The 42,046-nt window shown below is 67.0% G+C and carries 31 protein-coding genes and 8 tRNA genes; 14 read left to right on the forward strand and 25 right to left on the reverse strand.

Annotated features, from left to right (window positions below; all coding sequences use genetic code 11):
* The 13 genes from IC535_RS17260 to IC535_RS17320 form a co-directional block, all read right to left on the reverse strand.
* Positions 1–77: transfer RNA gene (locus tag IC535_RS17260), tRNA-Asp, on the reverse strand.
* Positions 78–105: 28 nt separating this feature from the next.
* Positions 106–180, reverse strand: a tRNA-Val gene (locus tag IC535_RS17265).
* 11 nt (positions 181–191) lie between these two features.
* Positions 192–464 (reverse strand): HU family DNA-binding protein, encoded by a 273-nt coding sequence (locus IC535_RS17270; protein WP_228887584.1) that lies wholly within the window; start codon positions 462–464, stop codon positions 192–194.
* Positions 465–670: 206 nt separating this feature from the next.
* Positions 671–3,136, reverse strand: a complete 2,466-nt coding sequence (lon, locus tag IC535_RS17275; RefSeq protein WP_228887583.1) for an endopeptidase La — start codon at positions 3,134–3,136, stop codon at positions 671–673.
* 144 nt (positions 3,137–3,280) lie between these two features.
* Positions 3,281–4,570 (reverse strand): ATP-dependent Clp protease ATP-binding subunit ClpX, encoded by a 1,290-nt coding sequence (clpX, locus tag IC535_RS17280; RefSeq protein ID WP_228887582.1) that lies wholly within the window; start codon positions 4,568–4,570, stop codon positions 3,281–3,283.
* A 126-nt stretch (positions 4,571–4,696) separates the two neighbouring features.
* Positions 4,697–5,323: an ATP-dependent Clp endopeptidase proteolytic subunit ClpP gene (gene clpP, locus IC535_RS17285; RefSeq protein WP_228887581.1), complete on the reverse strand. Its 627-nt coding sequence runs from the start codon at positions 5,321–5,323 to the stop codon at positions 4,697–4,699.
* Positions 5,324–5,389: 66 nt separating this feature from the next.
* A complete protein-coding gene (tig, locus tag IC535_RS17290) occupies positions 5,390–6,685 on the reverse strand; it encodes a trigger factor (RefSeq protein WP_228887580.1) in 1,296 nt (431 codons plus the stop codon).
* 233 nt (positions 6,686–6,918) lie between these two features.
* A tRNA-Leu gene (locus IC535_RS17295) sits at positions 6,919–7,003 on the reverse strand.
* A 143-nt stretch (positions 7,004–7,146) separates the two neighbouring features.
* A tRNA-Lys gene (locus IC535_RS17300) sits at positions 7,147–7,222 on the reverse strand.
* Positions 7,223–7,504: 282 nt separating this feature from the next.
* Positions 7,505–7,580: transfer RNA gene (locus IC535_RS17305), tRNA-Lys, on the reverse strand.
* Positions 7,581–7,660: 80 nt separating this feature from the next.
* A tRNA-His gene (locus IC535_RS17310) sits at positions 7,661–7,737 on the reverse strand.
* 35 nt (positions 7,738–7,772) lie between these two features.
* Positions 7,773–7,849 (reverse strand) — tRNA-Arg (locus IC535_RS17315).
* 42 nt (positions 7,850–7,891) lie between these two features.
* Positions 7,892–7,968, reverse strand: a tRNA-Pro gene (locus IC535_RS17320).
* Positions 7,969–8,143: 175 nt separating this feature from the next.
* Here IC535_RS17320 and IC535_RS17325 point away from each other — a divergent pair.
* On the forward strand, positions 8,144–8,902 hold the full coding sequence (locus IC535_RS17325; RefSeq protein ID WP_228887579.1) for a Bax inhibitor-1/YccA family protein: 759 nt from the start codon (positions 8,144–8,146) through the stop codon (positions 8,900–8,902).
* 223 nt (positions 8,903–9,125) lie between these two features.
* Here IC535_RS17325 and IC535_RS17330 read toward each other — a convergent pair whose 3' ends face one another.
* From IC535_RS17330 to grxC, 3 genes are all read right to left on the reverse strand, one after another.
* Complete coding sequence (locus IC535_RS17330; protein ID WP_228887578.1) at positions 9,126–10,133, reverse strand: isocitrate dehydrogenase; 1,008 nt, start codon at positions 10,131–10,133, stop codon at positions 9,126–9,128.
* Positions 10,134–10,368: 235 nt separating this feature from the next.
* A complete protein-coding gene (locus IC535_RS17335; RefSeq protein ID WP_228887577.1) occupies positions 10,369–10,761 on the reverse strand; it encodes a carboxymuconolactone decarboxylase family protein in 393 nt (130 codons plus the stop codon).
* Positions 10,758–11,057 carry a glutaredoxin 3 gene (grxC, locus tag IC535_RS17340; RefSeq protein WP_228887576.1) on the reverse strand — a complete coding sequence of 100 codons (300 nt, stop codon included), beginning with the start codon at positions 11,055–11,057 and terminating at the stop codon, positions 10,758–10,760. Before grxC ends, IC535_RS17335 begins: the two co-directional genes overlap by 4 nt.
* A 155-nt stretch (positions 11,058–11,212) precedes the next feature.
* Here grxC and IC535_RS17345 point away from each other — a divergent pair, with 155 nt between their 5' ends.
* The 10 genes from IC535_RS17345 (at position 11,213) to IC535_RS17390 (ending at position 25,822) form a co-directional block, all read left to right on the forward strand.
* A complete protein-coding gene (locus IC535_RS17345) occupies positions 11,213–12,853 on the forward strand; it encodes a M48 family metalloprotease (RefSeq protein ID WP_228887575.1) in 1,641 nt (546 codons plus the stop codon).
* Between the two features lie 135 nt (positions 12,854–12,988).
* Positions 12,989–13,678 carry a phosphate regulon transcriptional regulator PhoB gene (gene phoB / locus IC535_RS17350; RefSeq protein ID WP_123728486.1) on the forward strand — a complete coding sequence of 230 codons (690 nt, stop codon included), beginning with the start codon at positions 12,989–12,991 and terminating at the stop codon, positions 13,676–13,678.
* A 90-nt stretch (positions 13,679–13,768) separates the two neighbouring features.
* Entirely contained in the window at positions 13,769–15,109 is a 1,341-nt protein-coding gene (phoR, locus tag IC535_RS17355) for a phosphate regulon sensor histidine kinase PhoR (protein ID WP_228887574.1), read from the forward strand.
* Entirely contained in the window at positions 15,106–17,193 is a 2,088-nt protein-coding gene (gene ppk1 / locus IC535_RS17360) for a polyphosphate kinase 1 (protein ID WP_228887573.1), read from the forward strand. The genes phoR and ppk1 overlap by 4 nt, the downstream gene beginning before the upstream one ends.
* A 219-nt stretch (positions 17,194–17,412) precedes the next feature.
* A complete protein-coding gene (gene ppx / locus IC535_RS17365) occupies positions 17,413–18,939 on the forward strand; it encodes an exopolyphosphatase (protein WP_228887572.1) in 1,527 nt (508 codons plus the stop codon).
* Positions 18,940–19,386: 447 nt separating this feature from the next.
* Complete coding sequence (locus IC535_RS17370; RefSeq protein WP_228887571.1) at positions 19,387–22,320, forward strand: TonB-dependent receptor domain-containing protein; 2,934 nt, start codon at positions 19,387–19,389, stop codon at positions 22,318–22,320.
* Between the two features lie 221 nt (positions 22,321–22,541).
* Positions 22,542–23,681, forward strand: coding sequence for a glycosyltransferase family 4 protein (locus IC535_RS17375; protein WP_228887570.1), 1,140 nt, complete (start codon positions 22,542–22,544; stop codon positions 23,679–23,681).
* Positions 23,662–24,201 (forward strand): phosphatase PAP2 family protein, encoded by a 540-nt coding sequence (locus IC535_RS17380; RefSeq protein WP_228887569.1) that lies wholly within the window; start codon positions 23,662–23,664, stop codon positions 24,199–24,201. Before IC535_RS17375 ends, IC535_RS17380 begins: the two co-directional genes overlap by 20 nt.
* A 208-nt stretch (positions 24,202–24,409) precedes the next feature.
* Entirely contained in the window at positions 24,410–25,153 is a 744-nt protein-coding gene (gene lpxH / locus IC535_RS17385) for a UDP-2,3-diacylglucosamine diphosphatase (RefSeq protein ID WP_228887568.1), read from the forward strand.
* Positions 25,154–25,171: 18 nt separating this feature from the next.
* Complete coding sequence (locus IC535_RS17390) at positions 25,172–25,822, forward strand: hypothetical protein (protein WP_228887567.1); 651 nt, start codon at positions 25,172–25,174, stop codon at positions 25,820–25,822.
* Between the two features lie 58 nt (positions 25,823–25,880).
* Here IC535_RS17390 and IC535_RS17395 read toward each other — a convergent pair whose 3' ends face one another.
* Positions 25,881–27,134 (reverse strand): zinc-dependent metalloprotease, encoded by a 1,254-nt coding sequence (locus tag IC535_RS17395; protein WP_228887566.1) that lies wholly within the window; start codon positions 27,132–27,134, stop codon positions 25,881–25,883.
* Between the two features lie 217 nt (positions 27,135–27,351).
* Here IC535_RS17395 and IC535_RS17400 point away from each other — a divergent pair, with 217 nt between their 5' ends.
* The gene (locus tag IC535_RS17400) at positions 27,352–28,839 is read left to right on the forward strand and encodes a phospholipase effector Tle1 domain-containing protein (RefSeq protein WP_228887565.1); all 1,488 of its coding nucleotides are present in this window, start codon (positions 27,352–27,354) and stop codon (positions 28,837–28,839) included.
* Positions 28,840–29,773: 934 nt separating this feature from the next.
* Here the strand turns inward: IC535_RS17400 and IC535_RS17405 are convergent.
* The 7 genes from IC535_RS17405 to IC535_RS17435 form a co-directional block, all read right to left on the reverse strand.
* Complete coding sequence (locus tag IC535_RS17405) at positions 29,774–30,625, reverse strand: ferritin-like domain-containing protein (RefSeq protein ID WP_228887564.1); 852 nt, start codon at positions 30,623–30,625, stop codon at positions 29,774–29,776.
* 10 nt (positions 30,626–30,635) lie between these two features.
* Entirely contained in the window at positions 30,636–32,102 is a 1,467-nt protein-coding gene (purF, locus tag IC535_RS17410; RefSeq protein WP_228887563.1) for an amidophosphoribosyltransferase, read from the reverse strand.
* A 30-nt stretch (positions 32,103–32,132) separates the two neighbouring features.
* Positions 32,133–32,912: a CvpA family protein gene (locus IC535_RS17415; RefSeq protein ID WP_228887562.1), complete on the reverse strand. Its 780-nt coding sequence runs from the start codon at positions 32,910–32,912 to the stop codon at positions 32,133–32,135.
* Positions 32,913–32,967: 55 nt separating this feature from the next.
* Positions 32,968–33,960 carry an SPOR domain-containing protein gene (locus IC535_RS17420; protein WP_228887561.1) on the reverse strand — a complete coding sequence of 331 codons (993 nt, stop codon included), beginning with the start codon at positions 33,958–33,960 and terminating at the stop codon, positions 32,968–32,970.
* A 110-nt stretch (positions 33,961–34,070) separates the two neighbouring features.
* Positions 34,071–35,345 carry a bifunctional tetrahydrofolate synthase/dihydrofolate synthase gene (gene folC, locus IC535_RS17425; protein WP_228887560.1) on the reverse strand — a complete coding sequence of 425 codons (1,275 nt, stop codon included), beginning with the start codon at positions 35,343–35,345 and terminating at the stop codon, positions 34,071–34,073.
* Between the two features lie 46 nt (positions 35,346–35,391).
* On the reverse strand, positions 35,392–36,036 hold the full coding sequence (locus tag IC535_RS17430; protein WP_228887559.1) for a histidine phosphatase family protein: 645 nt from the start codon (positions 36,034–36,036) through the stop codon (positions 35,392–35,394).
* Between the two features lie 199 nt (positions 36,037–36,235).
* Complete coding sequence (locus IC535_RS17435; RefSeq protein ID WP_228887558.1) at positions 36,236–38,401, reverse strand: S46 family peptidase; 2,166 nt, start codon at positions 38,399–38,401, stop codon at positions 36,236–36,238.
* A 247-nt stretch (positions 38,402–38,648) separates the two neighbouring features.
* On the opposite strand from IC535_RS17435, the gene tdh reads away from it, so the two are divergent.
* Entirely contained in the window at positions 38,649–39,671 is a 1,023-nt protein-coding gene (tdh, locus tag IC535_RS17440) for an L-threonine 3-dehydrogenase (RefSeq protein WP_228887585.1), read from the forward strand.
* Positions 39,672–39,869: 198 nt separating this feature from the next.
* On the opposite strand, the gene IC535_RS17445 is transcribed toward tdh, so the two are convergent.
* The gene (locus IC535_RS17445; protein ID WP_228887557.1) at positions 39,870–40,571 is read right to left on the reverse strand and encodes a TorF family putative porin; all 702 of its coding nucleotides are present in this window, start codon (positions 40,569–40,571) and stop codon (positions 39,870–39,872) included.
* Between the two features lie 191 nt (positions 40,572–40,762).
* Between IC535_RS17445 and kbl the strand changes: the two genes are divergently transcribed.
* Positions 40,763–41,974 (forward strand): glycine C-acetyltransferase, encoded by a 1,212-nt coding sequence (gene kbl, locus IC535_RS17450; protein WP_228887556.1) that lies wholly within the window; start codon positions 40,763–40,765, stop codon positions 41,972–41,974.
* The last annotated feature ends 72 nt before the right edge of the window (positions 41,975–42,046 follow it).

Here is a 42,046-nt window from a genome sequence, read left to right on the forward strand (position 1 = left end):
TGGCGGAGCGGACGGGACTTGAACCCGCGACCTCCGGCGTGACAGGCCAGCATTCTAACCAGCTGAACTACCGCTCCACATTTCAAACGTCTACTGGCGGTGCTGTGGTGGGTGCTGAGGGTTTCGAACCCCCGACCCTCTCCGTGTAAAGGAGACGCTCTACCGCTGAGCTAAGCACCCCAGCAAGCCGCTTAGTTTACGGCATCCTTCAGGGCTTTGCCAGCCTTGAACGACGGATTGTTCGATGCAGCGATCTTGATGGTGTCGCCGGTCTTCGGGTTGCGGCCGGTGCGGGCAGCGCGCGCGCGGACCTGGAACGTACCGAAGCCAACCAGCGTCACCGCGTCACCGCCCTTGAGGGCCTTGGTGACGGAAGCGATGACAGCATCGACGGCGCGGCTGGATTCGGCCTTGGTCAGGTCGGCAGCCTCGGCAACGGCGTCGATCAATTCGGTCTTGTTCATTCTCTACAGCTCCTTTGGCGGGGATTCCGCATGTTCGACAGTGAAGCATCCGACCCAGACGGCGACCGGATGCCAGTGAAGTTCTCGATTCGCCGAATTCAGCGAAATGCTGATGTGCGAGTGGTGCTTTTATACCAGTGCACCCCTACCCGCGCAAGCTGAAAAGTCAATAACGACGCGGGTTTCGGCGATTTCAACATAGCGCGTCAGTGCTTGACGCGCGTGGTGGAAGCTGTCTTGCCCTTGCCGCGCACTGTGACGCGCGCGCCATCCTTCCTGGCCTTCTTCGGTGTCAGCGGGGTCTCCAGGGCCAGGTCCAGCACCTCGTCGATCCACTTCACCGGGATGATCTTCAGGTCGCGGGTGACGTTGGCCGGAATATCGGCCAGGTCCTTGCGGTTCTCCTCCGGGATGATCACCGTGGTGATACCGCCACGCAGCGCGGCCAGCAGCTTCTCCTTGAGCCCGCCAATGGCGGTGACGCGGCCACGCAGGGTGATCTCGCCGGTCATGGCCACTTCGGCGCGGATCGGCACCTTGGTCAGCGTGGACACCAGCGAGGTCACCATGGCGGCGCCGGCACTGGGGCCATCCTTGGGGGTGGCGCCGTCGGGCACGTGCACGTGCACGTCGTGCTTCTGCAGGAACTCGTTGTCGATGCCCAGCCGCTCGGCGCGCGAACGCACCACCGACAGGGCGGCCGAGGCCGACTCCTTCATCACGTTGCCCAGCTGCCCGGTCAGGATCAGCTGGCCCTTGCCCGGCACCAGGGTCGATTCGATCTGCAGCAGGTCGCCGCCGACCTCGGTCCAGGCCAGGCCGGTGACCAGGCCGATCTCGTTCTGTTCCTCGGCGCGGCCGAAGTCGACCCGGCGCACGCCCAGGTACTTGTCCAGGTTCTTGCCGTTGACCACCACCAGCGCCTTCTTCTTCGCGCTGGCCTTCTTGCCGGCCTTGGCCGGCTTGGCCGCCGCGACCGGGCCGGCCAGGGCGATCTCCTTGACCACCTTGCGGCAGATCTTGGCCACTTCGCGTTCCAGGTTGCGCACGCCCGATTCGCGGGTGTAGTAGCGCACGATGTCCTGGATGGCGTCGGCCTCGATCTCCAGCTCTTCCGGCTTCAGGCCATTGGCCTTGATCTGCTTGGGCACCAGGTAGCGCATGGCGATGTTGAGCTTCTCATCCTCGGTATAGCCGGGGATGCGGATCACTTCCATGCGGTCCAGCAGCGGGCCAGGGATGTTGAGCGAGTTGGAGGTGGCAACGAACATCACTTCGGACAGGTCCAGGTCCACTTCCAGGTAGTGGTCGTTGAAGGCGTTGTTCTGCTCGGGGTCGAGCACTTCCAGCAGCGCCGAGGACGGATCGCCACGGAAGTCCATCGACATCTTGTCGATCTCATCGAGCACGAACAGCGCGTTCTTGCTGCCCACCTTGTTGAGGTTCTGCACGATCCGGCCCGGCATCGAACCGACGTAGGTACGCCGATGCCCGCGGATCTCGGCCTCGTCGCGCACGCCGCCCAGGCTCATCCGCACGAACTTGCGGTTGGTGGCCTTGGCGATCGACTGGCCCAGCGAGGTCTTGCCCACGCCGGGCGGGCCGACCAGGCACAGGATCGGGCCCTTCATCTGCTTGACCCGGGTCTGCACCGCCAGGTACTCCAGGATGCGGTCCTTGACCTTGTCCAGGCCGAAGTGGTCGGCGTCCAGGGTGTCCTGCGCGGCCTTGAGGTCCTTGCGCACCTTGGTGCGCTTCTTCCACGGCACGCCCAGCAGCCAGTCCAGGTAGTTGCGCACCACCGCCGCCTCGGCGGACATCGGCGACATCTGCTTGAGCTTGTTCAGTTCGGACTTGGCCTTGGTCTCCACCGGCTTGGGCATGCCCGCCTCGGCGATCTTGCGGGCCAGCTCGTCCAGCTCGCCCGGCGCATCGTCCAGGTCGCCCAGCTCCTTCTGGATCGCCTTCATCTGCTCGTTGAGGTAGTACTCGCGCTGGCTCTTTTCCATCTGCGACTTGACCCGGCCGCGGATGCGCTTTTCCATCTGCTGCACGTCGATCTCGCCGTCGACCAGGCCGACCAGCATTTCCAGCCGGTCGCCGATCTGCAGGGTTTCCAGCAGGCGCTGCTTGTCGGCCAGGCGCACGCTGATGTGCGCGGCGATGGTGTCGGCCAGGCGCGCCGGCTCGTCGATGCCGGCCAGGGTCTGCAGCAGCTCCGGCGGCAGCTTGCGGTTGGTCTTGACGTACTGCTCGAACAGCGACATCAGCGAACGGGCGATCGCCTCGATCTCGCGCGGCTCGCGCGATTCGTCCGATTCGATTTCATTGGCCAGGCCATGCAGCGCGCCCTCGCGCTCGGTGACCTGGGTGACGTTGACCCGCGACAGGCCTTCGACCAGCACCTTGATGGTGCCGTCGGGCAGCTTGAGCAGCTGCAGCACCTGGGCCAGCGTGCCGACCTGGTACAGGTCGGCAGCGGTGGGGTCGTCGGTCTCGGCCGACTTCTGCGCCAGCAACAGGATGCGCTTGTCCGCCGCCATCGCCTGTTCCAGCGCGTGCATGGACTTGTCGCGGCCGACGAACAGCGGAATGACCATGTGCGGAAACACCACCACGTCACGCAGCGGCAGGACCGGCAGGTCGAGAGTCTCAGTTGGGGAACGGGCCATGTGGGCTCCAGTTGGAACAGTGGGGATGGCCTCCGGGCGGCCTCGCCCGGATACAAAAAAAGCCGATGGCCTCGTTATGGGGCCATCGGCTTCTAGATGCAAGCTGTTCTGAAAAACTTCTTTCAATTCAATTGCTTGAACTGATTATTCAGCACCCGCCGCCTTCTGTTCAGGCGCCGGTGGCGTCTGGTAGATCAGGTACGGCTCGGACTTGTGTTCGATCACCGATTCGTCCACCACCACCTTGCTGACGTTCTCTGCCGAGGGCAGGTCGTACATGGTGTCCAGCAGGACCGATTCGACGATGGTACGCAGGCCACGGGCACCGGTCTTGCGCTTGAGCGCCTTGCGGGCAATGGCGGCCAGCGCGTCCGGGCGGAATTCCAGTTCCACGTGCTCCATCTCGAACAGCTTCTTGAACTGCTTGGTGATGGCGTTCTTGGGCTCGGTCAGGATCCGCACCAGGGCCGCCTCGTCCAGCTCTTCCAGGGTTGCCACCACCGGCAGGCGGCCGACGAACTCGGGAATCAGGCCGAACTTGATCAGGTCTTCGGGCTCCACTTCGGCCAGGATCTTGCCCACTTCCTGCTTGCGCTCGGAACTCTTGACCTTGGCGCCGAAGCCGATGCCGCCCGAATCGTTGGAACGCGCCTGGATCACCTTGTCCAGCCCGGCAAACGCGCCGCCGCAGATGAACAGGATGTTCTTGGTGTCCACCTGCAGGAATTCCTGCTGCGGGTGCTTGCGGCCGCCCTGCGGCGGGACGCTGGCCACGGTGCCTTCGATCAGCTTCAGCAGGGCCTGCTGGACGCCTTCGCCGGACACATCGCGGGTGATCGACGGGTTCTCGCTCTTGCGCGAGATCTTGTCGATTTCATCGATGTAGACGATGCCCTGCTGTGCCTTCTCGACGTCGTAATCGCACTTCTGCAGCAGCTTCTGGATGATGTTCTCCACGTCCTCGCCCACGTAACCGGCTTCGGTCAGCGTGGTGGCGTCGGCCATGGTGAACGGCACGTTGAGCAGGCGGGCCAGGGTTTCGGCCAGCAGCGTCTTGCCTGAACCGGTCGGGCCGACCAGCAGGATGTTGGACTTGGCCAGTTCGACCTCGTCGTTCTTCTGCCGGCTCTCGATGCGCTTGTAGTGGTTGTACACGGCCACGGCCAGGGTGCGCTTGGCCCGGTTCTGGCCAATCACGTACTGGTCAAGGACCTCGAGGATCTCGCGCGGCTTGGGCAGCGAGCTGCGCGCCGACTGCGCCTTTTCCTCGAGTTCTTCACGGATGATGTCGTTGCACAGCTCCACGCACTCATCGCAGATGAACACGCTCGGGCCCGCAATCAGCTTGCGCACCTCATGCTGGCTCTTTCCGCAGAAGGAGCAGTAGAGGATCTTGCCGGTGTCCGTGGAACGACCTTGGCGGTCTTCGCTCATGCTTCGCTTACCCAGTTACCCCACCCGCTGAACGGGGGTTCGATTCGAGAATAACACAGGGTCGAAAGGACGCCAGTCCGGCCCGACCCTGCGGAAACAAGCCGGTTTGCCGGCCTGGCTGCATCATCACGCCGGGGTGATCGACTCTTCCGGACGGCGTTCCAGCACCTGGTCGACCAGGCCGTAGGCCACCGCATCGACCGCGCTCTTGAAGTTGTCGCGCTCGGTATCCCGGGCGATGGTCTCCAGCGACTGGCCGGTGTGCTTGGCCAGCACTTCGTTCAGGCGCGAACGCAGGGTGAGGATTTCACGGGCGTGGATGTCGATATCCGAGGCCTGGCCCTGGAAGCCACCCAGCGGCTGGTGGATCATCACCCGCGAGTTCGGCAGCGCATAGCGCTTGCCGGCCGCGCCCGACGCCAGCAGCAGCGCGCCCATCGAGGCGGCCTGGCCGACGCAGATGGTGCTCACGTCCGGCTTGATGTACTGCATGGTGTCGTAGATCGCCATGCCGGCGGTGACCACGCCACCGGGCGAGTTGATGTAGATGCTGATGTCCTTTTCCGGGTTGTCCGCTTCCAGGAACAGCAACTGGGCGACCACCACGTTGGCCATGTGATCGTCGATCGGGCCAACCAGGAAGATCAGACGCTCCTTCAACAGGCGCGAATAGATGTCATAGGCGCGCTCGCCGCGGCTGGTCTGTTCGACCACCATCGGAACCATGTTCAGGGCTGTGGTTCGGTTGTCCATTAGTGAGGCACCTATTTGGGGGGAAACGACCCCGCGCCGGGGCGCGGGGCGTAAAACGCGGGCCGCTTACTGGCGGATCGCGTCCTGGAACGACAGCGGCTGCTCGGTGTGCTGGGCGCGCTCGGCGATCCAGTCGATCACCTGCTCTTCCATCACGCGGTTCTGCAGCCCACCCATCAGCTGGGGGTCATTGCGGTACATCTCAATGACCTGCTCGGGCTCTTCGTAGGTCGAGGCGATCAGGCGCATGGTTTCATTCAGGCGCTTGGGATCCAGGCGCAGGTCGTTCTTGCGGGCCACTTCACCGACCAGCAGGCCGACCAGCACGCGCTTGGCGGCGGCGTCCTTGAAGCCTTCGTGGGCATCGGCCGGGATCTCGCCCGGGTTGCGGCCACTGCGGCGGATCTGGTCGACCTGCTGGGCCAGCATGGCGCGGGCCTCGTTCTCGACCAGGCGCGGCGGCAGTTCCACCGAGGCGTAGGCGGCGATCAGCTGCTCGCCCACTTCACGGCGCAGGCGGTTCATCAGCGCGCCCTTCAGTTCGCGCTCCAGGTTGGCGCGGATGTCGGTGCGGAACTGCTCCACGTCGCCGCCCTTCACGCCGAAGCTCTTGATGAACTCGGCATCCACTTCCGGCAGCACCGGTGCGGACACGTCGACCACCTTGACGGTGACCTTGGCCTGCTTGCCGGCCAGCGCCGGTACGCGCCAGTCGGCCGGGAATTCCACGTCCAGGGTCTTTTCCTCACCCTTGGCCAGGCCGACCAGGCCCTGTTCGATCTGCTCGAACATCATGCCTTGGCCAACGATCACGCTGCCCTTTTCGCTGCCTTCGGCCGGCAGGCGCTCATCGCCGACCAGGGAGAAGGTTTCCAGCGCGACCAGATCGCCGTCCTGGGCGCCACGGGTCACCGGGCTCCAGCTGCGGCGCTGCTCGCGCAGGTTGGTGATCATCTGGTCGATGTCCGCGTCGTTGATCTCGGCGGTGTGGCGCACCACGGTCAGCTTGCTGACGTCGACATCGCCGAAGTCCGGAATCAGCTCGACGGTGGCCACGAAGGAGAACTCGCCCTCTTCGCCCTTGTCGATGCGCGGGGTGCCGGCAATGCGCAGCTCATGCTCGCGCAGGGCGGCATCGAAGGTCTCACGCAGCAGGCCGTCGACGGCCTCGCTGCGGACCTGCTGGCCGAAACGCTGTTCGATCACCTTGGCCGGGATCTTGCCCGGGCGGAAGCCCTTGATGCGCGCGGTGCGGGCGATTTCGCCCAGACGGCCACTGATGTGGGTCTGCAGGCGGTCTTCCGGCAGCGAGAAGGTCAGGCGGCGTTCCAGATTGCCGGTGGATTCGATCGAAGCTTGCATGTTGACTCCTGCCACCGGCGGCAACGCCCCCGGCACGAATGGTTGGATGAAACGGGTTTTGGGCGCGGCGTACTGGACGCGCATGCCCGCCGCAGCCCTGTAGTTTCGCCGATATCGGCCAGCGCCGCCAGCACGGGGCCGGGAGTGGCACGGCGGCCCCTGCCCCAGCATGTGGCCGTCTCCCCGGTTGCGGACGTGCCCATGGTCATGGTGCCGGGCAAAAAGCCGGGCAATGGTGCGAAAGGGGGGACTCGAACCCCCACGCCTTGCGGCACTGGAACCTAAATCCAGGGCGTCTACCAATTCCGCCACTTTCGCGGGCGTGCTGCCCAAGCGCACATTGTTGCAGGGTGCGGGGGAAAGCTAAAGGCATCTAACCGGGTTTGTGAATGCGCGATTAGGGCGGGCCGCCGATGCCAGGTAAGAAAAAAGCCGCCTGGCTGGCCAGGCGGCTTCTGTCTTGGTGGGCTGTCAAGGATTCGAACCTTGGACCTATTGATTAAGAGTCAACTGCTCTACCAACTGAGCTAACAGCCCGAAAATCGGGAGGCGAATTATGCGGGGATCCGGCCCCTGAATGCAAGTGTTTTGTTTGAACAGGCGGCAACAACGGGTTGGGTAGATCCGGGCCATGCCCGGATGCGGCCGGCCGGATCGCGCGAACGCCGGCATTGTCGATTAGGACCGCGCGATGCCAAATCTTGTCGGGCTTCGCCCGATATCCGAGCATGGCTCGGACCTACGAGGGCTCTTCTCCAGCCAGCAGCCGGAACGTCAGGCAAGAAAAAAGCCGCCTGGCTGGCCAGGCGGCTTCTGTCTTGGTGGGCTGTCAAGGATTCGAACCTTGGACCTATTGATTAAGAGTCAACTGCTCTACCAACTGAGCTAACAGCCCTGAAAACTCAGGCGAACATTGTAACCGCGATGTCGCCTTTTGCAACCCTGATTCACTTTCGATGAACCAGTTTTTGTCAGTGGGGTGGCTGAGGGGACTCGAACCCCCGACCACCGGAATCACAATCCGGAACTCTAACCAACTGAGCTACAGCCACCACTGAAACCTTTGCTTCCTGACGCATGCACCCGATGGTGCGCCCGACAGGAATCGAACCTGTAACCGCCGGCTTAGAAGGCCGGTGCTCTATCCAGTTGAGCTACGGGCGCCCTGGCTGGATTATCGCATTTCAATCCTGTTTTGCGCAGGCTTGGTCGGGGTAGAGGGATTCGAACCCCCGACATCCTGCTCCCAAAGCAGGCGCGCTACCAGACTGCGCTATACCCCGGTGGTAAGCCCCTCGAGGTTGCCCCCGAAAGAGTCGGCTATTGTGGGAATCTACGCAGCATCTGTCAACGCTTATTTCACATTGTCGTACCTGCCACGGTCCGGTCCGGACGTATCGGCTATGCTCCACACAGCGGCCGGATGGCCGGACCCCTACCCCTTCAAGGAGATTGGCAATGCGCAGCGGCAATCCCGCACTTTCCGAGTCGACCTTCCTCGACCTGGCCAGCGGCTCGGTGGTGAGTTCGCCCGACCAGGTGATGACCATCAACGGCACCGTCAATAAGACCGGCATGCTGCTGTTGTTGACCGTACTGACCGCGGCGTTCGCCTGGAGCCAGGCCATCGATGCCAACGGCCTGCCCACCTCCAGCGCGATGCTGTACGCGATGGGCGGTGCGATCGGTGGGCTGGTGCTGGCGCTGGTCACCGTCTTCAAGAAGGAGTGGTCGCCGGTCACCGCGCCGATGTACGCGCTGGTCGAAGGCCTGTTCCTGGGCGCCATCTCGGCGCTGTTCAATGCCAAGTTCCCCGGCATCGTGATGCAGGCGGTGATGCTCACCTTCGGCACCCTGTTTGCGATGCTGGCGGTCTACCGCAGCGGCCTGATCAAGGTCACCGAGAACTTCAAGCTGGGCGTGGTCGCGGCCACCGGCGGCATTGCGCTGCTGTACCTGGCCTCGTTCGTGCTGGGCTTCTTCAACATCAACATCCCGATGATCCATGAAGGCGGCTGGCTGGGCATCGCCTTCAGCCTGTTTGTGGTGGTGGTGGCCGCGCTGAACCTGGTGCTGGACTTCGACTTCATCGAAACCGGCGCCGCCGCGCGCGCACCGAAGTACATGGAGTGGTACGGCGCGTTCGGCCTGATGGTCACCCTGGTGTGGCTGTACATTGAGTTCCTGCGCCTGCTGTCCAAGATCCAGCAGCGCTGATCGCCGCAACGGCGGCACTGCACAAGGGGCGCCTTCGGGCGCCCTTTTTCGTTCCGTGGCGCACGCAACCCCACCCGCTGAAACGCCGGCCGGTGAGGCGCACACCGACACCGCCCCGCTGCCGCCGGCCAGCAAGTGCGGCACGAGGCCCCGCTGCCAGAGCAGTAAAACGCAACGGGGCGCCCGAAGGCGCCCCGTGTGCACTGGACCGTCGAACAGGCGCTTACAGGCGGCTGGCGATGGCCTGGGCAAAGCCCATGGTGTTGCCGGTGCCGCCCAGGTCGCCGGTCAGCGAATCCTTGGCTTCCAGCGTGGCCACGATCGCCTTGCGCAGGCGCTCGGCGTTCTGCGGCTGGCCGACATGGTCCAGCATCTGCGCGGCCGCCAGCAGCAGCGCGCACGGATTGGCCTTGCCCTGGCCGGCGATGTCCGGCGCGGTGCCATGCACAGCTTCGAAGATCGCCGCATGCTCACCGATGTTGGCGCCCGGGGCCAGGCCCAGGCCGCCGACCAGACCGGCGCACAGGTCGGAGATGATGTCGCCGAACAGGTTGGTGGTGACGATGATGTCGAACTGTTCCGGACGCATCACCAACTGCATGCAGCAGTTGTCGACGATCATTTCCTGGAACTCGATGTCCGGGTACTTGGCCGCCACCTCACGCGCCACGGCCAGGAACAGGCCCGAGGTCGACTTGATGATGTTGGCCTTGTGCACCGCGGTGACCTTCTTGCGGCCGGCGCTGCGGGCCAGCTCGAAGGCGTAGCGCACGATGCGCTCGGAGCCCTTGCGGGTGATGCGGGTACCGGAGAAGGCGGTCTCGCCGTCGGCCGACACTTCCTGGCCCTCGGCCAGGTAGGCGCCTTCGGTGTTCTCGCGCACGGTGATCAGGTCCACGCCATCGCCGAAGCGCGACTTGGTGTTGGGGAACGAGACGGCCGGACGCACGTTGGCGTACAGGTCGAAATGACGGCGCAGGCTGACGTTGATCGAAGTGAAGCCGCCACCGACCGGGGTGGTCAGCGGGCTCTTCAGCGCGACCTTGTTGCGTGCGATCGACTCCAGCGTGGAGGCCGGCATCAGGTCGCCGTGCTTTTCCAGCGCGACCAGGCCGGCGTCGGCGTCTTCGTATTCAAAGCCGGTGTCCAGCTTGCCGAGCACGAACAGGGTAGCGTCCATGATCTCCGGGCCGATGCCGTCACCGCGGATGACCGTGATTTTCTGCGTCATTGATGTGTATTCCGAACCGAGGGGGAGCGCCGTCCGTTGAGGTACCCGGAGCGTGGGCGCAGGGGAAGTTTCATCGGCAATTATGCCTTACCCGCCCAACCGACCCCAAATTGGCCATTGGTCGGGTAGCCACCGACCGTTGGTCGATGGGCATTGGGGGGTCGGTGGGCGTTTCGCGCCGCCGACTTTCCCCGAACATGAACGGAAGGCCGCCGGCCAAGGCCGGCGTGGCAGCTCAATGTTCGTGAACGGCCGGCGTGGCGGCACCGCCTTCGAGCTGGTCGAGGAAATCGACCGCGCGGCGCAGGTGCGGGATCACGATCGAGCCCCCGACCACCAGGCCGACCGAGAAGGTCTCGAAGAACTCCTCGCGGGTCACCCCGGCCTCCTTGCACTGGGCCACGTGGTAGCTGATGCAGTCGTCGCAGCGCAGCACCATCGAGGCGACCAGGCCCAGCAGTTCCTTGGTCTTCACATCCAGCGCGCCGGCCTGGTAGGTCTGGGTGTCCAGCGCGAAGAAGCGCCGCACCACCTGGTTGGGCTCGCCCAGGATGCGCTGGTTCATGCGCTGGCGGAATTCGGTGAATTCGGCGATGCGGTCCTTGCTGCCGTCGTCGGCCGCGCTCATGCCGGGTCCTGCCCGGCCAGCAGCGGCTCCAGCTTGCCGGCACGGTGCAGGGCCATCATGTCGTCGTAGCCGCCGACATGGACCTCGCCGACGAAGATCTGCGGCACGCTGGTGCGGCGGGTCTTGGCCATCATCTTGTCGCGCTCGACCGGATCCAGGTCGATCCGCACCTCGGTCCAGTCGCGGCCCTTGCTCTTCAGGAAGTTCTTGGCCGCCACGCAGTAGGGGCACACGGCGGTCGAATAGATGGTGATGGCGGGGGCGCCAGCCGGGTTGGAAACAGCATCTTGGCTCACGGGAAACTCCACAGCGGATCGACGGTCTGTATATGGTAGCCCTCCGCTGGATTTTCCATGCCATCACCGCAACACTGTGGATTAACCTTGGATTTGCACCGGGCCTGTCACGCTGGGGCCCCGCCCGCCCTGCCCCGCACCCCCAGGAGCCTTGTTTGCGCCCTCTGCTGCTCTCTGCCGCGTTGACCCTGGCCCTGGCCGCCCCGCTGGCCGCCGCCCAGGACAACAAGCTGCCGGACATCGGCTCGTCGGCCGGCGAACTGCTCACCCCGGCCCGCCAGGCCGAATACGGCGGGATGATGCTGCGCGAGCTGCGCAACTACGATTACCTGCTGGAAGACCCGCTGGTCGATGACTGGCTGCAGACCATGGGCGCCCGGCTCGGCTCCAACAGCGCCCAGCCACGCCAGAGCTATACCTTCTTCATGCTCAAGGACCGCCAGATCAATGCCTTCGCCACCCTGGGCGGCTACATCGGGGTCAATGCCGGGCTGGTGCTGACCGCCCAGCGCGAGGACGAGGTCGCCGCGGTGCTGTCCCATGAAATCGCCCACGTCACCCAGCAGCACGTGCTGCGCGGGGTGGAGCGTGCCCAGCGCGACCAGATCCCGATCCTGCTCGGCATGCTGGCGGCGGTCGTGGCCGCCCAGCAGGCCGGCGGCAACTCCTCCGGCGATGCCACCATGGCCGCGATCACCTCGGGCATGGGGCTGATGCAGCAGCGCCAGATCAACTACACCCGCAGCAACGAATCGGAGGCCGACCGCCTGGGCATCCGCACCCTGGCCCGCAGCGGCTACGACGTGGATGCCATGGCCGGGTTCTTCGAGCGCATGTCGGCCTCGATGCGCGGCAATTCCGGTGGCTACTCGGTACCGGACTTCCTGCAGACCCACCCGGTCAACACCACCCGCATCAGCGAGGCCAAGGCGCGTGCCGAGCAGATGAAGAAGGACACCGTGCTGCTGACCACCGCCGTCCCCGGCGGCATCCGCCAGGAGCGGGTGGACCCGGCCGATCCGGCGCTGTCCGACCCGCTGGTCAAACGCAATAATCCGATGCTGCCGGCCTCGATGCAGATCTCGATCAACGCCCTCGGCCGCGGTGGCAGCGGCCAGTTCGAGTGGGCGCGCGAGCGCCTGCGCGTGCTCAGCGCCGACACCCCCGGCGAGGTGGCCCAGGAGTACGAGAACCTGCAACGCACCCAGAAAGATGGCTTGAGCCAACCGCAGCAGTACGGCCTGGCGCTGGCCCGGCTGCGCAACAGCGGCGCCGCCCAGGCCCGCCGCGACCTGGCCGAACTGCAGCAGGCGCACCCGGACAACCTCTGGGTGGCCCTGGCGCTGGGCGAGGCCGAGTCGCGCTCGGGCCAGCCGGCCCAGGCCAACACGCGCTTTGAGACCCTGCTGCGGCAACACCCGGGCAGCCGCCCGGTGGCGCTGACCTATGCGGCCATCCTCAATGAACAGGGCGGCCGCGAGGCCGGCCAGCGCGCGCTGGCGATGCTGCGCCCGATGCTGTCGCAAAGCGGCAATGACCCGGTGTTCCAGCTGCGCCTGGCCCGGGCCAGCGAGCTGGCCGGCGATACCATCCGCGCCAGCGAAGCCTATGCCGAGGCGGCCTTCCTGAATGGACGCCCGGAACAGGCCCTGATGCAACTGCAGGCGCTGAAGAAGCAGCCGGCGCTGGATTATGTGGGCCGCGCGCGGGTGGATGCGCGCATCGAAAGCATCACCCCGACGGTACTGGAGATGCGCCGCCAGGGCATCTCCGACCCCGAGCTGGAGCGACGGTGACTCACCCGCGCTGCCCGGCGCAGATGACCGCCGGATGGCAATCGCCGCCGATACCGGCCCAGGCCGTCACAAACATGTCATGAAACCGTAGTCTACTGGGGTCAATCCCGGTCTGATAAGCATTACGGTGGGCACGTGCAAAAACGCATCCTGATCGTCGACGATGAACCTGCGATCCGCGAAATGGTCGCCTTTGCCCTGCGCAAGGGCGATTACGACCCCATCCATGCCGGTGATGCGCGCGAGGCGCAGACGGCCATCGCCGACCGCGTCCCGGACCTGATCCTGCTGGACTGGATGCTCCCGGGCACCAGCGGCCTGGACCTGGCCCGGCGCTGGCGCAAGGAGGCCCTCACCCGCGAGGTGCCGATCATCATGTTGACCGCGCGCGGCGAAGAGAACGACCGCGTCGGCGGGCTGGAAGCCGGCGTGGACGATTACGTGGTCAAGCCGTTCTCGGCGCGCGAACTGCTGGCCCGCATCCGTGCGGTGATGCGCCGCGCCCGCGACGACGACGAAGACGGCAGCGTGGCGGTCGGCACGATCCGCATCGACGGTGCCGCGCACCGGGTGTTCGCCGGCGACCAGCCGGTGCCGATCGGCCCCACCGAATACCGCCTGCTGCACTTCTTCATGACCCACCCCGAACGCGTCTACACCCGCGCCCAGCTGCTCGACCATGTCTGGGGCGGCAGCGTGTACGTGGAAGAGCGCACCATCGATGTGCACATCCGGCGCCTGCGCAAGACCCTGGAACCGTTCGCCGCCGAGAACATGGTGCAGACCGTGCGCGGCGCCGGCTACCGGTTCTCGACCTCGACCTGATCACCGCCACTCCTGCTATGGTCCGGCGGCGGGGCAACGCCCTGCCCTACCCCGGATTACGCCGGGGACCGCAACTTCCGCGAGACCGCAATGCCGCGCCACATCCGCTCTGCCTGGTTGAAGACACTGGCCACCCTCGCCCTGCTGCTGCTCGCCGCCGGCGTGCTGGGGCTGCTCACCGGCCATGTCTGGATGTGCATCGCGCTGGCCTCGATCGGCGCGCTGGCCTGGCACTACTGGCGGCTGCGCCGGGTGCTGCGCCGGCTGACCGCGCGGCACCGCTGGGACACCCGCGAAGGCACGGGGGTATGGAACGAACTGGACCGCCTGCTGTACCGCAACCAGCTGGAAATGCGCACGCGCAAACGGCGCCTGCTGGACATGCTGCGCAGCTACCGCGCCGCCGCGGCGGCGCTGCCCGACGCGGTGGTGGTGGTGGACCGCAACAGCCAGCGGGTGCAGTGGTTCAACGAAGCGGCCACCTCGCTGCTGGGCCTGCACCATCCCGGCGACCTGGGCGAAGCCCTGGTCGAACGCCTGCAACCGATGCCGCTGGCCCACTGGCTGGCCGGTGGGCGCAACGCCGAACCGATCCTGGACGTGGCCTCGCCGGTGGATGCGGCGATCCGGCTCAACCTGCGCCTGATTCCCTACTCGCCGGACTACTGGCTGCTGATCGCGCGCGATGTCAGCAAGCTGCTGCGGCTGGAACAGGTGCGCCGCGATTTCGTCGCCAACGTGTCCCATGAACTGCGTACGCCGCTGACCGTGGTGCACGGCTACCTGGACATGATGGAGCCGGAGGATTTCCCCGGCACCGGCCCGATGCTGGAGGAAATGCGCAAGCAGTCCCAGCGCATGGCCCAACTGGTCGAGGACCTGCTGACCCTGTCGCGGCTGGAATCGCAGGAACATACCGAGGAAGAGGCGGTAGCCATGGCGCCGATGCTGGCCACGCTGCGCCGCGAGGCCGAAGCGCACAGCCAAGGCCGCCACCAGATCAGCGTGATCGACAACGCCGGGGTGGACCTGCAGGGCTCCAACAAGGAACTGCACAGCGCCTTCTCCAACCTGGTCACCAACGCGGTGCGCTACACCCCGGCCGGCGGCCGCGTCGAGGTGGAGCTGGCGCGCGAGGGCCAGGGTGTGGTGCTGCGCGTGCGCGACACCGGCTACGGCATTCCGGCCACCCATCTGCCGCGGCTGACCGAACGCTTCTACCGGGTGTCCAGCAGCCGGTCGCGTGAAAGCGGCGGCACCGGGCTGGGCCTGTCGATCGTCAAGCACATCCTGGGCCTGCACCATGCGCGCCTGGAGATCCAGAGCGAGGTCGGCAAGGGCAGCGTGTTCTCGTGCCACTTCGATGCCGACCACGTGCGCGTACGCACCGAAGCGACCTCCCTTCCTTCTTCCGAAGACTTTTCCGCATGAGCAGCCTTGGCCCCCTTCCCGCCGTTGTGAATGCCGACAACGACCCGCTGCGCGATCCGGCGCTGTACATCAACCGCGAACTGTCGCAGCTGGATTTCAACTTCCGGGTGCTGGCCCAGGCCATGGACACCCAGGTGCCGCTGCTGGAGCGCCTGCGCTTCATGTGCATCTCCTGCACCAACCTGGACGAGTTCTTCGAAATCCGCGCCGCCGCGGTGCGCCACGCCCAGGAGTTCGGCCTGCCGCCGGCGCCGGACGGGATGACCCCGCAGGCCATCCTCAACTCCATCCACGACCGCGCCGCGCAGCTGGTGGACCAGCAGTACCGCTGCTGGAACGAAACCCTGCGCCCGGCACTGCACGAAGCCGGCATCGACGTGCTCGGCCGGCATTCGTGGAACCACCGGCAGAAGCGCTGGCTGCGCGCGTACTTCCGCAACGAGATCATGCCGGTGCTGTCGCCGCTGGGCCTGGATCCGTCGCACCCGTTCCCGAAGATCCTCAACAAATCGCTGAACATCGTGGTGGTGCTCAAGGGCACCGATGCGTTCGGCCGCGCCGGCCACCTGGCCATCGTGCGCGCACCGCGCTCGCTGCCGCGCATCATCCAGCTGCCGGAAAAACTCGGCGGCGGGCAGACCTATGTGTTCCTGTCCTCGGTGCTGTCCACCTTCGTCGATGAACTGTTCCCGGGCATGGAAGTCCAGGGCGCCTACCAGTTCCGGGTCACCCGCAACTCCGAGCTGGTGGTGGACGAGGAAGAAGTGGAGAACCTGGCGCTGGCGCTGCGCGACGAGCTGGTCGACCGCGGCTACCGGCCGGCGGTGCGCCTGGAGATCGCGCAGGATTGCCCGCGCGACATCGTGCGCACCCTGCTGCAGAACTTCGGCCTGACCGAGAACGCGGTGTACCGCATCGACGGCCCGGTCAACCTCAACCGGGTGATCCAGCTGTATGACCTGCTGGCGCGCCCGGAACTGAAATACCCCACGCTCAACCCGCAGGTGCTGCGCGACAGCGACGGCATCTTCGAGGTGGTCGCGCGCGGGGACGTGCTGCTGCACCATCCCTTCGATGCGTTCACCGCGGTGCTGGACCTGATCAAGCAGGCGGCGGTGGACCCCAACACACTGGCGATCAAGCAGACCCTGTACCGCACCGGCAAGGATTCGCAGATTGTCGATGCGCTGATCCTGGCCGCGCGCAACGGCAAGGACGTCACCGTGGTGGTGGAGCTGCGCGCGCGCTTCGACGAAGAAGCCAACCTGGGCCTGGCCGACCGCCTGCAGGAAGCCGGCGTGCAGGTGGTATACGGCGTGGTGGGCTACAAGACCCACGCCAAGATGCTGCTGATCGTGCGCCGCGAAGGCCGCAAGCTGCGCCGCTACGTGCATCTGGGCACCGGCAACTACCACAGCGGCACCGCGCGCGCGTACACCGACCTGAGCCTGATCACCGCCGACCCGGACATCGGCAATGATGTGCACCTGCTGTTCCAGCAGCTGTCCGGGCTGGCCCCGCGCACCAAGCTCAAGCGCCTGCTGCAGTCGCCGTTCACCCTGCACCCGGGCCTGCTGCAGCGGATCGAGCGCGAAACCCGGCTGGCCGCCAGCGGCCGCCCGGGCCGGATCATCGCCAAGATGAACGCCCTCAACGAGCCGCAGATGATCCGTGCGCTGTACGCCGCCTCGCAGGCCGGCGTGCAGATCGACCTGATCGTGCGTGGCGCCTGCACCCTGCGCCCGGGCGTACCGGGAGTGTCGGACAACATCCGGGTGCGCTCGATCGTGGGGCGCTTCCTGGAGCACAGCCGGGTCTACTGGTTCGGCAACGATGGCGCGGCCGAACTGTTCTGCGCCAGCGCCGACTGGCTGGAGCGCAACCTGCTGCGCCGGGTGGAGACCTGTTTCCCGATCCTGGACCCGGAACTGGCGCGCAAGGTGTACCGCGACGTGCTGCAGAACTACCTGGACGACAACCTCAACGCCTGGGAGCTGCGCGCCACCGGCGAGTACGACAAGTGCACGCCGGGCCACGACGAGCCCCCGCATGCGGCGCAGATGACGTTGATGCAGGGTCTGTAGGTACCGACCGTTGGTCGGTACGTCTTTGCGTGCCGGCCAACGTCCCCCCCCGCGTGCCGACCAACGGTCGGCACCTACCGGGCCAGGAGCAACGGCCAGCCTCACCGCGACCTGCGCATCGGCCGTCGCCGCCCCCCTCGATGCGACCGGTCGTCGCAGCCTGCCCCTGTGAAGGCGGCGCGGTGACTTCGCGCCCCCGCCTTCGGCTAACATTCGTCCATGCCGCATACCTCCACGACTCCGCCTGCCCTGCGCGATGGCGACCTGCTCGCCGCCATCGACCTGGGTTCCAACAGCTTCCACATGGTCATCGCGCGCTACACGCTCGGGCAGCTGCGGGTGGTCGACCGCCTGCGCGAGACGGTGCGCATGGCCGATGGCCTGGATGGCAAGGGCGGCCTGTCCGCCGACGCACGCCAGCGCGCGCTGGAATGCCTGGCCCGGTTCGGCCAGCGCATCCATGCCATCCCGCCGGTGCGGGTACGTGCGCTGGCCACCAATACGGTGCGCCAGCTGCGCTCGCCGCAGGCGTTCCTGATGCCGGCCGAAACCGCGCTGGGCCATGCCATCGAAGTGGTCAGCGGACGTGAGGAGGCGCGCCTGATCTACCTCGGCGTGGCCCACGCGCAGCCGCCCAAGCCGGACCAGCGCCGCCTGGTGATCGACATCGGCGGCGGCTCCACCGAGTTCATCATCGGCCAGGGCATGCAGACCCTGGAGCGCGAAAGCCTGCAGGCCGGCTGCATCGCCAGCACCCGGCGCTTCTTCCCCGGCGGCAAGCTGAGCAAGAAACGCTGGAAGGATGCGCTGACCGAAATCGGCGCGGAGTTCCAGCAGTTCGCCACCAAGTACCGCGCGCTGGGCTGGCACGAAGCCCTCGGCTCGTCGGGGACGCACAAGGCGATCAGCGAGATCTGCGCGACCATGAAGCTGAGCAAGGGCGCGATCACCGCCGAGGCCCTGCCACAGCTGCGCGACGAACTGCTCAAGGCCAAGCGCATCGAAGACATCAACCTGCCCGGGCTGTCGGCCGACCGGCGCCCGATCATCGCCGGCGGCATCCTGGTGCTGGAGGCGGCGTTCCAGGCCCTGGGCCTTGAGAAGCTGCTGGTCAGCAAGGCGGCGATGCGCGAGGGCATCCTCTACGACATCCTCGGCCGTGCCAGCGAGAACGACCTGCGCGATGAATCGGTGGCCGCGCTGACCCAGCGCTACGGCATCGACACCGTCCAGGCCGAGCGCGTGGAACGCACCGCGATGCACCTGCTCGGCCAGGTCGAGGACAGCTGGGGCCTGGACCCGGACGATGCGCGCATGCTCGGCTGGGCCGCGCGCCTGCATGAGCTGGGGCTGATGATCGCCCACAGCGGTTACCACGTGCATGGCAGCTACGTGCTGGAGAACTCGGACATCGCCGGCTTCTCGCGGCAGGAACAGCAACTGCTGGCCGCGCTGGTGCGCAGCCACCGCCGCAACATTTCCAAGTCCGCCTTCGACGCCCTGCCCGAGCGCCTGCTGCTGCCGGCACGGCGGATGACCGCCCTGCTGCGGCTGGCCGTACTGCTCAACCGCACCCACGAAGACACCCCGATGCCGGCCCTGGACCTGACCGCCGACGACAGCCGGCTGTCGCTGATCCTGCCCCAGGCCTACATCGACGCCCGCCCGCTGCTGCGCGCCGACCTGATCGGCGAAACCGACGGCATGGCCGGGCTGGGGCTGCAGTTCCGGCCGTTCGTGGCCTGAGCAGACCGGCCTGCGCGGATTCCCGCGCAGGCCCGCACCGGATCGCCCGCGGCGCAGGCCTGCCCCTGCCCTGGCCCGCGCTGGATCCTGCCATGGCGACTTCCCCACGGCACCCACAGGAACTGCCTTGCCCCCGGGCGGCGGCGGCGTGCCTGATCCGTACGGTTGCGCGCCAAAACCGTACTGCATCGCAGCAATTTGATACATATCGACATAAAAAGACATGAAGTCCGATTGACGGACTCATGCCAAGCCATTGCTTTTGATCGTATTTTTCTTTTCAGGTTAGGGCGTTGTGATAAATCCATCACGATGAATTTACAAACCCTTAACTACCGAGACTATGATCGGATTACCGGCCTTCACATGGCCGGATTTTGGGATGGCGGGAACTTGGACCCGTCCACCCCTTTTTGATTGAGTTCCGAACGAGAGAGAGAGAGCCAAATGAATTCACGCACCAACGTGCTGGGGCAAGCCATCCGCATTGCCCTGGTCGCCGGCACCGCCGGCCTGGTCGCCGCACCGGCGATGGCACAGGACGCGCCGAGCACCACCAACCTGGATCGCATCGAGATCACCGGTTCGCGCATCCGCCAGGTCGACGTGGAAACCGCCCAGCCGGTGCTGGCGCTGACCCGCATGGACATCGAACGCCAGGGCTTCAGCTCGGTATCGGACATCCTGCAGAACGTCACCGCGATGGGCAGCCCGACGATCAGCCGTGCCAACGTGCTGAGCGCCGGTGAAAATGCCGGCGGTACCTACGTCGACATGCGCGGCCTGGGTACCCAGCGCACGCTGGTGCTGGTCAACGGCAAGCGCCTGGGCATCAGCACCTCCGGCTACCAGGACCTGTCGGTCCTGCCGGTGTCGGCGATCGAGCGCATCGAGATCCTGAAGGACGGCGCCTCGGCCATCTACGGCTCCGATGCGATGGCCGGCGTGGTCAACATCATCACCCGCAGCAACGTCAACGGCGTGACCGCCAACGTCTACCACGGCCAGTACAGCGAAGGCGACGGCGCCCGCGACCGCTTCGACGTGGTTGCCGGCTGGTCCAACGACCGCCTCTCGGCCACCTTCGCCGCCGAGCATTCGGAAGAAAAGGCCGTGTGGGCGCGCGACCGCGGCTTCAGCCAGTACAGCAACACCGACCGCCACCCGACCGAAGGCTGGACCACCACCAGCCAGTGGGGCCAGTTCACCGGCGTGAGGGGCCCGGGCTGCACCGTTGCAGCCGGCTGTGGCTACAACCTCAACCGCGGCAGCGACCCGACCAAGCCGGGCAACTACCACCTGACCAATCCGGCTGCGTTCACCGGCGACACCAGCAACACCAACGATCAGATGCACCTGAGCTATCCGATCAAGCGCGATTCGCTGTTCTTCTCCGGCCAGGCCGACATCACCGACAGCATCCGCTTCAAGACCGAGCTGGGCTACAACAAGCGTTCCTCGACCCGCGTCACCGCCGGTTACCCGCTGGCCTCCAGCTCGCTGGGCAAGACCGCTGCCGCCGGCAACATGGCCATCGACAGCTACTTCAACCCGTTCGGCAACAAGAACGGCTACGCCACGCCGACCTCGGTGGCCTGGAACCGCCGTACCTGGGAACTGCCGCGTACCAGCACCAGCGAGCTGAAGACCTATCGCGCGGTGGCCTCGTTCGAAGGTTCCTTCGACCTGGGCGAGCGTTACTTCGATTGGGAAGTGGGCTACCAGTACAGCAAGAACGAGCTGTCCCAGCACACCACCGGCAACCTGCACAAGCAGCGCGTCATCGATGCGGTCGGCCCGTCCTATCTCAACACCGCCACCGGCAAGGTCGAGTGCGGCAGCGCAGCGGCACCGAAGACCAACTGCATGGTCTGGAACCCGCTGGTTCCCTACGGCGTGCAGAACCCGTACGGCCTGGACGGCAACCAGGCCCTGCAGGATTGGCTGTTCCCGGAAGAGAACGCCACCGGCCAGACCTCGACCAAGAACTGGTTCGCCAACCTGAGCGGCAGCGCGTTCACCCTGCCGGCCGGTGACCTGGGCTTTGCCTTCGGCCTGGAAAACCGCGAAGAAAACGGCAAGTTCGTTCCCGATGCACTGGCCCAGACCGGCGCGACCACCAACCTGGCCGCAGGCCCGACCGGTGGCTCGTACAAGGTCAAGGAAGCGTATCTGGAAATCAACGTGCCGGTGCTGGCCGACCTGCCCGGTGCCAAGGAGCTGAGCTTCAGCGCCGCCACCCGCTATTCGGATTACAACACCTTCGGCGACACGCTCAACAGCAAGTTCGGCTTCAAGTGGAAGCCGCTGGACCAGCTGCTGGTACGTGGCACCTGGGCCGAGGGCTTCCGCGCCCCGACCATCAACGACCTGTTCGGTGGCGGCTCGGAAACCTTCGCCACCTTCACCGATCCGTGCGACAGCGTGTACGGCTCGGCCAAGTCCAACGCCGGCGTGAAGGCACGTTGCGCCGCCGACATCGCCAACGTCGATACCTTCCGCCAGCTGGACAGCACCAACAAGCCGACCTCCGGCTCCAGCGCCGCCACCCCGGTGCCGTTCACTTCCGGCTCCAACCCGAACCTGCTGCCGGAAACCTCGACCAGCAAGACGCTGGGCCTGGTGTGGAGCCCCACCTTCATCAGCAACCTCAACGTGTCGCTGGACTGGTGGAAGATCCGCATCGAAAACACGATCGTGTCCGACAGCCCGAACCAGATCCTGATCGACTGCTACGAGCAGGGCATTCAGTCGCGCTGCGCACGCTTCGCCCGTGACCCGGTCACCGGCATCGTCACCGGCCTGAAGTTCGGCAACCGCAATGCCGGTTTCGTCGAGACCGAAGGCTACGATCTGGACCTGAGCTACCGCCTGGATACCGACTACGGCAAGCTGAGCACCAGCCTGTCCACCACCTACGTCAGCTCGAACATCTACCGTTCGTCCAACGACGCAGCCACCGTGCCGACCACCACCAACGGCATCGCCACCAACGCCGGCATCGGCTTCCGCGTGCGCTCCAACGCCACCGTGGGCTGGGACCTGGAGAACTTCGGCATCAGCTGGTCGGCGCGTTACTACTCCGGCGTCAAGGAACAGTGCCTGAGCCTGCCGAACCATCCGGACGAGTGCTCCGATCCGAACGTGGCCGCGCCCTGGTACAAGGGCACGCGCAGCTACAACGAACGTGGTTCGGTGACCTTCCACGACGTGCAGGCGCGCTACAAGCTGCCGTGGAACGCGACGGTCTCCATCGGTGCCAACAACGTGTTCAACCGCCTGGGCCCGGTGATGTACACCAAGCCGAACTCGGTGTACTCGTACTACGGCGCCTTCGACATCGGCCGCTTCGTGTACATGCAGTACAAGCAGAGCTTCTGATCGCTGCCAGGTAGTACCGCAACACACTGACCACGGCCCTTCGGGGCCGTGGTTTTTTATGGCGGACACCACGGCGGCCCACCGGGCGCCGGCACGGCGATGTCCTGAATGGCGAAGCCCGCCCACGGGTCGGACCTGCCTCCCGTCATACCACGGTCATACCGGCGTCATGTCGGCTACATCGCACGCGCCCAGCATGCGCTGCATACCGGAGGCCCGCCATGCGCTATGCCATCGTCACCGAAACGTACCCCCCCGAGGTCAACGGCGTCGCCCTGACAGTGCAGGGGTTGGAACAGGGACTGCGCGCGGCCGGCCACCAGGTCGACCTGGTCCGCCCGCGCCAGGCCAGCGAAGCCGAACGCCCCGATGACACCCTGTTGGTCGCCGGGGCCGGGTTGCCCCGCTACCCGGGCCTGCGCTTCGGCCTGCCCGCCCCCAAGCGGCTGGCGCGGCAATGGCAGCAGCAGCGCCCCGATGCCATCTATATCGCCACCGAAGGTCCGTTAGGCTGGTCGGCGCTGCGCACCGCGCGCCGGCTGGGCATCCCGGTGGCCACCGGCTTCCATACCCGCTTCGACGAATACCTGCCCGACTACGGCGTGGCCTGGCTGCAGGCGGCCGCGCTGCGCTGGATGCGGCGCTTCCACAACCAGGCCGATGCCACCCTGGTGCCCACCCTGGAACTGCAGCAGTTCCTTGGGCAACAGGGCTTCGACCGCGTGCGGCTGCTGGCCCGCGCGGTGGACAGCAGCCAGTTCGAGCCGCCGCGGCGCGACCCGGCGCTGCGCGAGGAATGGGGCATCGACGGCAACGGTTTTGCCGCCATCTATGTCGGCCGCATCGCCCCGGAAAAGAACCTCGCCCTGGCGGTGAAGGCGTTCCGCCGGCTGCAGCAGATCCGCCCCAAGGCACGCTTCATCTGGGTCGGCGACGGCCCCTCGCGCGCAAAGCTGGCCCATGAAAACCCGGACTTCATCTTCTGCGGGGTACAGCGCGGCGATGCACTGGCCCGTCACTTCGCCAGCGGCGACCTGTTCCTGTTCCCCAGCCGCAGCGAGACCTTCGGCAATGTCACCCTGGAAGCCATGGCCAGCGGCGTGGCCACCGTTGCCTTCGACTACGGCGCCGCGCGCGAATACCTGCGCACCGATGAAAACGGCATCGCGGTGAACGACGATGCCGAATTCCTCGCCGCCGCACTGCAGCTGGCCGGCGACGATGTGTTGCGCGCTCGCCTGGGCCGCAACGCGGCCACGGCCATGAAACGGCTGCATCCGCAGCGGGTGGTGGCCGAATTCGATGCCTTGCTGTCCGAACTGGCGCACGCCCGGAGGCCGCATGCCGACCACGCCGCTTGAGGCCCTGCGCGGGCACGAAACCCGCTGGTGCCGCCGCGCCAACCACTACTGCCGGCGCCGCCGGGTACGCCGCGCGTTTGCCGTGGTCAGCCGGCTCGGCGATGGCGTGTTCTGGTATGCGCTGATGGCCGCACTGGTGCTGGTGGATGGTCTGGAGGGGCTGCAGGCCTCGCTGCACATGGCCGCCACCGGGCTGATGGCGCTGCTGCTGTACAAGGGCCTCAAACGCTGGACCCGGCGCCCGCGCCCATATGCGGCCGACCTGCGCATCCGCGCCTGGGTGGCGCCGCTGGATGAATTCAGTTTCCCCTCCGGGCACACCCTGCACGCGGTGTCGTTCACCATCGTCGCGCTGGCCTACTACCCGTGGCTGGCCCCGCTGCTGGTGCCGTTCACCGCCGCGGTGGGGCTGTCGCGGGTGGTGCTGGGGCTGCACTATCCCAGCGACGTGCTGGCCGCCACCGCGATCGGCACCGCGCTGGCCGGCGCCAGCCTGCGGTGGTTGCCGTTGCCGGTATAAGCCGCCGCCGACCAACGGTCGGCCGCTACCGGTAGGTACCGACCGTTGGTCGGTACGCGTACGTGCCCCGGCTCACCACCACCCATATCCCCCGCGGCTGTACGCCGCGCCCCCCCTTGACTCAAGGGGGGCTCTCCACCAGAGAGTGATTGCATGGCATCCAGGCTCATCGCATCCCGCTGGGCGTCTGCCGTTTTACAATGCGCCCATGACCACGCTGTTCATTTCCGATCTGCACCTGGACCCGAGCCGTCCAGCCATCACCGAACTGTTCCTGGCGTTCCTGCGCGATGAAGCGATGCAGGCCGAGGCGCTGTACATCCTCGGCGACCTGTTCGAGGCCTGGATCGGCGATGACACGCCCTCCCCGGCCGCCGATGCGGTGGCCGATGCGCTGCACGCGGTGGCCGATGCCGGGGTGCCGGTGTACTTCATCCGCGGCAACCGCGACTTCCTGGTCGGCAACGACTATGCGCGCCGCGCCGGTTTCCGCATCCTGCCCGACCCCAGCGTCATCGACCTGTATGGCCGCCCGGTGCTGCTGCAGCACGGCGACCTGCTGTGTACCGATGACCTGGCCTACCAGCAGTTCCGCGCGCAGACCCGCGACCCGGTATTCCAGGCGCAGTTCCTGTCCCAGCCGCTGGCCGCCCGCATCGCGTTTGCGCAGAAGGCGCGCGATGCCAGCCAGGCGCGTCAGTCGGAAATGAAGCAGGACGACCGCGCTAGCTTCGAAACCGTCACCGACGTGGCACCGGCTGAAGTGGAGGCCACCTTCGCCCGCCACGGCGTGGACACCATGATCCACGGCCATACCCACCGCCCGGCGATCCATGCGCTGCAGGTCGGCGATCGCCCGTGTACCCGGATTGTCCTGGGCGACTGGTATGAACAAGGGTCGGTGCTGCGCGTAACCGCGCAGGGCTGGAGCCTGGACACGCTGGCGCGCTGAGCCGACAAAGGATCACGGATGATCGACCGTATACCAGCCCTGCTGCTGGCCGCGCTGCTTTCGCTGGGCGCGCCTGTGGCAGCCAGCGCCGCCGAAGCCACTACATCACCCCAGGTGGAACAGATCCGCCCCGACCCGCAGTCCCCGCAGGTCGGCAGCGGCCCGCACCGGTACCAGTTCGTGCTGCGCGATACGGTCAGCGCCGCACCGGCCGCGCTGCGGCCGTTCGCGCTGTCGCACACCGCGTTCGACCTGCCGTTCGTGGCCGCAGAGAAGGATGTCTACCAGGGCATCACCGATGCGCAGGGACGCACGCCCGTGTTCGCGTTCGAACAGGCGCCTCCCGCGCAGGGCTGGGTGCTGCTGGAGCGCTTCGGCAGCGGCCCCAATGGCGAACGCATGCGGCTGCAGGCCGGTGATGGCGAGGGCATCGGCGCGATGGCCTACGAGCTGGTGGTCTGTGGCAAAACCCCGCGCCTGTATCGCGGCGTGACCACGGCCGACGGCGACACCGCTTATGTGGCCACCAGCGCGATCGTGAACCTGTTGCTCTTCATCGACGCCGACAGCACCTCCGCCGGGGGCGACGAGAGCGCCGGTCGGATCGAGGCCGACGATGGCCAGACCGCGCTGCGGCGCTGCCGCCCCGACGCGGCAGATCCGACCTGACCCAAGGTGCCCTGCCCGCCACCGCAGCTTGCGGTGGCAGGCAGGGCGTTGGCCAGGATCAGCGGAAGGCGGCCACCGTCGCCTTGGTGTTGACCAGCACGCGCTGGTTGTCGGCGCTGCTGGCAATGCCCATCGGCACGCCGTTGTAGTTGATGTTCGGGTTGGACCAGAAGTTCAGGCGCGGGCAGCCCGCCGTGCACGCATAGGCCATGATCGTGCGCCAGCGCGAACCGCTCGACGGCTCGTAGCGGTAGCCGTGGCCGTAGGCATACGGCGAGGTGCTCGGATCGGTGGCGATGTCGTGGCGCGCACTCTGCAGGTGGCCGATTTCATGGGCGAAGGAGTAGTAGCCGGTGGCGCAGTCCCAGTGCACCACTGCGAACGCGGTGGCGGCGCTGGAGCCGATGCTGGAGGCCAGCCCGCACGAGCTGGCGTTGTTGATCACCAGCACGGCCACATCGGCGCGGCTGTTGTTGCGGCTGGTGTGGATGCTGTCCATGATGCCGTCGCTGGTGCTGCGGAAGCGCGACAGGTCGGTGGAGAAGCTGCTCGACTCGGCATAGCTGGTGGTTTCGTAGCGGGCCAGTTCCAGGGTGAGGCCGACGTTGCTGGCGACATAACCCTGGTTGGACTCGGCCACCGCCAGTTGCACCAGCGACTGCATGTTGCCGCCATAGGCCGCCACTGCGCCGTTGGTGGCCACCACCAGCACCCGGATGGTGGCCGGCGTGCCCGAGGACGCGCCCGCGATGCCGATGCGGTCGTTGCCCGGCATCGCCACCGTGGGCAGGCTGTTGTAGTCGCCGGGGTGGTCGGCCGGCATGCGCGACTCGTCCACTTCCACCAGCACGTGGCGGCCGTCGCTGAGCGGGCGCAGGCGATACAGCTGGCCGTCCTTGCGGATCGAGCCGGTGATGGTATCGCCGGCGCGTACCAGGATCACAGAATTGGCCGGATCATTGCCGGCCGTGCGGGCGTTCAACCTGGCATCGCGCGCCTGCAACTGGCCGTACCAGATGCTGCCACCGTCGGGCAGTGCCTGCACGCGTTGCTGCAGCGCCTGCACCGGGGTGCCAAGCAGTTCGAACTCCAGCGAACGCTGGCGGGCATCGACCGCCGCCGCATCCACCCGTACTTCCTGCACCGCAGCGGTGGAGGCGGCCGACAACAGCGCCTGCGCGGCGGGCTGGTCGACGGCGCCGGCACGGCTGAGCACCGTCACCGGCTGGAACAGCGGCGCGGCGCTGGCCGCGCCTGCGGCGGCCAGGCACAACGTGAACACACCTGCGGCCTTGCTCATCGATCTGGACATCGTGTCGTCTCTCTTTGAGTGGGAAAATGGTAGTGGTCGTTGTTGCAGCGCAGCCCCTGCGGGTCGGCCTGTCCATATGGCTCCACTTGATTGCGTGAATTCAATAGACCTTGCAAATCATTCTTTCCGAACTGTGACCGCCGACCGGGTGGTTCAGCGATGTCGCGTCCGTGTCGTTTTCGCGCTACCTTCGCGGCATCCACCGGGAATCAGTGCCATGGCAGGACAGCCCAATCCGGCAACCACCGCGACGCTGTCGCTGCAGGTCGGCCTGTTCTTCGACGGCACCCGCAACAATGCCGACAACCTGTTGCGTGCCTCGCGCCCGCCAGGCAGCACCACCCCGGCAGCGCGCCCGCCGGCACCGCTGGTCGCCGACGACGCCTCGCCGTACCAGAGCCGCCTGACCAGCAGTTACAGCAATGGCCTGACCAACATCGCGCGCCTGCATGCGCTGTACCCGGACAACCGGACGCACGCGCTGGCCGGCGATGCGCTGTCGCTGGCGATCTACGTCGAGGGCGCCGGCACCCGCAGCGGTGAAGAGGACGACCTGATGGGCCTGGCCTTCGGGATCGGGCGCACCGGCGTGCGTGCCAAGGCGCAGCGTGCCCTGGACGAACGCCTGCCCGAGGCGCTGCGGGCACTGGCGCACGCGCACCCGGGCCGGACGCTGGGCCAGGTACGCCTGGACCTGTTCGGCTTCTCGCGCGGTGCCGCCTCGGCGCGCGATGCGCTCAACCGCCTCAACCACGCCGATGGGCCGGCCTGGCTGCGCGAACAGCTGCGCCGCACCGGCTGGCAGCTGGCCGGCGATGCCGCCGTGCCGCGGCGACCGGCGCGCTTTATCGGTCTGTTCGACACGGTGGTGGCGATCAACCGCCAGCAGCGCGATCAATGGCCCGCGCTGGCCCTGCCCGCCGATGCGGCCGACAAGGTGGTGCAACTGGCCGCGCGCGACGAGCACCGCCACCACTTCGCGCTGACCACGGTGGCGCCGGAGCACGAAGAGATCGCCCTGCCCGGCGTGCACGCCAACATCGGCGGCGGCTACGACCAGCGCATCGAGGGCCCCAAGCTGCTGACCCGGCCGCTGGGCCAGCGCATCCTCCAGCATGCGCTGGCCGACACCGCCGTGCCGCCGCTGTCGCTGCTGCGCGATACCGAGGTATACCGGCAGGCGCAGGCGGCCTGCCAGCGCTGGCAGGCGCAGCTCGGCCTGGGCGAGGAGGCGGTGTGGGTGGATGTGTGGCACCGCTGGCAATCCCAGCGCATTGCCGGCAACCCCAGCGTGCTGCCGCAATGGGTATTGCATGCCCATGCGGCCGTGGTGCTGCGCCGCCCGATCGATGGGCGCTACCAATGGGTGCCGCTGCGGCTGATGCAGCAGCGCGCGGCCGACGCCGGCGTGCGCTGGAGCCGAACGATCGATGAGGTGCCCGAGCTGGCCCTGCCCGACGCGCTGCAGCCGATCGCCGCACGGCTGCTGGCGGGCCAGCCGCTGGTTGCGGCGCAGGAACTGACGCTGCGCCAACGCTATGTCATGCAGTCGGCGCACTGGAATTTCGATGCGCTGGGCGATACTGCATTGCTGTATGCCGCCGACGAAGCCACCCGCGAACTGCCCTACCGGCCCGGCCCCGGGCTGTTCTACATCAACCGCCCGGCCGAGGACGGGCAACGCGTGGTGTTGCCCAACCGGTAGGGTCGGTTCCCGAACGACTGCCGATGGCAATGATCGGCGCGACGAACGCATGACCCGTGCCGAAGCCGACTCCGATGTTGGCCATGCCCTTACCGGGCGCGGCACGTCCACCGGCAGTCGATCCGGATGCGACCCTACCGGAGCGGGTCTGCGGCAATCGATGCATCACTGGGCGCACCGCTGCGGCACCCACCTGGTAGGGTCGGTTCCCGAACGACTGCCGATGGCAATGATCGGCACGGCGAACGCGTGAACCGTGCCGAAGCCTTCCCCGATATTGGTCATGCCTATACCGGGCGCGGCACGTCCACCGGCAGTCGATCCGGATGCGACCCTACCAGAGCGGGTCTGCGTCAATCGATGCATCATCGGGCGCACCGCTGCGGCACCTGCCCGGTAGGGTCGGTTCCCGAACGACTGCCGATGGCGATGATCGGCGCGACGAACGCATGACCCGTACCGAAGCCGACTCCGATGTTGGTCATGCCCTTACCGGGCGCGGCACGTCCACCGGCAGTCGATCCGGATGCGACCCTACCGGAGCGGGTCTGCGGCAATCGATGCATCACTGGGCGCACCGCTGCGGCACCCACCTGGTAGGGTCGGTTCCCGAACGACTGCCGATGGCAATGATCGGCACGGCGAACGCGTGAACCGTGCCGAAGCCTTCCCCGATATTGGTCATGCCTATACCGGGCGCGGCACGTCCACCGGCAGTCGATCCGGATGCGACCCTACCAGAGCGGGTCTGCGTCAATCGATGCATCATCGGGCGCACCGCTGCGGCACCTGCCCGGTAGGGTCGGTTCCCGAACGACTGCCGATGGCGATGATCGGCACGACGAACGCATGACCCGTACCGAAGCCTTCCCCGATGCTGGTCATGCCTTCACCGGGTGCGGCACGTCCACCCGCAGTCGATCCGGACGCGCCCCTACCTTGCCGGTCCGCTGGTGCGGCCGGCCTGTTCGATCAGGTTGGCGATTTCTTCTTCATCGAAGCCGGCCAGCAGGCGCGCTTCCAGGTTGAACGGCCCGTACAGGAAACCGCCGGCGTACTGGTTCAACAATGCGATGAAACGGCCGCGCGGCTCCACCCCGGCGCGCTGGCAGTACCAGTGGTACCAGCGCGAGCCGGCGGCCACATGCGCCACTTCCTCGCGCAGGATGACCTCCAGCACATCGGCGGTGGCGTGGTCGTTGGCGCTGCGCAGCTTGGTGATCATGCCGGGGGTGACGTCCAGCCCGCGCGCTTCGAGCACGCGCGGCACCAGCGCCATCCGCGCCAGGCCGTCATGGGCGGTCTTCTCGCACATTTCCCACAGGCCGTTGTGCGCGTCAAAATCGCCGTAGTCATAGCCCAGCGCCCGCAGCCGTGCGTGCAGCAAGGCGAAATGGCGCGATTCATCATCGGCCACGCCGACCCAGTCGGCATGGAACGAGGCCGGCAGCCCCCGGAAGCGGTACACCGCATCCCAGGCCAGGTCGATCGCATTGAGTTCGATATGCGCGATGGCGTGGATGAACGCGGCGCGTCCTTCCACGCTGCCCAGCCCGCGTTTGGGCAGTTCGCGCGGGTGCACCAGGGTAGGCCTGGCCGGACGGCCCGGCATCCGGATCGGTGCCGGCGGCGGTGCGTCGGCAGCCGCCTTGAGTTGCCCGCGGCGGAACTGCGCCGCATAGGCCTGGGTCAACGCCACCTTGTGCAGCGGATCGGTCGCGGCCAGGCAGTGCTGCGCGGCGCGCAGCAGGTCACCGGCCGCATCCAGCGGCAACTGCTGGTCCATGACGCCGGCCTCAGGCGCGGCGCTTGTGCTTGGCATCGTCCGAACGCAGCTGCTGGATGCGTTCGAAATAACCCGGTTCGATACCGGTCGGGTAGACGCCGTTGAAGCACGACGAATCAAATGCCTTCAGCTCCGGGTTGCCTTCGCGCACCGCCGCTTCCATGTCCTCGATGTCCTGGTAGATCAACCAGTCGCAGCCCAGGTGCGCTTCGATTTCCTCGATGCTGCGGTTGTGCGCGACCAGTTCCTCGGCCGCCGGCATGTCGATGCCGTAGATGTTGGGGTAACGCACCGGCGGCGCGGCGCTGGCCAGGTACACCTTGCGTGCGCCGGCATCGCGCGCCATCTGCACGATCTGCTGGCTGGTGGTGCCGCGCACGATCGAGTCGTCGACCAGCAGCACCACCCGGTTGCGGAATTCCAGGTGGATCGGGTTGAGCTTGCGGCGCACCGATTTCACCCGCTCGCCCTGCCCGGGCATGATGAAGGTACGGCCGATGTAGCGGTTCTTGATGAAACCTTCGCGGTACTTCACTCCGAGCGTATTGGAAATCTCCAGCGCGGCGTCGCGCGAGGTATCCGGGATCGGGATGATGGTGTCGATGTCATGGTCCGGGCGCAGGCGCAGGATCTTCTCGCCCAGCTTGATGCCCATGCGCATGCGCGCCTTGTGCACCGAGACGTTGTCGATCATCGAATCGGGGCGCGCGAAGTACACGTACTCGAAGATGCACGGGCTGTGTTCGGCAGGCTCGGCGCAGACCTCGGAGAACAACTCGCCGCGCGCGGTGATCACCAGCGCTTCGCCGGGGCGCACGTCGCGCACCCGCTGGAAGCCGAGCACGTCCAGCGCGGCCGATTCGGAGGCCACGATGTATTCATCGCCTTCGGCATGGGCGCGCTTGCCCAGCACCAGCGGACGGATGCCATGCGGGTCGCGGAAGGCGACCAGGCCCAGGCCCAGCACCACGCTGATCACCGCATAGCCGCCCTTGACCCGGCGGTGCACGCCGGCCACCGCGCGGATCGCCGCTTCGGGGGTGAGCTGGCGCTGCGCGTCCAGTTCGTAGGCGAACACGTTCAGCAGCACTTCGCTGTCCGAATCGGTGTTGACGTTGCGGCGGTCCTGCTCGAACACCTGCTGGCGCAGGGCTTCGGTATTGATCAGGTTGCCGTTGTGGGCCAGCGCGATGCCGTAGGGCGAGTTGACGTAGAACGGCTGCGCCTCGTCCATGCCTTCCGAACCGGCGGTGGGATAGCGCACATGGGCGATGCCGACGCGGCCTTCCAGGGTGGACATCCGCTTGGCATCGAACACGTCGCGGACCAGGCCGTTGGCCTTCTGCACGCGCAGCCGGGTGCCATCGGCGGTGGCGATGCCGGCCGCGTCCTGGCCACGATGCTGGAGGACGGTCAGGCCGTCATACAACTGCCCGGCGACGTTCTGGTTGCCGACGATTCCGACGATGCCACACATGGTGCGAACTCTCCGCTGGGCCGAGCCCATTTACTGTGAAGGTGGCCGTGCCTGGCCTGGGGAACCGTTCCGTGCCGGATCGGTGGGATCCGGGCGCACGAGCGCCGGATCGAAGGAAGTCGGGGAGCCTGGGTGGGACCCACGCGCCGATACATCGGCGGGGTCCACCACCGGTTGCGGGGTTTCATCCAGCGGTCGCGGCCATCCGCGCCCACCCAACAGCCCGCCAAGCACCCCATTATCGCCTGTCAGCAGCGGCTTGCCCAACTCCGATCCAGACAGTTGCGACATGTTCACCTCCGGCAGCGCCATCGGCATGCCCTGCAGGCTGGGCAGCTGCGGCAGGTCGGGCATGCGCGGCATCTTGGCCTGCATCCAGCCCACGCCGGGGCCGAGCATGGCGCGTAGGTTGGAATTGCGCCACGCCGCTTCGCGCGGCAACGGGGTATAGGAGGCGATCAGCAGCAGCAGGCAGCCGATCAGGCCGCCCCGGGCCAGGCCAAGCGCCCCGCCCAGCGCGCGGTCGGCGCCGTTCAGGCTGGTCGAGCGCACCGCCTGGCGGATCACCAGGCCGATGCCCCAGACCGAGACCATCACCGCCAGGAACACGGTCAGGTAGCCGGCGAGGAAATGCCCGGTGCCGGGCGCGGCCGGGGCCGACCACCAGCCCGCGGCGGACTTGCCCAGCATCAGTGCCGCCCAGCTGCCCAGCAGCCAGGACAGGGTACTGATGACGATACTGACGAAGCCGCGCATCACCCCCAGCAGGGTCGAGATGCCGATCACCGCCAACAACACGAAATCGATCATGCGCATCCTCCCGGGAGGAACGTTCCGGCCTCAAGGCACGGGCGCAGGGCCGGCATCAGGGATGGGGCCGGACCATGCCGGCCACGCCGACCTTCGACGCAACCTGGGCCTTGAGGTTCTCCGCCTCGGCCCGGTTGGCGACGGGACCGACGCGCACGCGGTTGAGCGTGCCCTTGTCGGTACGTACCTGCTCCACAAATGCGCTGAAACCGGCGGCGCGGACCTTGTCGCGCAGCGCGTTGGCTTCGGCGGCCTGGCCGAAGGCGCCCAGCTGCACGGCAAAGCCGATGCTGCTGGCGGCCGGAGCGGCCGGGGCGGCCACCGCCGGCGCGGGCTTGGCCGGGGCCGGCTTGGGTTCGGGTTTGGGCGCGGCCGGCTTGGCCGCGGCGACCGGTTCGGGCGGCAGCGCTTCGGTGCGCACGGCCGCGGCCGCCGGTGCGGCGCTGGCCGCACTGGCGGTGGCCGGGGCGGCGGCCGGGGGCGGCGCGCTGGCCACGGCGCTGTCGGCGCGCGCATCCAGGGTCACCACCTCGGCCTTGACGTCGCTGCGCACCTTGACCGCCTGCAGCCGCGCGGACTCGGCCTGGGCGCGGTCGGCATACGGCCCCACGCGTACCCGCCAGGCCTGGCGGCCGTTGATGGTGGCCGCTTCGCTGAAACCGGGCAGCTGTGCCTTGCGCAGATAGGCGATCACCGCATTGGCGTCGGCCTGGCTGGCATAGGCGCCGAAGCTGACCGCGAAATTGCCGGCCGCCACCGCCGGCGAGCTGTCGGCCGTAGCCGGATCGGCCGCAGCGGCGCTGGTGTCCTGCAACGGCTGGGTGGTCGACGCACCGGCCTGCAGGCCGGTGGCTCCGCCGGTGGGCGCCACCAGCGGCAGCTCACGGGTTTCGAACTGGCCATCGGCAGGCGCCGCCGGCGCACTGATCGGCACATTGGCCACGCCGCTGTCCGGCGCAGGGCCTTTGACCAGCATGGGCAGGAAGATCACAGCCAAAGCCACCAGAACGATGGCACCAATCAGTCGCTGTTTCAGAGGAGTATCCACGGAAGGCAGGCAGGGCGGCGCGGCGGAATGCCACGGAGATTATACGGGTGTCGGCGTGAGTGGCGTCTGTTGCGGCTGAACGGCCGCCGCGTGCGTACGCAAGGTTCGGCTCAGGCCGGGCGCTCCAGCCAGTGCAGTGCCTGCGCGGCGGTGTGGAACGAGCCGAACACCAGCACCCGATCGCCCGGCCGGGCGTCGTGCATGGCCTGCTGCAGCGCCTGCGCCACCGTGGCATGGGTAGCCGCCTGCGCCGCGGCGGTGCCGCCTAGGCGCGCGCGCAGTTCCTGCGCGCTCTGCGCCCGCGCACCGTCCAGGCCGGCCAGGTGCCAGCCATCGACCTGCGCATCCAGCGCCTGCACCACGCCGGCGGCGTCCTTGTCCTGCAACGCGGCGAACACCGCCACGGTCCGCCCGGCAACGGTGGCCGCCTTCAATGCGCTGGCCAGTTCACGGGCGGCCTGCGGGTTGTGGCCGACGTCGACCAGCACTTCCACCCCGTCGCGGTCGAACGCCTGCAGGCGGCCGTCGATGCGGGCCGCGGCCACACCCTCGGCGAAGGCCGTGCGCGGCAGCGGCTTGTCCAGCGCGCGCAGCGCGGCAATGGCGGTGGCCGCATTGCGCAGCTGGATCGGGCCGCGCAGCGCCGGCGTCGGCAGTTCGATGCGGAAGCCGACATCGCGCCAGCACCAGTGCTGCGCATCCAGGCGGTCGACGAAGAAATCGCTGCCGCCGCGGATCGCATTGGCGCCCACCAGGTAGGCGCGCGCCAGCACGCTGGACGGCGGGTCGGTCTCGCCCAGGATCACCGGCTTCCAGCCGCGGATGATGCCGGCCTTCTCCGCCCCGATGGTTTCGCGGTCTTCGCCCAGCCATTCGCTGTGGTCGATATCCACGGTGGTGATCACCGCCACGTCGGCATCGACGATGTTGACCGCATCCAGCCGCCCGCCCAGGCCCACTTCCAGCACCGCCAGGTCCAGCCCGGCCTGCGCGAACAGGTGCAGTGCGGCCAGCGTGCCGTATTCGAAATAGGTCAGCGTGGTGCTGCCACGCGCGTCTTCGATGGCATTGAAGGCGCCGACCAGGGCGGCATCGGAGACCTCCTGGCCATCGATGCGCACCCGCTGGTTGTAGCGCAGCAGATGCGGCGAGGTATATGCCCCCACCTTCCAGCCGGCCGCGCGGGCGATCGCCTCGATGAAGGCGACCGTGGAGCCCTTGCCGTTGGTGCCGCCAACCACGATGGTGCGCTCGCCCGGCGCGCCCAGTCCCATCGCCTGCGCCACGCTGCGCACGCGCTCCAGCCCCATGTCGATGGTGGCCGGGTGCTGCTGTTCGATATGGGCGAGCCAGTCGGTGAGGGTGTGCGGGCGGGCGGTGGTCATGGGCGTTGGATCGATGTGGCGGACGGCGGGATGGGACGTAACAGGGTTACAGCGCGCGGTGCTTGGCTTCACCGAAGAACGGGGTGTGGTGGGCGCAATCGTTCAGGCGCACCACTTCCAGTTGATCCAGATCGGCGCCTTCGAGCAGGTTCAGCGTGGTCGGGGCCTGGCGGAAGGTCCACAGGCGCGACAACGGCAGGCCGAGGATGCGGCACAGGATCACCCGGTTGACCGCGTCGTGGGCCACTACCAGCAGCGTGTCGTGCTCACCCAGGCCTTCGGCGGCGCGGGCCAGGCCGCGCCAGCTGCGCTCCAGCACCAGGCGCAGCGATTCGCCACCGGGCATCAGCACGGTGTCCGGCTCGTCGCGCCAGGCCTGCAGCCGCGAGGGATCCTTTTCGTGGATTTCACTGGCCAACAGGCCTTCCCACTCACCGTGGGCGATTTCCTGCAGGTCCGGCTCGGTCAGCAGCATCGGCGCGCGTTCGGCGCCCAGCGCCAACTGCGCGGTGAGCTGTGCGCGCGACAGCGGCGAAGCCACCGCACGGGTGATGTCCACCGACTTCAGGCGCTCCCCGAGGGCCTGGGCCTGCGCTTGTCCGATCGGCGACAACGGGATATCGATCTGGCCCTGGTAACGGCCTTCGGCATTCCACGGCGTTTCACCGTGGCGGGCAAGCAGGATGCGCATGCGTACTGGGAGTCCTTGGGGGAGGAAGGGCTGTCGCAATCGTTCACATGATGTGAATGAGCGAGGGGACACGCATGATACCCCGACCGGCCCGGCCGGGTGCCTGCTGCGGTGGTGCCGGCCGCAGGCAACCGTGCACCGCCACGCGTATGCCGGGCCCCAACGAAAACCCCGCGGCTTTCGCCGCGGGGTTGGGGTCTTACTTCACCAGGTTCAGCTCTTTGAGCAGCTGCGGCGCCGGCGCCACTTCCTGCATGATCCACTGCATGTAGCGGCTGTCGACTGAAATCATGCGGGTCATCACCGGGTCGAACACCCAGTTGGAGCTGACCGATTCCCAGTTGCCATCGAAGGCCAGACCCACCAGCTTGCCGTGCGCGTCCAGCACCGGCGAACCGGAGTTGCCGCCGGTGATGTCCAGGTTGGACAGGAAGTTGACCGGCACCGAGCCCACCCGCTTGTCTTCCAGGCCACCGTAACGCTTGGCCATGACCGCATCGAGCAGCGCCTTGGGCGAGTCGAACGGATCGGCGCCGGTTTCCTTGGCCACGATGCCCTCCAGCGTGGTGAACGGGGTGTAGGCCACGCCGTCCTTGGGCGCATAGCCCATCACGTTGCCGAAGGTGATGCGCAGCGACAGGTTGGCGTCGGGATAGACGAACTCGCCCTTGCTCTTCTTGTAATCGGCCAGTGCCTGCAGGTACAGCGGGCGCGACAGCAGCGACTCGCCTTCGCGGGTCTTCTTCTGCTCTTCCTGCTTGAGCAGGGCCGGCATCACCGCCACCGCGTACTGGATGGCCGGGTCGGTGCTGGCCTCGAACGCGGCGCGCTCGGCCTTGAACCACTTCAGGCGCTCGTCCAGGCTGCCCAGCCTGGTGCCGGCCAGCTTGCCGACCAGACCGTCGACGGCGGCCTTGTCGCTGCCGGCCAACCACTGGTTGAGCGCTTCGTTGTTGCGCTGCGCGGCCGGCAGTGCGGCGTATTGATTGAGCCAGTACGCCTGCAGCTGCTGGTCCATGCGCGCCACGTAGCGACGGTCCATCTGCTTGAGCGCGCCTTCGATCGCGGGCAGGTCGCGGTCCTGGAAACCAGCCTCGCGCGCCGCATCGGCCTTGCTGCGTTCGATCGACAGGCGGTACAGGGTGATCGCCGCGCCCACGGCCGAGGTGTTGTTGAACTGGCCCACGATCAGGTCGCGGTCGCGCGTGGCGCGGCCCTCTTCCAGGTGCTTGATCAGCTGCGCGTGCGCGGCCAGGGCCGGCTTGCCGGCAGCGCCGCGCTTCTTCAGCCAGGCCAGCACGGCGGCCTCTTCGGCCTGCTTCTGGCCGGCCGCGTCGATGCGCTTGAAACCGTCCAGTTGGCCCTGGTAGTTCTTGGCGGTGTTGTTCAGGCCGGCCATGGTGGCGGCGTACTTCACCTTGATGTCCGCATCCTGCTGGCCGGCCTTGCCGATCAGGTCGATCACCGCGTTGTAGTGGCGGGCGATGGTCGGGTAGGTCCAGCTGGCGGTTTCGTTGAACTCACCGGCCAGCGCGTAGCGGTTGGTGCGGCCCGGGTAGCCGGCCACCATCACGAAGTCGTCGGCGCCCAGCGGCTGGTCGGCGAACTTCAGGAAGTGCTTGGGCTGGTAGGGCACGTTGTCGGCGGCGAACGCGGCCGGCTTGCCGTCCTTGCCGACGTAGGCGCGGTAGAAGGAGAAATCGCCGGTATGGCGCGGCCACATCCAGTTGTCGATATCGCCACCGAACTTGCCGACGCTGCCCGGGGGCGCATAGACCAGGCGCACGTCCTTGATTTCCATGTTGCGGAACAGCCGGTAGGTGTTGCCCCCGGAGAAGCTGAACAACCGGCAGCGGAACCCGGCGTCGGCTTCGCAGGCAGCGGTCTGCGCCTTGTCGAAGGCCTCCAGCGCGCGGGTACGGGCCAGCGGATCCTTGCCGGCGGCGGCGATCGCGGCCTTGGCCTGGTCGGTCACGTCGGTGATGCGGTCGAGCACATAGACGCGCGCATTCGGGCCGGCGCTCAGCTCGTCCTTCAGGGTCGGCGCGTTGAAGCCGTCCTTGATCAGGTTCTTCTCGGCGGTCGAATTGAGCTGGATCGCACCATAGGCGCAATGGTGGTTGGTCACCACCAGGCCCTGCGGGGAGACGAAGCTGGCGGTGCAGCCGCCCAGCGCCACCACCGCGCCCATCGGGTCGCCGGTCAGGTCGGCGATCTGCTCGGCGGACAGCTTCAGCCCGGCCTGCTTGAGCGGGCCGGCAATCTCGGGCAGCTGCTGCGGCACCCACATGCCTTCGGCGGCATGGGCGACCTGGACCAGCGCAAGGCTGGCGACGACGGAGAAGGCGAGCAGATTCGAGCGCATGGGCAGCCCCTGGTGAAAGAACCGCCGAGTGTAGCCCAGCCCCCTGCCCCGGCCCGAAGCCCGGAAGTCATGGGTTGCCCAGCCGGCCGGACAGAGTCCGGCTCTACGCCTCCCGCGGGCCCGGACAGCCGGCTGCAGGTGCCGCCGCCACCCCAAACCACCTGCGCTGCAACATGGGAAACCCGCCGACAGCCCTATAATCCGCGCTTTCCCCCAGATGAGTTCCACCCCGATGGCGCAGCAGACAATGAAGGCCCTGGTCAAACGTGAAGCCGCCAAGGGCATCTGGCTGGAAGAGGTTCCGGTCCCCACCCCGGGCCCGAACGAGGTCCTGATCAAGCTGGAAAAGACCGCCATCTGCGGTACCGACCTGCATATCTACCTGTGGGACGAGTGGAGCCAGCGCACCATCAAGCCGGGCCTGACCATCGGTCATGAGTTCGTCGGCCGCATCGCGCAGATCGGGCCGGGCGTGACCGGCTATGAAATCGGCCAGCGCGTGTCGGCCGAAGGCCATATCGTCTGCGGCCATTGCCGCAACTGCCGCGGCGGCCGCCCGCACCTGTGCCCGAACACGGTGGGCATCGGCGTCAACGTCAACGGCGCGTTCGCCGAATACATGGTGATGCCGGCCAGCAACCTGTGGCCGATCCCCGACCAGATCCCGTCCGAGCTGGCCGCGTTCTTCGATCCCTACGGCAACGCCGCGCACTGCGCGCTGGAATTCAACGTAATCGGCGAAGACGTGCTGATCACCGGTGCCGGCCCGATCGGGATCATCGCTGCCGGCATCTGCAAGCACATCGGTGCGCGCAACGTGGTGGTCACCGACGTCAACGATTTCCGCCTGAAGCTGGCCGCCGACATGGGCGCCACCCGCGTGGTCAACGTGGCCAACACCTCGCTCAAGGACGTGATGGCCGACCTGCACATGGAGGGCTTCGACGTGGGCCTGGAAATGAGCGGCAACCCGCGCGCGTTCAACGACATGCTCGACTGCATGTACCACGGCGGCAAGATCGCGATGCTCGGCATCATGCCCAAGGGCGCCGGCTGCGACTGGGACAAGATCATCTTCAAGGGCCTGACCGTGCAGGGCATCTACGGCCGCAAGATGTACGAGACCTGGTACAAGATGACCCAACTGGTGCTGTCCGGCTTCCCGCTGGGCAAGGTGCTCACCCACCAGTTGCCGATCGATGATTTCCAGAAGGGCTTTGACCTGATGGAACAGGGCAAGGCCGGCAAGGTGGTGCTGAGCTGGAATTGATCCCCTGTGCCTTCGGCACAGAGGATCAATTGCTCATATCACCTTATCCCCGCGCCGCTGGCGCGCCCCCTTGAACAACAAGGGGGCTGTTCTCCAGCAAGGGTTCCGGTGTGAGGCCAACATTGAAAAGGCGCCCAGTGGGCGCCTTTTCCAGTTCGTGGGATGCCGGCCATGCGTGGAGCCGGCCAGCGGCCGGCACTACTGCCCTACGCCAACGGTGAAGACCACGCGGCTGTCGGCCAGCTTGCCGGAATTGTCGCGGCCGTTGCCGTCGGTGCCGTAGTAGCCCAGGCCCAGGGTGACCATGCCGAAGCTGCGGTTCACGCCCACGTTCCAGTCGGTGTAATCCTTGGAAATGCCTTCTTCGAAGGTGCTGCGGCCGACGTTGGCGGTCAGGTTGAATTCCTGCGGCAGCGCCCACTCCCCGCCCACGGCGTAGTACCACGCATCGGTGCCCGAGTTGAACACGTCGTTGGTGTAGGTCACCGTCAGGCTGTACTGCTTGGCGATGGTGGTCTTGGTGATGAACTCGTTGTAGGCCAGCTCGCTGGAACCGGGATAGGTGTAGCGGTTGAACAGCAGGTCCAGGTTGACGTTTTCGTTGATGTCGAACGCGTAGCCGATCAGGTAATCGACTTCGGCATCCGGGTCACCCTCGCCGAAGTCCACGCCCGAACCCCACACCCCGGCGTACAGGCCGACCGGCGAGGTATAGGTGAAGGCGGCCTGCACGGTCGGGTCCTCGGCGGTCTGCGAGACCCCGCGGAACACATAGTCCGACACGCCGGTGACGTTCCAGCTGAAGGGAGAGGCGGCCTCGTCCTGGGCACTGGCGGCGAACGGGGCAAGCAGGGCGGCGCAGAGCACAACGGCGGCGGTACAGCGCGAGGCGTGGTTCATGCGGGTCTCTCCGGGGCGGTGGGGTGGGCGGAACGTCGCGGTTTACACTTTTTTAACCTGATTGATATTGCGATGCAACAATCCCCTGTGTCCTGCCCGCCCCGGCCGCGCCCGCCAACCGGCCCGGCGACGGCCCCAGGAACGGCCGCGGCAGGTAAAATCGGTGGTTTCCGCGCTGATGACTGCCTGCCATGACCGATGCCACGACCGCCCCGCTGACCCGGCACTACGTTGAAGAACTGGAGGCGATCCGCGCCCAGGGCCTGTTCAAGGCCGAACGCATCATCACCAGCCCGCAGTCGGCGCAGATCACCCTGGACGACGGCCGCACGGTGCTGAACTTCTGCGCCAACAACTACCTGGGCCTGGCCGACCACCCCGACCTGATCCAGGCCGCCAAGGACGCGCTGGACAGCCACGGTTTCGGCATGGCCTCGGTGCGCTTCATCTGCGGCACCCAGGACCTGCACAAGCAGCTGGAAAAGCAGATCGCCGACTTCTTCGGCAAGCAGGACACCATCCTGTACGCGGCCTGCTTCGACGCCAACGGCGGCCTGTTCGAGCCGCTGCTGGGAGAAAACGACGCGATCATCTCCGATGCGCTCAACCATGCCTCCATCATCGACGGCGTGCGCCTGTGCAAGGCCAAGCGCTTCCGCTACGCCAACTGCGACATGGCCGACCTGGAAGCCCAGCTGCAGGCCGCTGATGCGGCCGGCTGCAGGACCAAGCTGATCACCACCGACGGCGTGTTCTCGATGGACGGCTTCATCGCCCCGCTGGATGAGATCACCGCGCTGGCGAAGAAGTACAACGCGCTGGTGCACATCGACGAATGCCATGCCACCGGCTTCCTGGGCGCCACCGGCCGCGGCTCGGCCGAGGTCAAGGGCGTGCTGGAGAAGATCGACATCATCACCGGCACCCTGGGCAAGGCCATGGGCGGCGCCCTGGGTGGCTTCACCTGCGCCAGCGCCGAAGTGGTCGAACTGCTGCGCCAGCGTTCGCGCCCCTACCTGTTCTCCAACTCACTGCCGCCGCACGTGGTGGCCGCCGGGATCAAGGCCTTCGAGATGCTGGCCGCCGCCGACGACCTGCGCAGCACCCTGGCGCAGAACACCGCCTACTTCCGCGAGAAGATGACCGCCGCCGGTTTCGACGTGAAGCCCGGCGTGCACCCGATCAGCCCGGTGATGCTGTACGACGCGCCGCTGGCGCAGAAGTTCGCCGAGCGCCTGCTCGAGGAAGGCATCTATGCGATCGGCTTCTTCTTCCCGGTGGTGCCCAAGGGCCAGGCCCGCATCCGCACCCAGATCAGCGCCGCGCACACCCGCCAGCACCTGGACCGCGCCATCGATGCATTCACCCGCATTGGCGTGGAACTGGGCGTGATCAAGGCGTAGAGCGGGGCTCTGCCCCGCTGACATCGCGTGCGATCAGACGTAGAGCGGGGCTCTGCCCCGCTGACATCGCGT

Source organism: Stenotrophomonas rhizophila, assembly GCF_020857975.1.
In the GTDB taxonomy this organism is placed as follows: Bacteria; Pseudomonadota; Gammaproteobacteria; order Xanthomonadales; family Xanthomonadaceae; genus Stenotrophomonas; species Stenotrophomonas rhizophila_C.

Coding starts and splice junctions, on each gene's coding strand:
- IC535_RS17270 (WP_228887584.1), bottom strand. CDS start 464: ATGAACAAGACCGAATTGATCGACGCCGTTGCCGAGGCTGCCGACCTG.
- lon (WP_228887583.1), bottom strand. CDS start 3,136: ATGGCCCGTTCCCCAACTGAGACTCTCGACCTGCCGGTCCTGCCGCTG.
- clpX (WP_228887582.1), bottom strand. CDS start 4,570: ATGAGCGAAGACCGCCAAGGTCGTTCCACGGACACCGGCAAGATCCTC.
- clpP (WP_228887581.1), bottom strand. CDS start 5,323: ATGGACAACCGAACCACAGCCCTGAACATGGTTCCGATGGTGGTCGAA.
- tig (WP_228887580.1), bottom strand. CDS start 6,685: ATGCAAGCTTCGATCGAATCCACCGGCAATCTGGAACGCCGCCTGACC.
- IC535_RS17325 (WP_228887579.1), top strand. CDS start 8,144: ATGCGCAGCGGCAATCCCGCACTTTCCGAGTCGACCTTCCTCGACCTG.
- IC535_RS17330 (WP_228887578.1), bottom strand. CDS start 10,133: ATGACGCAGAAAATCACGGTCATCCGCGGTGACGGCATCGGCCCGGAG.
- IC535_RS17335 (WP_228887577.1), bottom strand. CDS start 10,761: ATGAGCGCGGCCGACGACGGCAGCAAGGACCGCATCGCCGAATTCACC.
- phoR (WP_228887574.1), top strand. CDS start 13,769: ATGCCGCGCCACATCCGCTCTGCCTGGTTGAAGACACTGGCCACCCTC.
- ppk1 (WP_228887573.1), top strand. CDS start 15,106: ATGAGCAGCCTTGGCCCCCTTCCCGCCGTTGTGAATGCCGACAACGAC.
- ppx (WP_228887572.1), top strand. CDS start 17,413: ATGCCGCATACCTCCACGACTCCGCCTGCCCTGCGCGATGGCGACCTG.
- IC535_RS17370 (WP_228887571.1), top strand. CDS start 19,387: ATGAATTCACGCACCAACGTGCTGGGGCAAGCCATCCGCATTGCCCTG.
- IC535_RS17375 (WP_228887570.1), top strand. CDS start 22,542: ATGCGCTATGCCATCGTCACCGAAACGTACCCCCCCGAGGTCAACGGC.
- IC535_RS17380 (WP_228887569.1), top strand. CDS start 23,662: ATGCCGACCACGCCGCTTGAGGCCCTGCGCGGGCACGAAACCCGCTGG.
- lpxH (WP_228887568.1), top strand. CDS start 24,410: ATGACCACGCTGTTCATTTCCGATCTGCACCTGGACCCGAGCCGTCCA.
- IC535_RS17390 (WP_228887567.1), top strand. CDS start 25,172: ATGATCGACCGTATACCAGCCCTGCTGCTGGCCGCGCTGCTTTCGCTG.
- IC535_RS17395 (WP_228887566.1), bottom strand. CDS start 27,134: ATGTCCAGATCGATGAGCAAGGCCGCAGGTGTGTTCACGTTGTGCCTG.
- IC535_RS17400 (WP_228887565.1), top strand. CDS start 27,352: ATGGCAGGACAGCCCAATCCGGCAACCACCGCGACGCTGTCGCTGCAG.
- IC535_RS17405 (WP_228887564.1), bottom strand. CDS start 30,625: ATGGACCAGCAGTTGCCGCTGGATGCGGCCGGTGACCTGCTGCGCGCC.
- purF (WP_228887563.1), bottom strand. CDS start 32,102: ATGTGTGGCATCGTCGGAATCGTCGGCAACCAGAACGTCGCCGGGCAG.
- IC535_RS17415 (WP_228887562.1), bottom strand. CDS start 32,912: ATGATCGATTTCGTGTTGTTGGCGGTGATCGGCATCTCGACCCTGCTG.
- folC (WP_228887560.1), bottom strand. CDS start 35,345: ATGACCACCGCCCGCCCGCACACCCTCACCGACTGGCTCGCCCATATC.
- IC535_RS17430 (WP_228887559.1), bottom strand. CDS start 36,036: ATGCGCATCCTGCTTGCCCGCCACGGTGAAACGCCGTGGAATGCCGAA.
- IC535_RS17435 (WP_228887558.1), bottom strand. CDS start 38,401: ATGCGCTCGAATCTGCTCGCCTTCTCCGTCGTCGCCAGCCTTGCGCTG.
- tdh (WP_228887585.1), top strand. CDS start 38,649: ATGAAGGCCCTGGTCAAACGTGAAGCCGCCAAGGGCATCTGGCTGGAA.
- IC535_RS17445 (WP_228887557.1), bottom strand. CDS start 40,571: ATGAACCACGCCTCGCGCTGTACCGCCGCCGTTGTGCTCTGCGCCGCC.
- kbl (WP_228887556.1), top strand. CDS start 40,763: ATGACCGATGCCACGACCGCCCCGCTGACCCGGCACTACGTTGAAGAA.